The sequence below is a fragment of the Granulicella sp. L60 genome, assembly GCF_009765825.1.
Taxonomy (GTDB): Bacteria; Acidobacteriota; Terriglobia; order Terriglobales; family Acidobacteriaceae; genus Edaphobacter.
In genome coordinates, this window is sequence record NZ_LMUR01000020.1 from 2,994 (window position 1) to 60,664 (window position 57,671).

At 53.9% G+C, this 57,671-nt stretch carries 51 protein-coding genes, 2 tRNA genes and 4 pseudogenes (1 of these 57 only partly in view); 38 read left to right on the forward strand and 19 right to left on the reverse strand.

What is annotated here, in order from left to right; genetic code table 11:
- The 19 genes and pseudogenes from GSQ82_RS18490 to GSQ82_RS25180 form a co-directional block, all read left to right on the forward strand.
- Nucleotides 1-1,240 (forward strand): thioesterase domain-containing protein (locus GSQ82_RS18490; RefSeq protein ID WP_254061766.1); only part of this gene is annotated, 1,240 nt, incomplete at its 5' end.
- A gap of 132 nt (nt 1,241-1,372) precedes the next feature.
- Nucleotides 1,373-2,806, forward strand: coding sequence for an alpha/beta fold hydrolase (locus GSQ82_RS18495; protein WP_158793792.1), 1,434 nt, complete (start codon nt 1,373-1,375; stop codon nt 2,804-2,806).
- 638 nt (nt 2,807-3,444) lie between these two features.
- Nucleotides 3,445-5,997 carry an ABC transporter permease gene (locus GSQ82_RS18500; RefSeq protein WP_254061767.1) on the forward strand — a complete coding sequence of 851 codons (2,553 nt, stop codon included), beginning with the start codon at nt 3,445-3,447 and terminating at the stop codon, nt 5,995-5,997.
- Nucleotides 5,998-6,089: 92 nt separating this feature from the next.
- Nucleotides 6,090-6,863 (forward strand): ABC transporter ATP-binding protein, encoded by a 774-nt coding sequence (locus GSQ82_RS18505; RefSeq protein ID WP_158793794.1) that lies wholly within the window; start codon nt 6,090-6,092, stop codon nt 6,861-6,863.
- The gene (locus GSQ82_RS18510) at nt 6,856-8,688 is read left to right on the forward strand and encodes a hypothetical protein (protein WP_158793795.1); all 1,833 of its coding nucleotides are present in this window, start codon (nt 6,856-6,858) and stop codon (nt 8,686-8,688) included. The genes GSQ82_RS18505 and GSQ82_RS18510 overlap by 8 nt, the downstream gene beginning before the upstream one ends.
- A 168-nt stretch (nt 8,689-8,856) precedes the next feature.
- On the forward strand, nt 8,857-10,149 hold the full coding sequence (locus GSQ82_RS18515) for a PLP-dependent aminotransferase family protein (RefSeq protein ID WP_158793796.1): 1,293 nt from the start codon (nt 8,857-8,859) through the stop codon (nt 10,147-10,149).
- On the forward strand, nt 10,146-10,457 hold the full coding sequence (locus GSQ82_RS18520) for a hypothetical protein (RefSeq protein WP_158793797.1): 312 nt from the start codon (nt 10,146-10,148) through the stop codon (nt 10,455-10,457). Before GSQ82_RS18515 ends, GSQ82_RS18520 begins: the two co-directional genes overlap by 4 nt.
- A 609-nt stretch (nt 10,458-11,066) precedes the next feature.
- Entirely contained in the window at nt 11,067-12,182 is a 1,116-nt protein-coding gene (gene dpgA, locus GSQ82_RS18525; RefSeq protein ID WP_158794207.1) for a 3,5-dihydroxyphenylacetyl-CoA synthase DpgA, read from the forward strand.
- A gap of 30 nt (nt 12,183-12,212) precedes the next feature.
- Complete coding sequence (gene dpgB / locus GSQ82_RS18530; RefSeq protein WP_158793798.1) at nt 12,213-12,971, forward strand: enoyl-CoA-hydratase DpgB; 759 nt, start codon at nt 12,213-12,215, stop codon at nt 12,969-12,971.
- Between the two features lie 128 nt (nt 12,972-13,099).
- Nucleotides 13,100-14,338, forward strand: a complete 1,239-nt coding sequence (gene dpgC, locus GSQ82_RS18535; protein WP_371417248.1) for a (3,5-dihydroxyphenyl)acetyl-CoA 1,2-dioxygenase DpgC — start codon at nt 13,100-13,102, stop codon at nt 14,336-14,338.
- 176 nt (nt 14,339-14,514) lie between these two features.
- Nucleotides 14,515-15,321: an enoyl-CoA-hydratase DpgD gene (gene dpgD, locus GSQ82_RS18540; RefSeq protein ID WP_158793799.1), complete on the forward strand. Its 807-nt coding sequence runs from the start codon at nt 14,515-14,517 to the stop codon at nt 15,319-15,321.
- A 30-nt stretch (nt 15,322-15,351) separates the two neighbouring features.
- A pseudogene (locus tag GSQ82_RS18545) lies at nt 15,352-15,528 on the forward strand (transposase); the annotation flags it as partial.
- A gap of 473 nt (nt 15,529-16,001) precedes the next feature.
- Complete coding sequence (locus GSQ82_RS18550) at nt 16,002-16,376, forward strand: hypothetical protein (protein ID WP_158793800.1); 375 nt, start codon at nt 16,002-16,004, stop codon at nt 16,374-16,376.
- A gap of 10 nt (nt 16,377-16,386) precedes the next feature.
- A complete protein-coding gene (locus GSQ82_RS18555; protein WP_158793801.1) occupies nt 16,387-17,016 on the forward strand; it encodes an RES family NAD+ phosphorylase in 630 nt (209 codons plus the stop codon).
- 73 nt (nt 17,017-17,089) lie between these two features.
- Complete coding sequence (locus tag GSQ82_RS18560) at nt 17,090-18,235, forward strand: hypothetical protein (protein ID WP_158793802.1); 1,146 nt, start codon at nt 17,090-17,092, stop codon at nt 18,233-18,235.
- Nucleotides 18,236-18,433: 198 nt separating this feature from the next.
- Nucleotides 18,434-19,393, forward strand: coding sequence for a hypothetical protein (locus GSQ82_RS18565; RefSeq protein WP_158793803.1), 960 nt, complete (start codon nt 18,434-18,436; stop codon nt 19,391-19,393).
- A gap of 286 nt (nt 19,394-19,679) precedes the next feature.
- The gene (locus GSQ82_RS18570; RefSeq protein WP_158793804.1) at nt 19,680-20,498 is read left to right on the forward strand and encodes a hypothetical protein; all 819 of its coding nucleotides are present in this window, start codon (nt 19,680-19,682) and stop codon (nt 20,496-20,498) included.
- 122 nt (nt 20,499-20,620) lie between these two features.
- The gene (locus GSQ82_RS18575) at nt 20,621-21,547 is read left to right on the forward strand and encodes a hypothetical protein (protein ID WP_158793805.1); all 927 of its coding nucleotides are present in this window, start codon (nt 20,621-20,623) and stop codon (nt 21,545-21,547) included.
- A gap of 495 nt (nt 21,548-22,042) precedes the next feature.
- Entirely contained in the window at nt 22,043-22,453 is a 411-nt protein-coding gene (locus tag GSQ82_RS25180) for a hypothetical protein (protein ID WP_254061769.1), read from the forward strand.
- Nucleotides 22,454-22,484: 31 nt separating this feature from the next.
- Here the strand turns inward: GSQ82_RS25180 and GSQ82_RS18585 are convergent, their stop codons facing one another.
- Genes GSQ82_RS18585 through GSQ82_RS25810 form a run of 4 tightly spaced genes read right to left on the reverse strand, consistent with a single transcriptional unit; the run spans nt 22,485 to nt 27,117 of the window.
- Entirely contained in the window at nt 22,485-24,821 is a 2,337-nt protein-coding gene (locus GSQ82_RS18585) for a ThiF family adenylyltransferase (protein ID WP_158793806.1), read from the reverse strand.
- Nucleotides 24,822-24,862: 41 nt separating this feature from the next.
- Nucleotides 24,863-26,035 (reverse strand): hypothetical protein, encoded by a 1,173-nt coding sequence (locus tag GSQ82_RS18590; RefSeq protein ID WP_158793807.1) that lies wholly within the window; start codon nt 26,033-26,035, stop codon nt 24,863-24,865.
- A gap of 55 nt (nt 26,036-26,090) precedes the next feature.
- Complete coding sequence (locus GSQ82_RS18595; RefSeq protein WP_216847147.1) at nt 26,091-26,828, reverse strand: ImmA/IrrE family metallo-endopeptidase; 738 nt, start codon at nt 26,826-26,828, stop codon at nt 26,091-26,093.
- A complete protein-coding gene (locus GSQ82_RS25810; RefSeq protein WP_158793808.1) occupies nt 26,767-27,117 on the reverse strand; it encodes a helix-turn-helix transcriptional regulator in 351 nt (116 codons plus the stop codon). The genes GSQ82_RS18595 and GSQ82_RS25810 overlap by 62 nt, the downstream gene beginning before the upstream one ends.
- Before the next feature lie 96 nt (nt 27,118-27,213).
- On the opposite strand from GSQ82_RS25810, the gene GSQ82_RS18605 reads away from it, so the two are divergent.
- Genes GSQ82_RS18605 through GSQ82_RS18615 form a run of 3 tightly spaced genes read left to right on the forward strand, consistent with a single transcriptional unit; the run spans nt 27,214 to nt 29,339 of the window.
- Nucleotides 27,214-28,479 carry a patatin-like phospholipase family protein gene (locus GSQ82_RS18605; protein WP_158793809.1) on the forward strand — a complete coding sequence of 422 codons (1,266 nt, stop codon included), beginning with the start codon at nt 27,214-27,216 and terminating at the stop codon, nt 28,477-28,479.
- Between the two features lie 31 nt (nt 28,480-28,510).
- The gene (locus GSQ82_RS18610; protein ID WP_158793810.1) at nt 28,511-28,945 is read left to right on the forward strand and encodes a hypothetical protein; all 435 of its coding nucleotides are present in this window, start codon (nt 28,511-28,513) and stop codon (nt 28,943-28,945) included.
- Complete coding sequence (locus tag GSQ82_RS18615) at nt 28,935-29,339, forward strand: hypothetical protein (RefSeq protein WP_158793811.1); 405 nt, start codon at nt 28,935-28,937, stop codon at nt 29,337-29,339. The genes GSQ82_RS18610 and GSQ82_RS18615 overlap by 11 nt, the downstream gene beginning before the upstream one ends.
- Before the next feature lie 234 nt (nt 29,340-29,573).
- Here GSQ82_RS18615 and GSQ82_RS18620 read toward each other — a convergent pair whose 3' ends face one another.
- Genes GSQ82_RS18620 through GSQ82_RS18630 form a run of 3 tightly spaced genes read right to left on the reverse strand, consistent with a single transcriptional unit; the run spans nt 29,574 to nt 32,186 of the window.
- The gene (locus GSQ82_RS18620; RefSeq protein WP_158793812.1) at nt 29,574-31,211 is read right to left on the reverse strand and encodes a DUF2326 domain-containing protein; all 1,638 of its coding nucleotides are present in this window, start codon (nt 31,209-31,211) and stop codon (nt 29,574-29,576) included.
- On the reverse strand, nt 31,201-31,425 hold the full coding sequence (locus GSQ82_RS18625; protein WP_158793813.1) for an ABC-three component system middle component 7: 225 nt from the start codon (nt 31,423-31,425) through the stop codon (nt 31,201-31,203). The genes GSQ82_RS18620 and GSQ82_RS18625 overlap by 11 nt, the downstream gene beginning before the upstream one ends.
- On the reverse strand, nt 31,422-32,186 hold the full coding sequence (locus tag GSQ82_RS18630) for an ABC-three component system protein (protein WP_158793814.1): 765 nt from the start codon (nt 32,184-32,186) through the stop codon (nt 31,422-31,424). The genes GSQ82_RS18625 and GSQ82_RS18630 overlap by 4 nt, the downstream gene beginning before the upstream one ends.
- Before the next feature lie 190 nt (nt 32,187-32,376).
- On the opposite strand from GSQ82_RS18630, the pseudogene GSQ82_RS18635 reads away from it, so the two are divergent.
- Nucleotides 32,377-33,171 (forward strand): annotated as a pseudogene (locus GSQ82_RS18635) (IS3 family transposase); the annotation flags it as partial.
- Nucleotides 33,172-33,439: 268 nt separating this feature from the next.
- Here the strand turns inward: GSQ82_RS18635 and GSQ82_RS18640 are convergent.
- Nucleotides 33,440-35,209: a hypothetical protein gene (locus GSQ82_RS18640; RefSeq protein ID WP_158793815.1), complete on the reverse strand. Its 1,770-nt coding sequence runs from the start codon at nt 35,207-35,209 to the stop codon at nt 33,440-33,442.
- A 584-nt stretch (nt 35,210-35,793) separates the two neighbouring features.
- Here GSQ82_RS18640 and GSQ82_RS18645 point away from each other — a divergent pair.
- From GSQ82_RS18645 to GSQ82_RS18705, 13 genes and pseudogenes are all read left to right on the forward strand, one after another.
- Entirely contained in the window at nt 35,794-36,051 is a 258-nt protein-coding gene (locus tag GSQ82_RS18645) for a transposase (RefSeq protein ID WP_158793816.1), read from the forward strand.
- Nucleotides 35,994-36,170: pseudogene (locus GSQ82_RS25815) on the forward strand (transposase); the annotation flags it as partial. The gene GSQ82_RS18645 and the pseudogene GSQ82_RS25815, both read left to right, overlap by 58 nt.
- 146 nt (nt 36,171-36,316) lie before the next feature.
- Nucleotides 36,317-37,072, forward strand: a complete 756-nt coding sequence (locus GSQ82_RS18655; protein ID WP_254061770.1) for a transposase — start codon at nt 36,317-36,319, stop codon at nt 37,070-37,072.
- A 493-nt stretch (nt 37,073-37,565) separates the two neighbouring features.
- Nucleotides 37,566-37,703, forward strand: coding sequence for a hypothetical protein (locus tag GSQ82_RS18660; protein ID WP_158793819.1), 138 nt, complete (start codon nt 37,566-37,568; stop codon nt 37,701-37,703).
- Between the two features lie 12 nt (nt 37,704-37,715).
- Nucleotides 37,716-38,842, forward strand: a protein-coding gene (locus GSQ82_RS18665; protein WP_158793820.1) for an IS3 family transposase whose coding sequence is annotated in 2 segments (ribosomal slippage) — nt 37,716-37,983 and nt 37,983-38,842 — 1,128 coding nt in all. Because the reading frame shifts where the segments join, the coding sequence is not laid out codon by codon here.
- 1,155 nt (nt 38,843-39,997) lie between these two features.
- Nucleotides 39,998-40,810 (forward strand): bifunctional DNA primase/polymerase, encoded by an 813-nt coding sequence (locus tag GSQ82_RS18670; protein ID WP_158793821.1) that lies wholly within the window; start codon nt 39,998-40,000, stop codon nt 40,808-40,810.
- A 202-nt stretch (nt 40,811-41,012) separates the two neighbouring features.
- A complete protein-coding gene (locus GSQ82_RS18675; protein ID WP_158793822.1) occupies nt 41,013-41,237 on the forward strand; it encodes a hypothetical protein in 225 nt (74 codons plus the stop codon).
- A gap of 398 nt (nt 41,238-41,635) precedes the next feature.
- Complete coding sequence (locus tag GSQ82_RS18680) at nt 41,636-41,833, forward strand: helix-turn-helix domain-containing protein (RefSeq protein WP_158793823.1); 198 nt, start codon at nt 41,636-41,638, stop codon at nt 41,831-41,833.
- Between the two features lie 231 nt (nt 41,834-42,064).
- On the forward strand, nt 42,065-43,015 hold the full coding sequence (locus GSQ82_RS18685) for a hypothetical protein (RefSeq protein WP_158793824.1): 951 nt from the start codon (nt 42,065-42,067) through the stop codon (nt 43,013-43,015).
- Nucleotides 43,016-43,382: 367 nt separating this feature from the next.
- On the forward strand, nt 43,383-44,690 hold the full coding sequence (locus tag GSQ82_RS18690) for a site-specific integrase (protein ID WP_158793825.1): 1,308 nt from the start codon (nt 43,383-43,385) through the stop codon (nt 44,688-44,690).
- Between the two features lie 113 nt (nt 44,691-44,803).
- Nucleotides 44,804-45,403 (forward strand): hypothetical protein, encoded by a 600-nt coding sequence (locus GSQ82_RS18695; protein ID WP_158793826.1) that lies wholly within the window; start codon nt 44,804-44,806, stop codon nt 45,401-45,403.
- A 103-nt stretch (nt 45,404-45,506) separates the two neighbouring features.
- Nucleotides 45,507-45,641, forward strand: a pseudogene (locus GSQ82_RS25820) (helix-turn-helix domain-containing protein); the annotation flags it as partial.
- 28 nt (nt 45,642-45,669) lie between these two features.
- Nucleotides 45,670-46,761, forward strand: coding sequence for a site-specific integrase (locus tag GSQ82_RS18705; RefSeq protein WP_254061771.1), 1,092 nt, complete (start codon nt 45,670-45,672; stop codon nt 46,759-46,761).
- A gap of 392 nt (nt 46,762-47,153) precedes the next feature.
- Here the strand turns inward: GSQ82_RS18705 and GSQ82_RS18710 are convergent, their stop codons facing one another.
- The 4 genes from GSQ82_RS18710 to GSQ82_RS18725 all read right to left on the reverse strand — a co-directional run bounded on the left by GSQ82_RS18710 (nt 47,154) and on the right by GSQ82_RS18725 (nt 49,738).
- On the reverse strand, nt 47,154-47,501 hold the full coding sequence (locus tag GSQ82_RS18710; protein WP_158793829.1) for a hypothetical protein: 348 nt from the start codon (nt 47,499-47,501) through the stop codon (nt 47,154-47,156).
- 409 nt (nt 47,502-47,910) lie between these two features.
- The gene (locus tag GSQ82_RS18715) at nt 47,911-48,273 is read right to left on the reverse strand and encodes a hypothetical protein (protein WP_254061772.1); all 363 of its coding nucleotides are present in this window, start codon (nt 48,271-48,273) and stop codon (nt 47,911-47,913) included.
- A gap of 228 nt (nt 48,274-48,501) precedes the next feature.
- A complete protein-coding gene (locus tag GSQ82_RS18720) occupies nt 48,502-49,428 on the reverse strand; it encodes a bacteriophage abortive infection AbiH family protein (protein ID WP_158793830.1) in 927 nt (308 codons plus the stop codon).
- A 7-nt stretch (nt 49,429-49,435) separates the two neighbouring features.
- Nucleotides 49,436-49,738, reverse strand: a complete 303-nt coding sequence (locus tag GSQ82_RS18725) for a hypothetical protein (RefSeq protein WP_158793831.1) — start codon at nt 49,736-49,738, stop codon at nt 49,436-49,438.
- A 159-nt stretch (nt 49,739-49,897) separates the two neighbouring features.
- Between GSQ82_RS18725 and GSQ82_RS18730 the strand changes: the two genes are divergently transcribed.
- Complete coding sequence (locus tag GSQ82_RS18730) at nt 49,898-50,698, forward strand: HugZ family protein (RefSeq protein ID WP_158793832.1); 801 nt, start codon at nt 49,898-49,900, stop codon at nt 50,696-50,698.
- A gap of 869 nt (nt 50,699-51,567) precedes the next feature.
- Here GSQ82_RS18730 and GSQ82_RS18735 read toward each other — a convergent pair.
- Nucleotides 51,568-51,642 (reverse strand) — tRNA-Cys (locus GSQ82_RS18735).
- 66 nt (nt 51,643-51,708) lie between these two features.
- Nucleotides 51,709-51,783, reverse strand: a tRNA-Gly gene (locus GSQ82_RS18740).
- 190 nt (nt 51,784-51,973) lie between these two features.
- On the opposite strand from GSQ82_RS18740, the gene GSQ82_RS18745 reads away from it, so the two are divergent.
- Nucleotides 51,974-53,386 carry an ATP-binding protein gene (locus GSQ82_RS18745; protein ID WP_254061773.1) on the forward strand — a complete coding sequence of 471 codons (1,413 nt, stop codon included), beginning with the start codon at nt 51,974-51,976 and terminating at the stop codon, nt 53,384-53,386.
- Here the strand turns inward: GSQ82_RS18745 and GSQ82_RS18750 are convergent.
- The 5 genes in view from GSQ82_RS18750 to GSQ82_RS18770 are tightly spaced (at most 51 nt apart) and all read right to left on the reverse strand, a layout consistent with a single transcriptional unit that may run on beyond the window.
- Complete coding sequence (locus tag GSQ82_RS18750) at nt 53,361-55,334, reverse strand: hypothetical protein (RefSeq protein ID WP_158793834.1); 1,974 nt, start codon at nt 55,332-55,334, stop codon at nt 53,361-53,363. The two genes, GSQ82_RS18745 and GSQ82_RS18750, sit on opposite strands and share 26 nt — an antisense overlap.
- A gap of 27 nt (nt 55,335-55,361) precedes the next feature.
- On the reverse strand, nt 55,362-55,640 hold the full coding sequence (locus GSQ82_RS18755; protein WP_158793835.1) for a helix-turn-helix domain-containing protein: 279 nt from the start codon (nt 55,638-55,640) through the stop codon (nt 55,362-55,364).
- A gap of 51 nt (nt 55,641-55,691) precedes the next feature.
- A complete protein-coding gene (locus GSQ82_RS18760) occupies nt 55,692-56,228 on the reverse strand; it encodes a CvpA family protein (protein ID WP_158793836.1) in 537 nt (178 codons plus the stop codon).
- Between the two features lie 5 nt (nt 56,229-56,233).
- Complete coding sequence (locus GSQ82_RS18765) at nt 56,234-57,148, reverse strand: phosphoribosylaminoimidazolesuccinocarboxamide synthase (RefSeq protein ID WP_158793837.1); 915 nt, start codon at nt 57,146-57,148, stop codon at nt 56,234-56,236.
- Nucleotides 57,149-57,189: 41 nt separating this feature from the next.
- Nucleotides 57,190-57,671: the 3' portion of a hypothetical protein gene (locus GSQ82_RS18770; RefSeq protein ID WP_158793838.1), read on the reverse strand. The gene runs 151 nt beyond the window's last position; 482 of the gene's 633 nt are visible here — the last part of the coding sequence; the start codon falls outside the window, past its right edge — the gene reads right to left on this strand; its stop codon occupies nt 57,190-57,192.

Here is a 57,671-nt window from a genome sequence, read left to right on the forward strand (position 1 = left end):
GAGCTTGGCAGATGGGATCGGCGCCGAACAGTTGCGTCTGCATCTCTTTTCTTCCCTTCCTGAGCACATGGTGCCCGCGGCGTACGTGCGGCTGGAGTCGTTTCCGCTGACACTCAGCGGGAAGCTGGACCGGCGGGCGCTCCCTGCGCCGGAACAGGATGCCTATGCCACGCGCGGCTACGAGCCGCCGCGGGGGGAGATCGAAGAGAAGCTGGCGGCGGTGTGGGCCGAGGTATTGAAGCTGGACAGGGTGGGCCGGCACGATAACTTTTTCGAACTGGGAGGCCATTCATTGCTGGCGACGCAACTAATAAATAAGATTCAAACGACATTCAAAGTAGAACTTTCGCTCCGCACATTGCTTGAGACTGCCACAGTGGCTAGACTTGCCGAGCAAATCGACAACTCAATAGGCGTAAGACAAATCGAGGTTTTATTGCCGATCAGGACGAAAGGCACTTTGAAACCTATATTTTTCGTGCATCCAGGAGGCGGACTCAGTCAATGTTACATAGGATTTCTGAAACATCTCGACAGAGAACGCCCAATTTACGGCTTACAGTCACGCAACTTCACAGCCTCATCGTTGTCTGTTCAAACGATAGAGGAGATGGCTGTTGATTATTATGATGAAATCCGCAAGGTTCAACCGACTGGGCCCTATCATTTGGCAGGCTGGTCAATTGGGGGGCAGATTGCTTTTGCTATTGCCAACGTAATTCAGCGCCTCGGCGATGACGTGGCACTCCTTTCGGTTTTTGATTCCATTCCATTTCCTTCACGCGAAGCTGAAAATACCGATCCTTACGCATCCCAGACTTTGCTGGACTTTGCATATGACTTTTTTGGCCAAGACCTAAGAAGTCAATGTCCAACCCTTCAGGCTCTTTGTGACCGACTGCGTCAAGACAATCGATTGCCACACTCTATCAACGAAAACCATTTTCCAGTACTGCTCCAGAACATAAGAGATGCCTCAACTCAAGGACAAACGTTTGTGCCGATGAAATATCCCGGGGACCTTTTGATCTTCATTGCGACGGAAAAAAAAGAGATCGACGTCTCATATTTTTTAAAGGAATGGCAACCTTATGTTGGTGGAGCGATTCGTTATCATCTCATTGCGTGCAGCCATGGTGAGATGATGAATCCGATACCGCTAGCTGAGATCGCAAGTCTTCTGGAAATCGAATTAAAGAACCTTCGAGCTGAATGCGGGGAGTATGACCCAGTACCCTAAGACTCTATCAGCGAGAAGTTGGGAGATTTTCTTCGGTCGTGGGGAGCAAAGTAAAGCACGGCTTTGATAACAACTGGGGGATATGTAAATTTTTTCTGGACGGAAGAACATCCGTTTAAGATTTGGACGTCAATGGAATCGATCTTTTTTACCCACGATGATGACTTTGTTAGGCAATTCAGCCAAGGCCTTGAAGGCGACATCTCTATATGTCCCGTGGCTACGGACGGGGCTGGCCGAGCTGGAGTCCGCACTGTCGAAGGAAGGGCGCGGCGCGTGGTTGACGCCATTCGTAAAATACAACCTACCGGCCCATACTGCGTTGCAGGTCTTGGGGCAAATGGTGTAATCGCTTTTGAAGTCGCTACCCAATTGCTCGGACACGATCAACAGATTGCTTTTTTGGGGTTAATTGACTCGGTTTACGATCCTAAGACGCTTCGGGAGGTGAGGGAACACAGTCGATCAACCGGCGATACCAACAACGAATCACTCGAGCAAGCGGTCGCGTCCTATGATGCTGAGTATATCCCGTCTAGCGCCCATATCTTTGCGAGTGACGGGCATTGCAGCACCGATGAATGCTTAGGTTGGAGCTCGATATTGCCTAGGGACCAGATACTTGTCAGTTCGGTTCCAGCATTTTCTTCCGAATGCAAAGACTCTTCAATGAAGGTATTGTGCCGTCTGTTTTCTCAAGTAGTGTGTCATGCAATTCAGCGTTCGCAGAATAGTGCCGAGAGAGAGTATTCGACACTCAAACCCCTGCAAATTGGAATGGATCATTCGATTCCATTGATCTGCATTCCAGGAGCTGGAGCCAGTGTCACGAGTTTTATTGAACTAACGATGTGCTTTGCACAAGCTGCATCGGTCTACGGACTCGATCCTCGAGGAATTGACGGGGAGTTGGTGCCGCATGCATCGGTTCAGGCAGCGGCTGCCTGCTATACCACATCTATTATTAGAAACCTCGGAAGAACCCCACTGAGATTAATTGGGCATTCCTTTGGAGGTTGGGTCTCATTCGAGATGGCTCAGAGACTTGAGAGCTATGGGCGTGAGATTGCTTCGTTGACCATCCTAGACAGTAGCTCTCCCGACGACTGTTCACTTCGCGAGTACTTTACCGCCGATGTGATAATGGAGTGCGTGGAAGCATTCGAACTTCTCCTGGACCGAAAATTAGGGGTGAAACGTAGTGTGCTTGACGGATTGACTGCGGAGGAACAGCGGGAGCTCCTTCACCAGTGCTTAGTGAACCAGAGGCTTTTTCCACGCCGTTCCACTGCTAGTGATTTACGAGGTTCAATAAGAGTGCTAGGTACTGCTCTTCGCAGCTCATATCAGCCGACCAAATCATATGAAGGACCGGTGAATCTTATTCTCGTAGATAATCCAAAATTAAGTGGTCACCTAAACGGAAGTGAACACCAGAAACTTGTTGAGCGATGGAGACGCTGGGCACCAAACCTCAAATACTTTCATGCTCCAGGCAATCACATGAGTGTTCTGAAGCCTCCTCACGTTGAGGCGCTCGCCAGAATTCTCGCAAGAGGGGAGTAAAGTGCGCGCCGGTCCGTCGTGCGAATGGCCTCAATTTCCGTCACCGGTCTTTTGTGTCTGTTGATTGTTTCCGCTGCATGGGCGTTTTGGGTACCGATCTTGGCTTGCTTGACAACGGCCCATGAACTTTCCTTGAAGTCGACAGGTGAGCGCATCATTCTATTGTCGACTATCGAGGTAAGATGCCTTCATCCACCGAGCTTCTATAAGGCACACTGGATCTCCTCATGCTTGAGAAGCTGACTGCGGGGCTAATGCATGGATGGGGATTGCCCACCGAATACAGCACGTGTTAAAGGATGTGTTGCAGATCGGAATAGGGATCTCTGTATCTGGCCCTGCACCGACTCGAATACAAAGGATGAATCAGGCCCGATTGGGCAATTCGGAGAACAATTGACAGGCAAAGTTTATTCCCTGAGTCGCGCAGTGCCAAAGCAACTTGAGACGGAACTGGAAGATTGGGATCGACTTTCAGTGGCTATTGCGCTGGGAGTTCCGGCGGACTCCCGAGTCACCGTCATGATCTGCGAATGGATGAGCCGGTTGCGATTCCTTCTACGTCGGATTTGCTCGCACCCAGGAGCAGGAGTAAGCTGGACCAGCAGTTTCAATTTCATCTTGAGCAGGCAGTGCCAGTGAAGAGTGGCGGTGGCATGTCCCCAGAGGAAGCAAGACGGCAGTCCCTCAACGAATGCGGCGGCGTTGAACAGACGCGCGAACGCGGCCGCGAGCAGGAACCCGGCTGGTGGACGGGCACATTGCCTCAGGACATGCGCTACGCACTGCGCGGTTTCTGGCGCAACCCCGCATTCGCCATCCCCGTCATCATCACGTTGGCGCTTGGCATTGGCGCCACGACAGCGGTCTTCAGCGTAGTTGACCGCATCCTTTTCCGAGAACTTCCCTATGCGCACGCCGAACACATTGTCTCGGTTGGTCTGGTGCAATCGCTGGGACAGGAAGAATTCATGTCGGGTGGATTTTACTTCGACTGGTTCGACAATCAGCGGCCCTTTGAAGCCATCTCCTCTCTGGGAGACATGCTTCATGCCTGCGATCTGGTTGAAGACAATCCACAGCAGCTCAATTGCATTCCGGCACAGGCCGGATTCCTGCCCTTGCTGGGAATTTCGCCCGTGATAGGACGCAATTTCTCGCCGGACGAGGACCGTCCCAACGGACCGAGGGTGGCGCTTATCTCCTACGGAGTATGGCTGGACCATTACAACCACGATCCCCATATTCTGAATCGACTGATCAATCTCGACGGCAAGCCGACTCGCATAATTGGGGTACTGCCCAAAGGCTTTGAGCTGCCCACGGTCGAGACTCCCGACGTGCTGCTGCCGATGAAGCTGGACCGTGCGGACCAAAACAATGTCAATGGCGGCTTTGGCCAACCCATGCGGACCTTTGCACGGCTCAAGTCCGGGGTGAGTATCCCGCAGGCAAAGGCCGAGATGGAGCCGCTCTTTCTGCACACTCTTCAAACATTTGTTCCGCCTCCGCTTCGTACCGGTATTCACTTGAGCATTCGTTCGCTGCGCGACCGCGAAACGCAGGGCGTGCAACTAGCAGCGTGGGTTCTGTTGTGCGCGGTCCTGGCGGTGCTCCTGATTACCTGCGCCAATGTGGCCGGCTTGATGATGGCGCGCAGCACGGCTCGGGAACGCGAGAAGGCGATCCGGTCGGCTCTGGGAGCGAGCAGGGGGCAGCTCATCCGTCAGTCGCTAACGGAAGCGCTTCTGCTGTCTCTTGCGGGTGCGGCGGCAGGGTTGGCGTTGGCCGAAGGGCTGCTGCGGGGCTTCATTGCGATTGCTCCTGCGAGTATTCCGTTCCTTGGCAAAGCGAGCCTTGACCTTCGTGTCGCGCTGTTCACTGTCGCGATTTCCCTTCTTTGCGGAGCATTCTTCGGCGTCGCGCCCGCTCTCGAAAGACCCCGATCCATTGCACTGGAGGCGCGCGCCGGCAACTTCGGTAGGCACGCCATTCTGCGGCGCGGCCTTGTAGCCGGGCAGATTGCTTGCAGCATGATTCTTCTCTCGGGGGCAGGGCTGCTGGTGCGCAGCTTTCAAAACATCGAGGAACAGAATCTCGGGCTCCGAACAAAGGGAGTGGTGACGGCTCAAATCGCTCTCCCGCAGTTCCGCTATAACACGGGACAGGAGCAGATGGATTTCTATCTTCGGGCAGAAGCCGCTCTTCGCCGCATGCCTGGCATCCGCGCCGTCACAATTACCGATTCCGTGCCTCCCGGAGGTTGGCAGAGCGGCTTTCGTTTGTCTGATTTGGCGACCGAAGATAACCCTCATCCAACTCCTGGAGAGGGTGGAACTGTAGTGAGCCGATCGGTTACGCCGGACTATTTTCGGGCGCTCGACATTCCCGTCGTTCGAGGCCGCGGGTTCTCCGAAGAGGATCGCACTTCCACGCAGTCTCTCGTGATCCTCAGCCGATTGATGGCAACCCGGCTTTTCCCTGGCCGCGATCCTGTCGGAAAATCGGTTCGAATGATAGCGATAGACCCAATTAATGGCCCTCGCTTCACGGTGGTTGGCGTAGTAGATGATGTTAAGAATAGTGGACTCACCGAACAGAACAAACCGGAAATCTATCTTCTGCGTCGTAATGTCGCGGACGATTGGAGCGGGCGCGCGCCAATAATAGTGATCGATTCCGTTCTACCGGCGGACACTGTGATGCCATGGGTGCGGTCGCAAATGGCTTCCCTGGACCCCACAGTGCCAGTCGAGATCAAAACACTCAATTGGACCATCAGCAGCCTAGCAAGCCGCCCCCGCTTCGAGACCGCGTTGCTCGGCTTCTTCGCCTTCATCGGCCTAGTCATCGCCGTCGTCGGGCTCTATGGCGTCATTGCCTTCCTTGCCACACAGCGCACAAAGGAGATCGGCATCCGCATGGCGCTTGGAGCCAGTCGTCTCGATATTCTACGTCTGATCCTGCGCGAAGGTGTCCTCCTTGTCGCATTGGGTGGCGCGGTGGGGCTTGTTGCCGCCTTCGCCCTCTCGCGTCTGCTCAAGAGCCTTCTCTACGGCGTCAGCCCGCACGATCCCCTCAGCTTCGTCACCGTCACGTTCCTGCTAGCGTTGGTGGCTCTCGCTGCGACGTTGATTCCCGCGCGCACTGCAATGAAGGTTGAACCAGTGAAGGCACTGCGATATGAATAGTTAGTTGCGCCGTGCCGATCTGGCACCCGGCTACCATCAACGAAACTAACCCGTTTACACAACGTGTAAACGACCCATTGGAGGCTGGTATCGTGCTCGAGCTACAGAGCCTTTTCAAGACCTATCGCGGCATTCCCGCCATCCAGGATGTGAGCTTCAAGGTCGCGCCCGGCGAGATCGTGGGCTTTCTTGGTCCCAACGGCGCGGGCAAGTCGACCACTGTCAAAATCATCACCGGTTTTCTCAGACCTAATGACGGCAGAGTGCTCTTTGAAGGCCAAGATGTCCGAAAGAATATGGTTACATTCCGCAGCACTCTCGGATATGTCCCAGAAGAGGCCTTTCTATACAGCTACATGTCGGGCCTGGAATACCTGCAGCTAGTTGGCAGACTCCGCGGTCTCAGCGAGGCGCTCATTGAAGCCAAGTCGACACAGCTACTAAGACTTCTAAATCTGGAGTCCTGGCAATTCTCGCCGGTCTCTTCCTACTCGAAAGGAATGCGACAGCGTGTGCTGATTGCCGCCGCCTTGCTGCACGATCCGAAATTGCTCATTTTCGACGAACCACTCTCGGGACTCGATGTCGTATCTGCGCGGCTGTTCAAGGATCTCCTGGAGCTATTAGCGGCGGAAGGGAAGGCTATTCTCTACATCTCACATGTGATGGAGATTGTGGAGCAGGTATGTAACCGCGTCGTTGTAATCGTAAAAGGCAGGATCGTCGCCGACGCTCGGCCAGACGATCTTGCAGGTTTGATGAGGCTTCCCAATCTGGAAAAGGTCTTCGCGCAACTGGTCGAGCAACAGGATACGAGGACCGTTGCGCAGCAGATCGTAGAGGTGATGCGGATCAACCATGCGTGAGTCCTTTCAGCGCTTCTTTATGATGTCGGAGCCGGAAGTGCTTACCCTGGAGGCTCAGGCGGAGCGTGGCCCAGAACAAGAGCCCGAGCGAAGCCAGTTCTCGCATCTGGTTCGCCACTTTTTGGCGCGGTTCTTTAATCACGAAACGGCATCTCCCGAGGGCGACGCTAAAACACGGATGGTTCTGATAGCAGTTGCAACCGGGCTCCCAGGGTTCGTCGTGGCGCTGTATCTATGGCCTGTCTATCATCCCTTCATCGATTCTCTCCAGGAACATGGCCCCATATTAGGACCACCGTATTGGTTGCGGGTGAATCACCATTTCTTCTTTGTGGTCTATTCATTTGTGGCGATGGGGATCGTCACAGTGTTTGAGTGGGACATGTTCTTCCCAGATTTATTGGATCTCTACGTATTGACGACATTGCCTATCCCGGCTCGTAGGCTCTTCCTCGCGAGAATTGCGGCCATTGCCATTCTCATGGCTGGCTTCCTTTTTGATGCCAATGTTTTCGCACCGCTGGTTCTTCCCGCGGCCATTGATCCGCCCAACCTGTTACGCTTTCTAGCTGGTCATCTTCTGGCCGTGGCAGGCAGCGGGTTGTTCGCAGCGGTCCTTCTTCTGGCTCTGCAGGGCATGCTTCTTTCCGTCCTCGGCGAACGGGTATTCCGTAAGTTTTCTCTTGTCCTGCAGGGTCTCTCGATAACCGCCCTGTTGATGCTCCTACTCCTGTTCCCAGTTATATCCGGAACGGTTCCAGTGCTGCTTCAGTCAGGAAGCGCCTTCGCTCGATTCTTTCCCCCATTCTGGTTCTTGGGCGTCTACCAGCGCCTCATGGAGGGACCCTCCGCATTGCCTATCTACACGCAGCTGGCGCAGACAGGATGCCTCGCTCTGCTTGTGGTTACCGGACTGGCCGCGCTCGCCTATCCGATTGCCTACCTGCGCAGAGTACGCCAACTGGTCATCGGGCCTGGCACGCACTCCGCGCCAAGCTGGGTTGCTCGACCACTGCAGGCGCTGATCAATGCCATTCTGGTCCGGCGTACGGTTCGTCGGGCAGTTTTTCACTTCATTAGCGAAACCCTGATGCGCGTCCAGCGCTATCGTATCTATCTTGTTCTCTACGGAGGGGTCGGCCTTTCGGTCGTTATCGCCGCCATTTTTCGTCTTGCGGTTGTACATGGGCAGATTCGGGCGGAAGTCTCATCTGACGGCATTCGCGCTGCGGTCGGGATTGTAGCTTTCTGGACGATTGCTGGACTGCGGATGGCGTTTGTCTCTCCCGGCAATCGGCAGGGAAGTTGGGTGTTTCACAGCGTCCACGGTAGGCCGGCACCGTTTCAGACAGCGATAGATCAGCTGCTGGCCGCAAAAACCTGGGCATTTCTTTGGGGGCTCATCATTAGCTTGGGAAGCTACATGGCACTTCGCGTGATTGCTCCTCCAGAACTTTGCACCGTACGAGCAACGGCAAGCCAGTTGCTCGTCACTGCCGGGATGTCCGTATTGCTAACCGATATCTTCTTTTTGAACGTAAAGTTCGTGGCGTTCACCGGTGAGCGGACAAGGGAACAACCCAACTTCGCCTTCACAATTATCAAGTACATCGCATTCGTTCCTGCGGTGGCGTGGCTCACGCTGATCTCTGAACCTTGGATTGAGACCAAGACGGAACACTTCATTGTTGCTGCAATCGCGATCGCCACAGCGCATCTCGTACTTCGCCGCCAACATCGTGCCATCATCCGAGAACACTGCAATATGCCCGGCCTCGAAGACGATGAAGAGGAGTTTCCAATGAAACTCGGGCTCCGAAATTGAAATGATTCATTGATGAAACGGCGGCCAATGATCCAAAGCCATATCAACTCATTTGGACCTTGAAGCTTCGCGCACGACCGCAGGATCGTTGCACCAATTCGTACCGCTTGCGTCTGTAGATGCTGGTCGCCAGCATCGTAACTGGAAACGGCTTTTGGGGAAATACACATGGGCACTCGACATCAGATATCGCTGAAGGTTTGTTTTTCGGATCCACTTTTAGACGGGATGAATATTCTCAATGAAGTGGTGCTTGATTTCCCTGAAGCGATCTCGTTTGCTCCAGGGCGCCCAATGGAGCGGTTCTTCGACCTCGACAGAAGCCTGGAGGGTCTCGGTGCATTTGTAGCAAAGGAATCAATGCAAAATGGCAAGACAGAAGATCATGTAAAAAGGGTGCTTGGCCAGTACGGAAGGACCAATGGTTTTATCGCCAAGCAAATATCGGAACTACTTAGGCAGGACGAAGATATCAGCGCTCCCCATGAGTCGATAGTCATTACGGTTGGCGCGCAAGAAGCAATGGCCATTTTGATGCTGGGCCTATTTGAACCCGGCAAAGATATACTTCTCACGAGCAATCCTACCTACATTGGCATTACTGGACTCGCTCGAATCCTCGGGATCAAAGTTGTAGGTGTAACATCCGATGAATCTGGTATTGTCCCACTGAGCCTCGTGGAAGCCATTCAAGTTGCCTCCGAGGCTGGAAGGGTCAGGGCATTATATGATATTCCTGATTTCAACAATCCTTTAGGCTCCTATCTTCCCTTAGAGCGTCGCAAAGAGATATTAGAGATTTGTAAACGAAACGAAGTCTTTCTAATTGAAGACAATCCTTACGGAATGTTTCTGTATGAAGGGAAAAAGCTACCGACTCTGAAATCTTTGGATAGCCATGGCACCGTAATTTATATCGGGAGCTTCTCCAAGACAATATTTCCCAGCCTCAGGGTAGGTTTTCTAGTCGCGGATCAGATTGTCTCTAATGAAAATCATTTTCTGGCGCAGGAACTATCGAAGATCAAGAGTCTCCTCACCGTCAATACCTCCGGACTTTCCCAGGCAATCGTAGCCGGAATTTTAATCGAAGAGCGAGGCTCGTTGAAATCATTGATCCAACCTCAGTTGGAGCAACTTCGCAGGAACAGAGATGCGCTTCTTTCGAGTCTTTCAATTGCATTCGAGGACTTGGTTCCGACGGTCTCATGGAACCGTCCTGTAGGAGGTTTTTTCCTTACACTTACAATCCCGTTTACTTTTGGGATCGAAGAGATGTATTTCGTTGCTAAGAAGTATGGAGTTATAGCGTGCCCAATGAGCCTTTTCACTATTGGTAGTGGCTGCGAGACTCAGATTCGTCTTGCTTTCAGTTATCTCGATCCTTCACAGATTGAAAATGGTGTGCGCGCTCTGGCTTCTTACGTTCGTGACCGATTGCCGATAATTGCTCGGAGATGAAACGTAAGCCCCTGCAGGGTAATGAGTTCTTTGCGATAGCGATTATGAGACAGCACTTTCGTTCTCTTATTTGGCAAGTGCCTTTGTTCCTTAAATCGGATCTATGGAGGGTCGAAGCACATTTTTCTGAAAGGGAATTGATGTGCATTCCGTTCGGCCTGGAGTTGAAGGGAAGCCTGAACCCGCAGGCGCTGGACCGACTCGTGGCGCGGCTCGAGGTGCTGCGCACCTGCTTCGTGCTGGCGTGCTGGTGGACGGGGAGCCTGTGCAGCAGATCGGGCCCGCCGGGCAGAGCCATTTTGAACTGATCGAATCAACGTACTTAAGCCGAGCAGAGAATCCTTATGCAGAAATGTCTCGTTCGCGAGGATTGATGAACGCGCGGGCAGAGCCGGACACGCTAGTCGGCCCACTCGAACCTTCTCTATGTCTCTGCGTACTCCATCCCGACCTTATGCGGGACGGCTGGCCCTTATACTCGGGATGATTCACGACGAAGTCGGCTTGAAAATAAACTAAGATAAAGGCAAACAACACAGCTGTGGAAACGCTGGGCTCCTAACATGGTCACAGTTCAAAGTTTTGGGAACCTTAAAGCGCCTCACGTCAAGTTGATCGCTCACGTGCTTCGCAATGAGCGGAAAAGAGATACGAATATTAGAAGTTCGCAACACGTCGAAAATAGAGATTGTGTTTTTTAACGAGGCGGACGCAACTTTATGTTACGCTTGAGCGACTCGAAAGCGAATGTCTCCCTGTTTACGAAGAAATTGTTGGCTATAGAACGGGATCCATCCTCGCGACTCTGAGGTTTAGAGCTAATGAGTTGTATCCGAAGTCGCATAGAGCACGGCGTCTCAGGTTGAAACTACTGATAGAGTTGCATGAACCGTTCGAACACGACCTACCTAGAGACCATGGACACATCTTTAGACTCACTTTGCGTCCCGGACGAATGTCAGAATCAGGCACCATTATTTAATTCACGTCCCATCATCTGTGGCATCGGAACGGCAACCTCACCGTTTTCTTATTCACAAGGCGAGTTGCTGGAATTTTTTAGGGTAAAGGATCGACGAGTTCGTTCACTTTTCCTTAATAGTGCCATCGAACGTCGTTACCTTACGCTTCCCCCCGTTGATGGCGACGGGTGTCCACTCCTTGAAACCCAAGGAGAACTGCTAAACAAACATCGCAACTGCTCTCTTGAGCTAGGAGCGCGCGCAATTCGCACATGTCTTGAAAACGCAAGAGTGTCGGTTGCAGACATATCTTATCTATGCTGTACAACCACGACCGGGTTTCTGACCCCAGGATTGACAGCGTTTTTTTGTAGGGACCTCAAACTTCGGGAGGATTGTGTCAGGCTGGATGTTGTAGGTATGGGCTGCAATGCCGGGTTAAACGCACTCAGTGCAACCGCGGCGTGGGCGCATGCCAATCCAGGAAAGCTAGCGGTCATGCTTTGTGTTGAAACCTGTTCCGCTGCCTACGTGTTCGATGGCACCATGAGGACAGCAGTGGTCAACAGCTTGTTTGGTGACGGAGCTGCAGCCGTGGCAGTGACTACAAAACGCGAAATGGGATCGACTGGTCCGGAAATTCAAAAATTTAGTAGTCTAATTATTACTGAGGCAATTGAAGCAATGCGCTTCGATTGGGACGATTCACATGGAAAGTTTAGCTTTTTTTTGGATCCCGACATTCCTTATGTGATCGGCGCCAACGTCGAGAAAACGATAACTACGTTGTTACGTGGCACGGGCATTCGCCAATCCGAGATCGCACATTGGGTTGTTCATTCAGGCGGGAAGAAAGTGATAGACGCCCTTAGGGTCAATTTGGGACTATCTGCTTATGACCTTCGTCATACTACCGGAGTTCTTAGAGATTATGGCAACCTGTCTAGTGGATCATTTCTTTTTTCATATCAGCGTTTGATTGACGAAGATAAAGTGACAAGCGGCGACTACGGAATCATGATATCGATGGGGCCCGGCTCTACGATCGAGTCTGCGTTGATAAAGTGGTAAACACCGCCAAACGAATAAGAAGGATTGATTATGCTCCCAACCTTCCTTGACGATGAAGACGGCACTATTGTTAAGGTTCAGATTCATGGGTACACGCAAATATCCACTGAGTTGATCAGTCAAATCACCGACACTCTTGATCGAGCAGAGGATGTCGGATCGACTAGAATCATCGTTGTTCAGGTTACTGGAGCGGCGGAGTCATCCTCTATTGATGATTGGCCCGGCCAAATTAGTACTGGCTTGGTCAACAAATGGGAACGTCTGTTACGCCGAGCTGAGCGCGCTTCTCCTATTCTGATTGTAGTCGCACAACAGGTCTGTTCTCCGCTGGCACTGGAATTGCTCCTCGTTGCTGATTGTCGCCTTTGCACAGACGACTTCGTCGTAGAAAAGAAGTTTTCTAATGGAAGTATCTGGCCGAGCATGGCTACATACCGGCTTTCGCGTCAGATTGGAGAAACTCGCGCTCGAAAGCTTCTCATGGACGAATCGAACATCGGTGCTTTCAAAGCCCAGGAGATGGATCTTATCGACAAGGTTTTCGAGGCATCGACAGATATGTCAGCGCATTTGGCACATTTTCTAGAGCGAGCCCCCTTGAATGACTTTGCGGTACGCCGAAGACTGATGCAAGACAGTCTATCGACCACCTACGAAGAGGCTCTAGGCGCACACTTGGCAGCATGCGACCGTGCGCTTCGACGAGCCCAGACTAAAAACAATGTATCGAATGATACTCAAAATGCGCCGCAGACGGCCCATATAGAACCACCGCCCGGCTTCTGAGAATTTTTGCCCGGAGTATCCCATTGCCTTTATCTTCTTTTGAGACAGAGTTGGACGTTTGGGCTCAGTCGAGTCCTCTTCTCCGAGGTTCCGTCGAAGTAGACCGACAATCACTTGCTCGCTTCATGATGGGCGGAGATTCGTTGCTTGGACTTCTGCCACCAAAACCGGGTCGTTCCAACGAACAGTCGACCTGCGCCGCGAGAATTCATTCGTTCTGCCGATTGGTGAGACGTGAATTCATGGAACTTCATACAGACTGGCTCTACAGGCAAATTACTAATGAGCTCACAACCTTCAAAAGCTTGCATGAAGTTGCCTTCAAGGCCGCCGAACTGTGTCCCGGTCTAGTTCCGACACAACAGCAGTTAAACTTGGAGCGCACTCGAACCCAGGCCAACAAAGAAGGCTATGAGATCGATCAGGGTCTTTTGTTCCATTATCTATTGCGGTCGCCGGAGGTCGGAAATCATCTTGTCGAATCTGCTCTGCGCCCGACGCCACGAGCTCAAGAATTGATTGCTCAATTTATTCGCGATGGCTACTTCGATCTTGGAACGGTCCTTCTTGAGAGGAAAGGATATGCCGCACATCTTACGATCAACAACCCTCACTGTCTCAATGCAGAAGACGATCGCCTAGTCGATGATATGGAGACTGCTGTGGATCTAGCGCTAATGGATCATGACGTCCGCGTTGCCGTCTTGCGCGGAGGCGTTATGACTCATCCACGATATGCGGGTCAAAGAATCTTCAGTGCAGGAATCAATTTAAAGGCTCTCAACGCCGGGCAGATATCATTCGTGGACTTCTTATTACGTCGTGAACTGGGGTTAATCAATAAGATTTTTCGTGGGTTACTGGCCGAGGGCGACGAAGATCTTCTAACTCATTGCAAATCTTCGAGAATTGTCGGAAAGCCCTGGCTGGCGGCCGTGGACGGGTTCGCTATCGGGGGCGGCGCTCAGTTATTGCTAGTTTTCGACCGTGTCATTGCAACCACGAATAGCTATTTTAGTCTCCCTGCCGCTCAGGAGGGAATAATTCCGGGTTTCGCAAACCTTAGACTCCACAGGGTGGTCGGAAGCCGAAAGGCCCGACAGATGGTTCTGTTCGGTAGTAAAGTGTCGGCGTGTGATCCGGACGCAAAATTGTTGGTCGACGACGTAGTCGAGCCGTCACTCATGGACGAAACGATCGATCAAAGAGTAAAGCAGCTTGGCAGCCCAGCGGTCTTCGCGAATCGATATATGTTGAATCTGGCCGAAGAATCACCGGAAGCTTTCCTGAGATATGCCTCTGAATTTTCGCTCATGCAGGCTGAGCGTCTTTATAGTCCAGATGTATTAGAAAAAGTTTGGAGCTGAGACTTACGTGGAAAAGAGTATGTCCAGCCGCCATCGTGAACCGAAGGATATTGATGAACGCGGTAGAACGCCTCGCCGCAATCGTGAATCAAGTGTGTCGGCAATCGACTCCACTCCCTGATATTGTTTAATCAAGTTTTATACACACTAAATGTAATCTACGCGACAAATTCGATATGATACCCGACTCACAAATACGAGTGAGATATGAAAAGCTTCGTCATGTGGCTTACGTTACCTTAAATCGCCCTCATGTCTTGAATGCGATGGATTCAAGAATGCACGAGGAATTGAAAGAAATATGGGACGATTTTGAACGAGATGAAGATCTATGGGTAGCGGTTTTAACCGGTGCCGGGGAACGTGCGTTTTCGGTAGGGCAGGATCTCAAGGAACTCGTTGAGCGCACCCAGGGGGGAGCGGAGCCCACCACCTTCGGGAGTCGCGGCGGATCAGGGTGGCCGAGACTAACGGAACGATATAGCCTCAGCAAGCCAATCGTTGCGAAGGTAAATGGGTATGCTTTTGGAGGAGGTTTCGAACTAGCGCTCGCTTGCGATATCATCATAGCAACTGAACAAGCCTCTTTCGCTCTTCCAGAAGCCAAGCTTGGCTTAATTCCTGGTGCCGGTGGCGTATTCCGACTCACTCGGCAGATTCCTTTTAAGATTGCGATGGGACATTTACTGACTGGACGCAGAATTAGTGCGCACCGCGCATATGAACTTGGATTGATCAATGAAGTTGTACCTTCTGCAGATCTCGAGGTCTGCGTTGCCAGGTGGGTCGAGGACATAGTTCGATGCTCTCCGCTCTCTGTGAGAGCGCTGAAGCAGGTAGCTCTAGAGTCTGCGCACCTGTCGATAGAGGAAGCTTTCAAAACACACTATGACGTCGAGGATACTCGTCGCAGAGGCGAAGACTGTATTGAAGGTCCGTTGGCTTTTGTGCAGAAGCGTCTCCCAAAATGGAAAGCACGATAGAGCTGGGCCGCTAAATTAAGCGGTCCACGCGTAATTGGAGTGGATGATTGGGCATGGAAGAAGGGCCACCGATACGGGACGATTCTGTGCGATCTGGAAGCAGGTAGCGTAGTGGACTTGCTTCCAGACCGCGAAGTCGGAACACTGGCAACATGGCATCCGGGAACGGAGATCGTCGGCCGGGACCGGGCCAGCGCCTATGCCAAAACGCCATGAAGAGCGCACAGTCCAGCGATGGATACGAGCAGGCGCGTTCCTAAGCGTGCCGGAGCTTGAGACCAGTTGGCGTCAGTCGAGCGAATGGATCAGCGACGTCATCTCATGATCTGCAATTTCTTCTTGTGTCAGCTCTTGCTCCGCCAAGTATGGATAATCAGTAATGGGAGGTCGCATTGTGTGGAGTTTGTACTTTCTGAAACCTCCGTTTCAGGTAATTCGTTGTTTCCCTGCTCTTTGGTTATGAGTGAGAGTCTAAACGTAGTTTCAACGAGTTACAAGGTCCGATCGGGAGCCTTATGTAGCTGTAAGTTATTGAAAGTAGGATGAGGGATTTTTTACGTCGGGTTCAAACCGGGTTGAAAACCCAACAACCCTTTGTTTCCAACCCGGCGAGAACCACTTAGACGATACCTTGACGCTACCTAAACAGGACTTTATACTGCATGTAGAGGTGACCTAAAATGTTGTCAACCCCTACGTTCGTGAGTGCCGATCCCGCCCTCTTCAATCCACAGACAGGACGACTTGATGCCTCCCGTATCGCGAGTGAAATTCAACTGCCCGTCTCAACGATTGCTGAGGCCATCGGCAAGAAAGCCCCGAGCGTTCGCAAACATCCCGATGCAAGCAGCCTCCAGCCGGAGCTGCGCCGCGTTTACCGGATCTGGGTGGCAATCGTGGAACTTTATGCCGGGAATAAGAAAAGCGCACGCATCTTTCTGAGCGCCCCCAATCGGCATCTTGAAAACCAAGCTCCTGTCGAATTCATCGAGAATGGCAACCTCAAACCCCTCGAAGCACTCGTCGAAGCTATGACCACAAGGCAGCCAGCCTAGCGAGAGCAGATTGCATTCTTCTGACCGACTCCTCCGCGCTTTAGAGAACGCCCCGGTTCAGCCGTTTTCGGGATTCGTCTATCGGATCATCGCAGAGCGGCACCGGGACTCTCCGCTGTCTGCGATTGGCTCCGTCCGGTCTGGCGGTCGCTACAACGCTCCCAACTCCTTCCCGGTACTCTACTGCGCAGATAGCCAGATGACCGCCTTGCTGGAGGTCGAAGCCCTCTTCACCACTGCGGACGGGCAGTTGAAAGGCGCTCCGCGAGACCCCGATCTCGTTCTCTCTCTTCGGTGTGAACTCGCTCGCGTGCTAGACCTGACAGACGAGAGCTTCTTAAGAGAGCTAGGCACGACTAGCGACGAACTTGTCAATCTCACACCGTCGCGTTTCATTCTGAATGCGCGTGGTGAGGAGACTCCGACGCAAACCCTCGGATCGGCCTGTTCCTTTTGCGGGAGTATTTCCGCAGTGAAGGTTCCCAGCGCCGCCAATAACGACGGCTATTGCCTCAACATCCTTCCAGACTCTTTGCTGGTTGGCGAGCATGTGACAATCTTGGACGATAGCGACCGGATCAAAGCCAAGATAGACGGTGTGATTCCGGTTCCAGGCAAGTTTGGTGGCCTCACAGTTTGACTCTTTCCCAAACGCACCGATCACCCCTACTTGAAAGGTTTATGTGGCCGGCGAACGAGAGCAACGAGAAGCATTGGACGAGCTGCAACGTCAATTTCGCGCGCGGGTCGAAGCGCTCGACTTGGACTCCCCCGGATACGTCCAAGCGTTCCAGCAGATGTCGGACGATTGGCGGACGATCAGCGAGAAGATCGCTGCAGCCTACCCCCTTGACGTGCCGAACGCCGAGTGCCACCACGCGATGCTGAAAGGCATCGCCTTCGAAAATCAAGCGTGGAAGCCATCATCATCTGGCGGCTTTCCCACAAAGGGAGACCGTGTTGATTTCTTCCGTTTTGGGTCGGAAGCAGCGTCGCTTTGGACCCAGCAGGACGACGACTATACCGTGCTTCTGGTCGAAGTAGATCGCACGAACGTCCCCTCAAATCTCTGGCGAACGCTTGGCAGCAGCATATCCGTTTCCATCGGGCTGTCGTCCATGCAGGAGGACTCCCAAGAGATCAACTATGCGTGGATATACCGGTTTGATCAGAACACCCCGGTCACAGAGCAGGCACGGTTGGACGGGGACGATCCGCTGATTCTGACGAATCGGCTGATCTTCAGGCTCGAACGCTGGTTTGAACAAGCACGCATCCTTGAGCTGCTGCTGCGGGATGAGAAGTTTTTCGTAGCTGCCCAGCAACTTTGCGACTCCTTCCGAAGCCACTGGTTCTGCCTTGAATGCGCCTTGCAGCCCGCGACTTACCGCAGACACGAACACGCGGAGCCTGATGCCTGGAGCATGGTTTCCCAGATTCCGAGGATGGAGAATGCCATCGTGCAGGCGACCCGCGCGGTTGAGGGATTGATCGGCAAACCGGGACAAAACCAAACCCGAACACGGGATCGCTGGCAGCGGGAGATCCCGCTGGCACCGGACGACATCTTCGAACTCGCCGGGAAAAGTTACTTCGATTTCTACTACGACCTGTTTCAGGTACGAAACGACTCCGCCCACGGCTTCGGAGCCTTTTCCGCGAGACTGACGCGCCTCGACGCCGTAGCTGCCCAGACGTTCGCGCACGCTGTCGTGAAGTCACGGTTTGATCGCGATGTCTGCACAAACGAAGAAGCGCAACGCCGCCTCTCCTTCAATGCGGCCCTCATGACCAACATCAGGGACAGCGATTATGAAGGAATGAGCACACCACTCACCGCGCGTAGAGAGCGCGACTAACACTCAGCGTCCCATACTGCCCATCGCGCTTGTTCGGCCGGACGCACCTGAGCGTTGACAGCGGGTAGACGGCCCTGACCAGTTATAACGACGAGATCCAGGGCGATCACGGACAAAACAGTTTTGGTGAGGATGTCGATTTTCATACTGCGAGTATACTTTCGCCTTACCACCTAATCCTGAAATCAGGGAGAGCAAATGTCCACAATTCCGAGCATTACGGGCACTGACCTGAGCATCGCTTCTCTAACCGACCTAAACGCCTATGCGTTGGGCTTCTGCGTCACTTCAGGAGGCGGCTTTGCCGGCACAAGCCCTTGTGCCTATACGGTCTCGAATGGAGGTATCACCGGATTCGATGCGACTAGATGGCTTGATTCCGCTTCTGGTCCCTCAGCGTCTACGCCTCAAATCGCATACATGCCAGTCGGAGGCGGAAAGGTTGGAAGGCTTTTTTCGGCGTGGGCTGAGGGAACAGATCTATGGATCGCGGAACTCCAACTTGCAAAAGATGCTACGTCTGGCAATATCTCAATCACAGGGGTCGTTGGTAATAATCGGAAGTCACTCGTTGGGATCACCGTCGCCTCCTCTCCGGCGATAGCTGTGGTGGGTCACTACGTGGTTGCTGCTTATCAACTCACCAACGATCATCTTGATATGGCTGTGAGCAATGATCTCGTCAGCAGTCCCACCGAGTTTACGTTTACTCCGGTTGGCGGCATCATCGGTACGACTGGCGCTCCAGAAATGGCCAGCGCTCCTCCTGCCTTGGCGGCGAACGGAGGCGCACTCTACATGGCTTGGAAGGGCTTTGACAGTGCGGCCGATAAGGCCATCAATGACATAAGTGTTGGTCAATACACATTGGGTTCGAGCACTCCCGTTTACAAAACCTCCATGGCTGGGCTGTCAGCTACTGGCCCCGCAATTACCTATGCATCAGGAGAACCGTATCTAGCCTATTGCCAAGCCGGTGACCAACATTTATGCACTTGGCCCGCGTCAGATTGGAACAAAGTCAGTTCGACTTATCTTGCTGATACAACTGCGAACCCGCCGAGTGTGTGCGGGTCAATTGATGGAACACAACTTGTCTTGGCATGGCGAGGTCAGGATACTCAGCAAACTGCTAATGTTTCCTTCGAACACTTGTGATCGCCGATTGTGAGCGCATGTACTTGAAGAAGACGCCAAGGCCGAAGCGCTGGAATACTTGATCTGAGACAATTTGCTTTATGCACAACGGCGTTGACTGGAAAGCCGCTCCCAAGACCGCACAATGGTGGGCCGTTGACGGTAATGGGAAGGCCCGTTGGTTCAAGTCCCCGAACGTCGCTCCTTTCACGGATTTTTGGTATACGGATAGCGAGCCTGCGCCCACCTTTGGATACGAGGGAGACTGGCGCGAGAGCTTGACCCGGAAACCGTAGAGAAAGCACCCATGGCCATCGACAATCCTTTTGACGCAGTAGAGAAGCAATACCCGGACGGCTCGGACGTACCCTTTGCGGAACTGACCCTTGGATCGGCTACCGTTGCTTTGGGATTTCCTGTCACGAGTCCGCTTGCCATCCTGTTTGGGTTTCTCGACAGCTTCAACACCTCAGCACGTCTGGATCGCGGGATGGCGTTTATTCGGGTGCTGACTGATCATTTCAAAGGTCTGGAATCTTCGATAAAGAACATGCAGACCGACGTGAAGGAGGTGCAGGCTGCCCTTCGGGTGGCCCTCCACAACGATCTCGATGAAATGAATGACAAAAAGCGAGATCGTTACATTACAGTTGCCACATCTGCCGTGTCGCTACAAACCAAGGTGACTGACTTGGTTAGCTTCATTCGCGACGTTGAGCAACTCGGGGAACGCGACATCATTGGTCTCAAGGTTCTAAACCGGGTCATGAACAAATCCGACGACTGGCCCATCGCGCCCACCAACGTCGCTACAACTCAGAAGCCGAAACTGCACCCGAACACTTTCATCCAGCGTGCCCAGGAATTCTCCGTTCAGATGGCAATCGCCTTGACGAACACACATAACCTGACGCCCAACGACCAGTTCAGTCGCGAGGAAGGCCTTCAAATTTGCTTGCGTCTTCAGGGGTTCGGATTGGCCCAAGAGATAGCCACAAGCCCGCGAGAGGTGCCGATCTCAAACTACGCCGCACGCCTCACAAGCCGGGGCCTGATGCTGCTCAAGTTGCTTGGCGAAGACGTGCCGAACTGGGATAGGTATTTCGGCCCCAACGGACCTCTTTAGAGGCCCGATGGCACGCCTCGGTTTGCTCCGTAAGTGTAACAACGATGATAATTGCATCGATCATGTTTTCTCTGAACCGCACTTGTTGGGATAAAGCTAATTGCCACGGAGAGTGAGACGGCATGGGCGACGACAGCAACTCGTTAGAACCCGGCGACGAAAAAGCATTGGCGCCACATGCTGCTGCCACCGTAACGCCCACCGGCGATGCCGCAGAAACGCCTGAAACAAAAACCATAAGAATTGCTGGCTTGACTCTTAAGATGCCGAGCGGCTCTGTGATTTTGAGGAGAGTCGTTTGGAGCGTAATCGTAGCCGCGTCTGGCGCTCTAGGAACTGCCCTCTTTTCCATAGTCTGGCAACATTTCGTTCCTCAGACAATCGACTACGAAGTCGATGTGCGACAGGATGCGCAGACAGGAACACCAATGCAGGATGTTGATGTGGATCTTGGGATTAACGGTGCCCCTTTGCAGAAGACAAACTACTTCGGGAAAGCAGTTTTTAGCAATCTTGGGTCTCATTTCAGCCACAAACACGGTCCCATCAAGCTCCATAAGGAGGGCTTCAAAAGCCTGACTCCAATCGACTCATCGCTGGAGAACAACACAAGCCCGGTAGTTGTGGTGATGGTGGCCGACGCGACGCCTTCTCCTACTGTCAAGCCGCTCAATAAAACAAGCGCGCCCGAATCGCCCAAAGACCTCAACGCTATCCCACCGTCGTCATCCCCCCAGACTCTAGTGAAAACATATTCCTCTGGACCTCAAATAAGTGGGGTTGGAGCTGACAACAGCCCTTGGTATACCCTCTGTTCCGATCCTGTTGCCTCATACCACGTCGTTGATAGCAACTTAGTCTTAACTGGCGATCGAGTCTGCAACCAGTGGTCCGAGTGCATGAAGGATGCGGAAAAGTCGTCGTCTACTGTATCTTGCTGGAAATTCCGGATGCAAGGACATAGTGAAGCGCTACGACTTTTCGGGCCTTCAGGGTCTGCACAGGCTTACAGTACGGGAGTGCTGACTGTCACCTTGGTCAAGGATTGAACAACTTTCCTCAAGGGAATAAATATGCCAGCAGAAAACCTTAGCTCCTTCGGTTTACTACTGGCTAATCAACAACTCTGAAGGCGCACATGAGCATTCAAATACACTCCTACGGCAAATCAAAACTGCACATCATCATTGACGCAGAGCCAGCTAATCCCATCAGCCGAATAATTGAGTGCGCCTTAGCTGGAACATTCGTGGGCGGTGTGCTGGTAGTCCTAATCGCGTTCCTTCATCACTGATCGAGCAGGGGGAGGGGATGCGGATTTCCTCCTTTTGTGCTGAATTCAGCCAAGGCCACGCCGACGCGTTTCAGGAATCCGGGTGTAGCTAGGAGACGGGTTGCTGCCGTAGCCGCCCCGAGAGTTGCTTCCCAGCAGACGCTTATTCTCTGGATGAATAAGCGACCCTCTGGCATTTATTGGACTCCTTGAACTAATTGATTCTACGTTGCCCATATCGCAACCGAATCCACGGTTGATTGAGGTGCCAATGCAGATCAAAGTCAGGCTCGATTCCCAGCCCATCCAGAGGTGGGCAAGACTCTTCTCAAAACAGACGCTACTCCGTGCCGCGCGCGTGATGGGGCCGACTCTGGTCGCCCTCACATTCGCCGGCGTTGCTCATGCCCAAGGAACGATGGATTTCTCTGGGGCACAAACCTTGATGGGCACCTTCAACGGGCGCTTCGCTTATGTGTCGGTCTCGCGCGCATCGCAAGACGCCCAAATATTTACGAATAGTCAAGCCAATCTGGCTGAAGCTATCAGTCGGGATGTGTCGAAAACTTCTGCTCTGGATATGACGCGCGGTGCTAACCCAACGGCATCAGCGACAGCTGTGCAAATTTCACAGACCCAGCATCGCGGATCCTCTGGCCTTGGGCTAGCTATCGAAAGGTAGGCCACCGTGGAAGGACAATCCATTTACCATTTCATCGCTTTTTGAATACCCCTCGCAAAAAGCGAATCGCGACTCCCCCAACGTCGGCTCTCTCGGATCTCGGGCCATCAGTCAAGTCGGATGGAGGAAACGTGACAACGCAGGTTCGCCTGAACACCCTCTGAAGTAGCTCTGACTGCGAGAACGCATAAGTAGCAAGCGCTAGCTTTTCGAAGGGCGTGCCAATGATAATCATGAGCGAATGAGCAAGCAACCCTCCAGTTTCGCTTGCTAGTGCAGCCATCGCACGAACATCCGTAGAACTTGGTACGGGAAGTGATTCGGGATGTGTATGCCACATGCCTATATACCGTATAGAACCCAGCGATGAGCCACTCCGTTTCTCGTGGAGTTCACGAGTCCCTTTCACTCCGCACACAAACTCGGTAGAGGTGAGAATGCTGTCAGTCGGCGGCCCACTGAATTCATCAACCCACATGATTCCCAACGACTCGTCTCGCTCTCCTAATAGGATGCCCCCGGTTTCGACATGTTCTCCGAACCTCGAAGAACTGCGATCAATATGCTTCTCCATCTCTGACCACGCCATTCGTCCTATGCGTATCTCGAAGCCGCTAGCGGGATCATCGCTCCGTAATCTACCTTCGATATGGAGCCGTACTTCAGCAAGTGCTTTAACGTCAACTTCCGATGGATAGTAAAAGCGCGCTTCTGCCTCGGACGGATGGATCGCCCCGAGTATTTCTGGGACGGCGTTCAGCATAAGATGCGAGAGCGATGCGACATCTGAGTAGGACCCGACGAATGTTGGTTCAGAACATCCAGGTTCCGGTTGAAATGGACGTGGAGGTGTTTGTGGGAAAAAATCTTCTAAGAATGTTCGTCCTTGCTGGTGATTGAGAAGGCCGAGCTTAGCTGATCGGCTTGCATCGAATGGTCCACCTGAATGTCCGGCGCCGGTGACCAACAACATTGCTCTACGGGCGCGTGGCCCAAGAACCATCGATGCAATTGGCACACGTTGGAAATTCTTCTTCCGCGCAAATTCGAGCTTTGCTAAAACGGCCCGAGAAGCGGTGGCATCGAAAACAATGTCTGCGCCGTCGCTCCAGTCCTCTCGATCAAGGACTGCTCGTCTCACATCCACTACATTCGCCTCGATCACTAGGTCTGGACGAATCCTCTGTAATCTTTCCTTGAGCGCATTGACCTTGTAAAGTCCGACATCAAGATCGTCGTAAGGCTGACGGATCAGCACGCCAGGCTTGACGCTTGCATTGTCATAGATCAGTAGACGAGCTACACCGGCCCTTACGACACTCTCTGCAATCTGCGCACCAATTGCGCCACATCCCCAGACTGCCACGGTCTTGCCATGGAACCAGCTTGCGACCGTGTCTTTGTCCCGACGAACAATGATTTCTGGCCGATCTTCAAGGAGTGGGCACCAGTGGATTGATCGCTGCTCAAGAACCTTAAAGTAAGCTTCCTCGTAATCTGAACGAAGACTGCGTAGTTCTTCCGAATCGCTAGTCTTGGGCATCGCGAGACGTAGAGCGTTGGCTGTCTCGGCGTCGATCCACCATGAGGTTAGGTGCTGTTTGGGTTCTTCTGCACCTCGGACGCCGCGCATTGGAGCACCGATGATAAGAAAGAGCGGCATGTCTTTTTCGCATTGAATCAGCGCGCAACGCAAAAGAAGGATGAGCATATTTCGGCTCACTCCTCGCTTCTGAAGTTCACCAATCAATTCTCCGATCTTCGAAGGAAATTGGTGACTCAACGGTTTATTCAAGAGGACTGCCGCAGCAGCTGGTTCCTCGGGCCAATCTTCGTCTAAAATGCTTTTCCAGCCTGTTAGATCAACGCGGCGCTTTGATACGTTCTCAATCGAGGCAAACCCGAACCAGATTTCGCCCATGGTGAGAGGCGCGTTTGCCTTCGGGATTATGGTGGGGAGATCGTTCCTCTTCGACGCTGGAGTTGTCGGCGGATGCATCGGCACGCCTATGGGATCGAGTTGAGCAGCAGCCGCACTCCTTAGGAAAAGATCGACCCTCTCCATGAAACCAAATATCCCGTCTGACGGATTCCATTCCGTTTCCGGGGCTTGGTATAGGCAAAGATAGTATCCCCAGTAGACATGGGGGTAACCGAGAAAACGGCTGTGCGAGACCAACAGCCGCGGCGCCTCGAAGGGGAAGTCGCGCCCCACCAATACGTGAAATCGTTCGCGGGGTCGCAGCGGCATCCCGTCCGGAACAGACGGGATGCCGCTGCAATCGATGCTGATCTGGAAAGCGAGGGCACCGTCGTCAGTCTCCTCGAATTCCAACAACTCGAGAGGAGTCCCTGCAGTTGCAGCCATCGCCCGTACTTGATCCAGTGCCGTTCTTGGACCAGCTTCCATTACTTTTCACCGAATCCGACTCGTGAGGAAGGAGGAGCCGATGAACCTCGGGCTGTTGAAGCGGCAGCGGCAAGAGTCGCTACTGTCTTCTGCTGTGTCTCTTTGGTCGGCTTGAGATAGACGAAACCATTCCTTGTCGCCTCGAAGACGATCGGGTGGGGCTGCTCAGAGTTCGGATGCTCCTGAGTGCACAAGAAATCAGTGGGGACAATCTCCTGATAACGGGCCTTCGCTTTAGCATGGGGTGGGTTATCACCCGACTGATTCGAACCCGGAATCGGCTCACTGCTTGCGACGATATATCCAGGATTCTGCGCAGCGCCCTCGATGAGGTCCAGCACGTCCTGTTTCAGGCTTTCGCTTTCCTGACCGGCATCCCTCCAATACATGACCGACTTCGAGCAATGATGCGGCGAAAGAAAGATATTCCACTTGACGTCCTCATCGTCGCTCAACTCGAAGATTCGCTTCACGGTCGGATAGCAGTGGTCCCCAAGGAACATCAAATATGAACAGGCTCCTTCAACGTCCAAACGAACCTGCATAGCAATCGAGCAGTCGTTCCGTTCTTCTTCGGACGAGTCCTTGAACGGCCCATGGAGGAAGACTCGACACCGATCACTCAGATCGACGCCGTCGAACTCAACAACTTCATGGCCTGGTATCGAGAAACAGCCTCTGGGGAACTCTCTGTACTCTTCCTCTTTCAACAAATCGTCGTATCCGATGATCCGGACCTTATCGCCGCTGGCCACGTCGCCTTTTGCTTGAATTGTTTTCTGGACCCGCCGGACAGCTTCCTTACGAAACGCGAGAGCATCGGGGCAAAGGTCTTTCTTGTATTCGCGGAAGATTCGTGGGCTGAACCAGAGTTCGCCAATTTCCACCTCCTTGAGCAGCTTCTCGAAGCCAAGGCAGTGGTCCTTATCCGGATGGGTGAGAACGAAAACCGAAAGATAGGGCCGCTTTCCGCGTTTCGGCAGGTGCTGCACGAGCCGGTCGACGATAGGGGTATGCGGATCTCCGTCTTCCTCAGACATAGCCAAGTGGTGAACATCAATTTGCATGACCATGTCGTCCGACATACAAACTGTAGTGCTGTCGCCGGTTCCAACCGGCCACTGTACGTATCCCTGAATTGGTAGTGCAAAATCCTTATCACTGTGTGCCATAAGCACCTCCGCAACCACTGTAAGCTGACATTGGCTTACAGTGCAAGAGGACTTTCTATAGGGTCGGTTCGCCTTCAGTCGGAAACATATCGCCCAGGCGGATTCTGGCGACAATGGGGTTTACGTCAAAAGTTCCTGAAATCTCAACCTCGGCGCTGCGTCGCATCGCATTCGGTAAACACGGCAGCCTCAGGAGTCCACGGTTCTCTAGGAACTGCTGTGCAGCCATAACAACGAGGTCTCGCGGCAAAAGCAAGGCCCCGATGGCTGCATTTGCTTGGTACTCCCACCATTTCCCGTCATACGACGGCGAGGGCTCATCCCGGCAGAGAATCTTCGGAACATTAGCCTGATCATCAGTATCGAAAAGTATCCCCGACTGATGCGATTCGGCAAAAAAATGTGCGTGAAACAGGCAATGGCCTGCTTCGTGAGCCAGCGTGGTGCTAATTCGCCGTTGAGCCACGGTTGAGTCCGTATCCGCCAGACCACGGTCAACGACCATGCCAGTAGGACCACTCGGTCCAAATGCCGTGTAGCCCAGCACACCAGCCGGCAATTCATCGTACTCGGGAGTCAATCCAAACTTCTTTTCAATGAAACGTTCGATGCGAACGGCGGATGGATTGTCAGGATAGAGGCCAACTGAGCGCAGTGCTTCTTCGCACAATCGCTCGATGCGAGGGATAGGCAAAAACAGTCGTCCCGCGAAAGGCCCCTTAGCCCCCGATTTAGCTCTCATTTTTTTTGTGTTTTGGATGCGCCTGTACCCAAGCCAACAGGTCTTGAGCATCAACCTTTCTCTCGACAAGCGTTCGAAATGCGAGTCCGAATGTGGGGTCTTTCTCGCTCATTCGCTTTAGACCGTCTACTGGAGTACGAGTATCCAATCGTCGCAATGTCGTAAGCTCGCTATCCAAGACTTCGGCGATCTTCTCAAACATGTCGTCGGAGGGAAACCGTCTCCCAAGTTCAAGGTCGGATGCGAACGCAGCGGAGACGCCAAGACGCCTTGCAAACTCTCGCAGGGAAATGTCTTTCTCATCTCGGGTTCGGCGAATAAATGTTCCAAGCGATTCCATTCTCTATAACCTTATAGACTTGGCAGTACGGCCGTAAAGTACCTAGATCGTTGCCTTGTTGATCGAGTCGGCATGGCTCTCTAAAGTGGTTGACTGATGAAACCTCGTATCGCACTTGCGCTTTCAGGCGGCGGCTTCCGCGCATCCGTATTTCATTTAGGACTGATGCGCCGCCTCGCAGAGCTTGGCTGGCTGAAAGACGTAGACGTTATCTCTACCGTCTCCGGTGGCAGCATTATTGGCGCCTTTGCTGTCCAACGCTGGACCTCGTTCCTGCAATCCGGGGGGGATGCGGAATCTTTCGAGACGACAATTTTGAGGCCATTCATCGAGAGGATTCAGGGGCATAATTTTCTAATCGAATGGCTGCTCACAAGCTGGCAATGGCCCTATCAAAAGCTGACATCCAAACTGTTCACACGTACCCAGGCAGCGGCGGATCTCTTTGACAAATTGTTTTTCGAAGGGCAGACATGCGATTGCCTACCGACCCGTCCCGTTCTCATCATGAACGCGACTAACCTCCAATCGATGCGCGCTTGGAGGTTTACCGGAGCTGGCATGGGAGATTCACGCGTTGGACACGCTAAATGGAACTCCAATTCATTGCCACTCAGCGCATGTGTGGGAGCTAGTGCCGCGTTCCCTCCGGTTTTTCCGCCAGTCCGGATCAGGAGAGCTGATTTCAGCTTCGCGCCACCTATATACGGCGAGGTTCCTCTTCCTGATTTTCCTCTCATCCCGCTCGCTGACGGAGGTGTTTATGATAATTCTGGGCTGGAGGTGCTGACCAAAGCTGTGAAGATTCCCGGCTATGACGAATTGATCGAGCCCGCAGAACTTCTAATTGTGAGCGATGGCGGTGCGCCAGCTAACTACGATTTTGACGCGTCGGGACTTCCAGCCTTGTCCGACGCAGCTCTCCTGTACAGAGTTGATGCCATCGCCCGTCAGCAGGTTAGCGCCTTGCGAACACGATCGCTGATGACAGAATTCAATGGGGGTTCCAAGCGTGGAATTCTGACTGGGCTAGGCAGCTCAGTTGGGAATATGCCCGCTGATCTCTTCGCGAAGTATTGTGACCTAATCCCCGAGGGCTGCCGGATACCCAACGAAATTCTCGTTCCTCTTCGGAGGATTCGAACCAGCCTCGACCGATTCAATGAAATCGAGGTTGAGGCCCTCATGTATCACGCCTACTCTCTCACAGATGCATTCGCTTGGTGCTACCGCGACTGCTTTCCGCCGCAGTACAAACTGGCATCCTTCCCAGGAAGATGGCAGATTGATTTCGACCAGGACAAGATAGCTCTTTGGAAAATGGCAATAGAGACCGGCGGCAATGCCTTCCGATTGCGCTGAATAATACCTCTGCGAGGAGATGTTCCTGACCATGGTAAAGATCTATACCGACACCAACGTGCTTCACTACTTTGGCGAAGCGTTTCGCACACGAGCTGTACCGCCAGAGATAGCGATCGAACTTTTGTTGGCTCCAATCGCTCTGCTGGAGCTTCTATCTCAGTTAGGAACCCGGGATGCTGAAAGCGCCTTCGCCGCTGTGCACGCGTTGCCGCGAGTTCACAATCCGCAACGCTGCGGTGTTCTTCCGTGGTCGGATGATTTCTTTCGGATGTGTCTCTTCAAGCTGCCACCAGAAAAAGATGTGATGATTCAATCGCTTAACAACGCCATCGTTCGCGTGCTTAATGCAACGAGCGCGGGCGAGCTAAAATCCGATGGGGATCGGATGCGAGCCATGATGGACGCAGGAAAGCAGCAAGCCCTGGCGGATTTCACAGCCTTGCGGGACAAGTATGCGGGGTGAAGGTAGACTGGACCCTGTTCAAGACAAGACAATTTTTGCGCAGTCGATTGCACGCAAGGCTGGCATCGCGCCAGAATCCGTTGATGTTGACACGACGGTGTCAAACCTAGCTGCTCATTATGCGTTCGAGCAACAAAGGATTGCTAATGCGGCTACGAATCCCGAATACAACTTGGTGAAGCGAATCAACGACGCCTACGATTCTGAACTTCTTGTCTATCTGGCTGATCCTTCTCTTCATCTGCTGACCTGTGACACAGGTTTCAACAGAGGCAAGGAAGCGATCCAAGGTGGAAGAATACACATCGCTAAGCCAGAAGAACTTCGGACGCCGGAAGGCGCGCTAAAGGTGCTCATGTCAATCACCGGTGCTTCTGCTTCCGCAGCTTCTTGAAGAAGAAGGATTCTATTTGTGTAGTCCCTGCAACTCACTACTTGGGCGAATCCTCATCCGTCGCCACGTACCAAGGCACTTTCTTTGATTGGAAGAGACCTGGATAACGAGTGGTGAGGAAGGCCAGCATCCACTAGTAGCGTGCTCCCGCAGCTGCGATCAAAAGGTGCTGGCGGAGGATTTGGCATGAAGAACGGATTGCTTCTAGGCGCTGGTTCTCGTATGCCTAACGCCTCAGGACGGAACGGCTGACCGTTCTTCTGTTCTGGCTCTCCAGTCCTTGATATAGAGAAGGTTCCTGGTATCCAGTTCAAGCACCTGATGTTGTTTGAGGAGCGCGACCGTCTCCGATCCGTACTTTTCGATTTCATCCAGTGCCACGAACGACTGTTTCTCTGTCTCAAGGTAAACCGGAAGAAGCCGTGACACTGAGTCGTTTTCGATGTTCTTAAAGATCACCGTGTCGTGGATAAGGATCGGGAGACGCGTGAGCAAGAAGATTGTGAGATCAAACAGTACAAGACCCGTGTAAGCGACCCCCGTGCCGGTGTCTTCGTCGACTTCAAACCGGTAGCCGCGCTCTCGGAGCTCGAGGAAGGGGCTCTTTCGCTCTGTTCCGAACCGCTCGGTCATGATTCGCCGCATCCCGTCGTTGATCGTCTTTTCAAGCACGATCAATATCGTCTCCTTCTCCTTCTGCAACTGTTCCTTCAGTCGTTTCACATCTGCTCGGAGCGCCACCTCATGCTCATAGCGCCCGTTTTCGTCTCGCGCGCCTTTAATCTTGGTCGCGACCTCAGCAACCCTGTCCACGAGAGCGGTCGGGGCTTCCACGGTGTTCAAGCTGCGTCCCATACGCTCGTCAAGGGATGCAAGCTCTTCATCGATCGCAGCCAGCTCCTCTTCAAGCTGGCTCTGTGAAGCGGCTAGCTCCGAGCGAAGAAGCCTGGCAACGCCGCTATGGAAGTCGCCCACCCTCGCCAAACGTTCCTGATCGATCGCTGGAAAGAACCGGACGAGCTCCTGAAAGCTCTCGCTCCGCACCACGCGATTCCCTCGCAGGTTGCTTTGCACACGCTGTAGGCGACTCGCCAAGGACAGCCGAAGGGCGAGCAATCGATCCTTTTCGGCTTTCAGTTCGAGCAGCTCCCGGTTGACTACTTCGGAGACATTGGCGGTGTACCGCGCCAAGTTCACGCGAATGTCCGAGAGTTCACTTTCCAAGGTCGCGATGCTCTTTTGGTTCTCGTCGTATCCCCTTTTTTGGATGATTGGGATGACCTTCTGGCTCTTGGCCGATCCCCAAGCCTTGAGCTCTTTCTCCGTGCCATTTAACTTCAGATCAATGTCGCGCAGGTCCGCGTATAGGTCAAAGGTCTTGATCAGAATTTCGACACATTCTTCGCCGCTCTTGCTCGGGACGATGTGAAGGGGTTTCGACGGATCGAGATTTTCCTTACCCCAGATCCGCGAATAGAGTCCTACCAAGCCTCGAAAACTGAGGTCGGGGAGTTCGACTTCATAAGCCAGACGCAGAAATGCTGTGTAGTTCTCTAAAGACATCGGCGCCCCGAGCTCGAAATCAGAACCGCACCGATAGACCACATCCGGTTGACTCGTCTCGCGGCAGAATCGGTGCAGCTCGTCTCCGAACTGAAACGTGAACCGATAGTCGTGATGCCCCAGTTCCTTCACCACGTCGCTGTTATGGTCCAGCAAATCGCTGCCACCGAAAACGAAATCGATCACCATCAACATGGTGGACTTCCCGATGGAGTTGGTCGCGTTCGCATCGCCCAGGATCACATTCAGACCCGGGTGGAACGGCACCGCACCCGTACGGAACTTCGCAGAATGAATCTCAATCAGCATAGGTCACCATTCCGGTCGGCAGATCGATATCGATTCGGCCAAGGACGTAGAGTACATCGAGCGTCAGAAGAAACTGGTCGATACTCTCGAACTCCTTCGCGACCGTCTTGTATAGACCGACGAGACTCACTTGCACGCCCTTCGCTCCCAAAATTGCGGGTGTCTTTCCAAGCGCAGACTCGGGCAACGTAATGACTTTGTTTGGTGTGATCAATCCAACACCTCGCAGTCTTGGACGAAGAAGGCCGCAATGACTTCGGGAGCCTCGATCATCTCGGACCGAGTCACACTACGGAACCACGCCACTACGTTTTGGTAAATCTCCTGCTTCGGCAGGCCAAGGTCTTTCTGCTTGAGGTAGAACGTCCTCACTTGCGAGAAAATCAGTTGCGACTTGTTCGGCATCTCCCGTTCCAACTCGCGGAACTGCCGTTGAACAAAGGGATAGTAGTCGCTGACATTCCGCTTGATCTTGCGAATGATGAGTTCGGACACCGCCATCTTGCATTTTTCATCCACGCTGATGGGATCAAAGTTGAGAGTGACGCCCTCTACATCTGTGAAGGTAGCGCTCCCGAGAGCCGAGACGATATGCGTGATTGCATCCTCGATGGGATATTCACGCATCAAGGCGCGTTGTCGCGCTCGCTCGATCAAGGTCCGTTTGAGAAGAAATAGCTCCTCGTACTCCTCACGGGTCCGAGGTTTGTCGAATCGTGTATGGCACCCAGTACAGAGGGGAATAATGTTGTCAGGATCGTTCCGGTCGCTGCTCAATAGGGGAACGTCTTCAAGTTCTGTCGACTCGGCCGGTGTCGGGTTCAACGGAAAGATGTGCGCGAGCTCGTAGAAACGAAATATCCTCGCCTTCTTCTTGCTGAATAGTCCCACGCCACAAAGCGGGCAACAGCCCTCGACCTGTGTATTGAGGGCGATCTCCTCTGCCTGCGTGTACGAACGTCGTTCAAGCGCCACGAGATAGCCTTGGGTCGAATCTAAGATAGACGAATGGCAGAAATGATAGCAGCCAGGCCTAGCCCTGGGTATTGTGAGGTTGGGTTACCCCTTCACAGTTCCTACGCGCGGATGCTCTACGGTCAAGTGGGTTCTGAGATGGACCCGTATCATTGATCTATGTCCAATCCGACGTTCGATTTCATTCAGTGGACGTTACGGGTATCGTCGGATCACGGCGCTGCTGCAGCGTGCGGGCTGGAAGGTAGGCAAGGATAGAGTCGAACGCATCTGGCGTCGTGAAGGGCTGAAGGTACCGAAGAAGCAGAAGCCAAGAGGACGGTTGTGGCTCAACGATGGATCGTGTGTGCGGCTCAGGCCGACACATGCGGGCCATGTGTGGAGCTACGACTTCGTGAGCGCGCGAACCCATGACGGCCGTAGTGTGCGCCTCCTCAACCTGATCGACGAGTCCACGCGCGAGTGCCTGCTGATCCGTGCGGAACGGCGCTGGTCGAGTGCCAAAGTGATCGGAGCGCTGGCTGACGTCATGGTGTGGAAGGGAGTGCCAGAGCATCTTCGATCAGACAACGGGCCCGAGTTCGTGGCCAAGGACCTGCGCAAATGGCTCGCCAATACCGGCGCAAAGACTCTGTACATCGAACCCGGATCTCCGTGGGAGAACGGCTACTGCGAAAGCTTCAACTCCAAACTCAGAGATGAGTTCCTCAACGGCGAACTCTTCTACTCGATCAAAGAGCTGCGTGTGCTGGCCGAGCGCTGGCGCGTCCACTACAACACCGTCAGACCACACTCCTCGCTGGGATACAGACCACCAGCACCAGAGACATGGCTGGACTTCGACCACTCGGCAGCAAGGGGAGCCAGTCGCTTCGCTCCCGGCTCCCCTTGCTGCCATACCCTGCATCGATCTGAACTCAGAAATCAATGCGCTACACTAACTCTTCACTGGTACAAAACATCGGGCAATCCAGAGTTGCGCTAACCTTTGACACTTGGACAGCTCCTCTTAGGTCAAATTGGATTTCCCGGGGTGGTGGAAAGCGTACATCAGTAGGGCGTGCCGTGCAAGCCAAACTTGCACAATCAGATTGTGCAGGTATAAGAGGGCCGGAACTTTGCGACAATCGGCGCGGATATGATCCGCGCCCATCTGATTATTTAGAGCCGATCTGCAGCTGATTCCGAGTCGCCAAACGCACCGGCTCAAAAGCCTAAAGTCCGAATCCACAGCAGCGAAATTCATTTAGGAACTACGGAGTAGTCGGCAGAAGTACGCCGGGGATAACGTTCTGCACAATGGCTTGCGCGTATTCCAGTCCCCCCTTAGAGAGTTCGAGAATCGCCTTGGCCTTTGTCAAGTCATTTCGCAATCGGTCGAGTTCGGTGTTTAGCTCGGCCTCAAGCGATTCGATGCTCGTAATGCTTTTCTGGGCGATCTGTAGCTCTTTCTGAGTTTGATCAGCCTGCCTTTGGACCTCGGCCACCTGATTGCTCAGATTGGTCATAGAATTGACCAGCGCGACAAATGTTGGATTGGGCTGGAATTTACCCGGCATAAATACCCCTGGTGGAGGCATCAGGGGTATACATTTTCCAAACACCCGTTTGCACGGTATTTCAAAGTGTCCAAGGAGTTGAATCTTATCCAGTTTCTTTGCGACCATTTCGGCTTTTTGCGCGCCCAAGCTCGTTAGTTTCTGCTGCAAGCCAATGATCTGCCCCTGAAAATCGACGACATTCTTATTTAGACCGATGCTTAGATCTTTCGCCTTCGTCAAAGCGGTCGCCTGGAGATCAAGTAGCTCCTGTTGCGCAGCGATAGCCTCATTGGTCGAGTCAACCGCGGCTTCTGCGGCGGTAAGGGTCGTAGTGAACGGCGCCAGGAAATTCGTCGGAGAAAAGTCGTTGTCTGCAATGCAGGTCGCACCGGCTACGTCCAGCCCACAATTCATGCTGAATAGCCCTTCCAAGGGGCCAAGCAGGTCCGCCGCCGCGCCATCACTGTCGACCATGATGGCCGAGGGGTTTCGGGCTCCCTCGAAATCGTCAATATATTCGCTCAGGGGATTCCCGCTAGCGCCCGCGGCGAGATAGTCGCTCATCGTCTGCTTGATGCCTCCTGGATATCGCTGATGCAGCAGCTTCCACCATTGGCTCACTGCCGCGTCCGCCACGGCAGAGTGATATCCGGACATCTCGTACGTGAGAACCATCAACCAGCTTTGAAGCCAAGGGTCCTGACTAGTGCCCTTGAGGTTTTCTTCTCCGCTGTAGACCAAGGCGGCGCTCCAGATTGCAAATTCACTTTGAGTAGGGCGGTCGCCAGCCGCTAGCTTCCAATGGACGATGATCGCGGGAAACTTACCCATCCACGTCCCCAAAGTAAATGTGCCAGGATTCACATTATTGTAGTTATAGGGCACGATCTGGCCGGGTTTGACCCCTCTACGGAGCAGTGCCAACCAACCTTTCCCCACGGAAACCGGGTTCAGCCCGAGCACCATCGAGCCGGATGCTTGATCACCGCCATTCCCGTAGTTCAGGATGTTGCGTGCAACGTCATGAAATCCACAAACGCCGGCCAGCGCCCCAAGGCCGATGTAATCATCAGGAGCTTCTGTGTCGTTGGTATCAATTGGGGAACGGCGGAATAGTCCCGGTTTCACCTGGTCGCCCTGAACCCCGGCAGCAATTCGAGCTCTGTCGTAGCTCACATTTTGCAATCGCATCATCACACAAGCTTCGGCAGTGTAAAGCAACCCGTTGTTCGTGGAAGGATCACGAGATTTCTTATCCACGGGAACGCTGTGGATGATGCCGTAACGATCCGTGTACGGTGCCCAAACTGCTGACGTAAAGCTTTGCGCCGAAACAGGCGATGCTGTGAGCAATACACTCGCGTTTAATATCAACCCGAAGAATCCTATAGACGACAGGCGGACACTCTTGACTATCAAAGGAAATGCTCTCTCAGCAGAAAAACGAAGGGCACAATTGAGTGCAGGCGTTGAAAGATTCATTGATCAGTCTCCTAGAGAAGGTTCGCAGGTCAGAGATTGGATCTTCGAAACGCTGTATTAAGTTGTTGGTAATTGCAACTGCGATTCTATGCCGAATAGGATCGAGCGATTTGTCATTGGCGGGAATATTAGTCAGTAAGCGCCAAATCGCCAAGTCACTCATGGAGCCGCGACTCGGCAAGCGGAAATCGGCTTCTGCCAAGGAAGTCCTCTGGCTGAGATCAGCAGCTCGTGTGCTTTCACGATCTCGCTGCGCACCTCTGAAAAGAGAAATATCCCCTGTGGACACCCCTAAAGAGAAAAGAAAAGCCTAGATAAACGAGAGAGAATCTCTGCGGGGAGGTCCGCCCTCCCCGCAACGCCTGTACGCTGTTCAAGACTTCCCGCAAGCGGGCGAGTCTCACGTAGCTGGCCGTCAAGAGTGCCTCCGCAACGCAGTGACTCGATCACCATTTGGGGACTTGCGCCTTGACGGCTGAGCAGTGATGCAAACGTCCAGTGGGGAGTAGCACCACCGCAGCAAGGGTGAGTGCCGGTACAGGCGTGACGAGGGCATCGCAAACACTTCAACACAGGAGGAATCATTGGAATACTTCGTCGGGATCGACTGGGGAACACAGACTCACCGGATCGCCGTGCTGGATAGAAATGGGCGAGTGGTCGAGCAGTTCAACGCAGAACACAGCGGTGAAGGCCTCGTGGTCCTGGTCAACAAACTTAAACAACGAACCGCGTGTGATCCCGCTTTGGTCGGGATCGGCATTGAGGTCGCCTGGGCGCTCTCGTGGAAACTCTCGTCGAAGGTGGCTTTGCCGTCTTCTCGATCAATCCCAAGCAAGTAGATCGTTTCCGTGACCGTTTCACCGTTGCTGGAGCGAAGGACGACGCGCGGGACGCTCTGGTGCTGGCCAGCTCTCTGCTCACAGACAGGCACAGTTACAGGCGAGTAGAGATCGACTCTCCCGATCTGCTTCGGTTGCGCGAGCTTTCCCGCTTTCAGGACGAGCTGAAATCGAGCTTAGGCGCGGCACGAACCGCTTGTGGCAGCAGCTACATCGATACTACCCTCAGATGCTCTCGATCAGTCCTGCTGCGGATGACCGGCTTATGTGGGATCTGCTGGAAGCAGCACCGATGCCGGCTGTGGGCGCAAAGATCAGTTCCCTTCGTGTTCAGCGCATTCTCAAGGCGAACCGCATCCGGAAGCTTACAGCAGACGAGGTGCTCAAGGCATTGAAAACCACGCCGCTAGCCTTGGCTCCAGGTGCAGCCGAATCAGCCTGTGAGCATGTTCTACTCTTGCTTCCTCACGTCAAGCTGTTAGAGGAACAGTTGCGTGAGGTAGGCAATCGTATTAAGAAGCTGCTAGTTGCTATGACTGAGGCGAATGTTGAAACGGACATTCCTCCGTGTGACGCCAGCCTGATCCTGGCAATTCCAGGAGTCGGTCCAGCCGTCGTCGCAACGCTTCTGACTGAAGCCTCCAGACCGATTCGTGAACGGGACTACGAGGCTTTGCGCTGTTATGCTGGCACGGCTCCGGTGACCAAGCAGAGCGGCAAGAGAAAGACCGTCGGCATGCGTCAGGCATGCAGTCCCCGCGTACGCAACGCGGTTTTTCATTGGGCGACGAGTAGCCTTTGCTGTGACAGCAGGAGCCGAAAGCAGTACGACGCATTGCGGGCAGCAGGCCATCTTCACGCACGAGCACTGCGCGGTTTGGCCGACAGACTGCTCGGCGTCCTGATCGCTTTACTAAAAACGCAAAAAACCTTTGATCGGGCAAGACGAGCCGGCAACTTGGCTAAGAACTCTCTGATCATCGCTATAGCTGAGGGCTGCCTATCGGCAATTTCTCAATGAGGCCGGAAGCACACTTCTGGTGGAAAGCGCGTCTTCGAGACTAACCGCTGCGCCTCGTACTTGCTGATGATCCGCAGAGCTCCGCTTTTCATTAGGGATTGTGGACTACGCCATCTAGTTCAATCTTCGAGCACCAGAAACAGAAGCGGACGTCTCTCCCCGGTGCTAGCTGGCTCGTGTCTAGACGCCGCCAGTAGTGGATACCAACACGGCATAGCAATCCGGCTACTGCACTAGATTCGTGCTCTCTGTTCGGCCAAAGCCGGGCCAGCGAAGCTATGAGCGAAGCGTCGGGGCTGCGTTCCAAGTTCATCCGTGCTCCTGGCTTTTCGGCATGAGGATGGCTATGAACGTAGACACCAGCTTGTGGACTTTTGTTCCCCAGTGAACCCCCATATGTACTACGGAATCGGCTAATGAGATGGTCGGCCGCTTGCTTTTCATTCCCAGCAGGTGATCGCTGGGAGCAAGCTGTGACAGGAGGATCATCGCTATGCAGATACATTCGATTGGCATCGACCTGGGCAAGACGACGTTTCACCTTGTGGCGTTGGGTGCTTCGGGCAAGGTGCTGGTGAATGGAGTGCCCGGCTCTTTTTGTACCAGTTGGGAAGCGATAAAACTGGAATAAGAGGAGCGATGTATGACGCGAGGCAAGAAGCATACAGCGGAGCAGATCGTGAACCTGCTGCGGCAGGTTGAGGTCGGAGTAGCGAACGGCAAGACGTTGCCGCAGGCGTGCAAGGAAGCCGAGATCGTAGAGCAGACGTACTACCGTTGGCGTAAGGAGTACGGTGGATTGAAGGTGGACCAGGCACGGCAGCTGAAAGAGCTTGAGCAGGAGGACGCGAAGCTGAAGCGGTTGGTCTCCGAGTTGAGTTTGGAGAAGCTGGTGTTGAAGGACATCGCCTCGGGAAACTTCTAAGCCCTGAACGACGGCGCTGTGCGGTGATCCATGCGCGTGATGCGCATGGCATGAGCGAGCGACTGGCGTGCCGTGTGGTGAAGCAGCCACGCGGCACCCAGCGCTACCGACCGACACAGCGGGAAGACGAAGACACGCTTACTCAGGCCATCGTCACGTTGGCCAGTCAGTATGGCCGCTATGGATACCGCCGGATCACGGCGTTGCTCAAGCGGACAGGCTGGCAGGTTGGCAAGGACCGGGTAGAGCGGATCTGGCGTCGTGAGGGGCTGAAAGTTCCACAGAGACAGAAGCCAAGAGGGCGGTTGTGGCTCAACGACGGGTCGTGCGTGCGGCTGCGCCCCGCGCACGGCAACCATGTCTGGAGCTATGACTTCGTGAGCGCTAAGACGCATGACGGGAGGACGGTGCGGATGTTGAACCTGATCGATGAGCACACCAGGGAGAGTCTGCTCGTGCGTCCCGAACGGCGATGGAGCAGCGCCAAAGTGATCGAGGCGCTGGCCGATGTGATGGTGATGAAGGGCGTTCCAGAACATATCCGTTCCGACAATGGCCCTGAGTTCGTCGCCAAAGACCTTCGCAAATGGCTGGCGGATACAGGTGCAAAGACGCTCTATATCGAACCCGGAAGTCCCTGGGAGAACGGTTACTGCGAGAGCTTCAACTCGAAGCTCAGAGATGAGTTCCTGAATGGAGAAATCTTCTACTCGCTGAAGGAGGTGCAGGTTCTGGCCGAACGCTGGCGGGTTCACTACAACACGATCAGGCCGCACTCGTCGCTGGGTTATCGCTCACCGGCCCCAGACATGGAAGTGCTCGGTAGTGAAAGAGAACAATTTTAGAAAGGAGACCGTTGTGGAGGAATTGACCGCTTGGCAGCGATGGCGAATGTGCGATCGCAAGAAACCATACTCCAGCCGTAGTAAGGCAAACAAAGCCGCGCGCAAGCGCGGTATGTACATCTACGAATGTCCTATTTGTTTCGCTTTTCACATCACTAAGACGCTAAGAGCAGAGTCTAAGCGACCTGCGACCAACCATCCAGAAGACTGAAAGTCTGAGGCCCAGATCGTCGGGGATGCACCACGCTGGTTCTGTATCGCCAATTCAATTCTTGAGTTCGTATAATGCATCACCGTTATTTCTCCGCAGAAGGAGCTTGATACTCGCTTCGATACAAGCGTGGCCTCGCGTTCGGAGGGATGCTCTTGCCAGTTTTGGAGTAAGCGTCGCAGACGCCGGTCTGCTTCACTAGCTTCTGGCTCGTTCCTCCACTCTAAAAAGTGTTGCAATTCGTGAGACAGAAATAGCCCAACAAGAATTCGAATGATGCACTAGCGAACAGGCTTGCAAATCGCATGCTGTGATTCTGCCTCGATGTGCGGAGTCTATATGTTGCGCGGTGGCTTGTAACTAGTGATACTCGGGTGATCATTCTCATCCTCGCTCCTGCTCATCTTCTTCCTCCCTCAAATCCGAGATCATATTTGCGTATGTGCGGATTTAGAGGAGCACGTCATGCAGCAGAGATCCTTGCTGTGCCGATACTGTCCTCTAAATTTACTTTACACAATCAGAACCAACCCACGGAAGGAGATAGTATCCCGCCCCCGAAGCAAAATCCGGACGACGCGGCTGGCTCTCTATCTCGACTCGACCTAACAAGCGCCGAATGTATCCGGTAAATAGCTATGGCGAATATGTCGTCAGTGCCGACCAAGACTATACGGCTGGAACCCGCAGTTCAAAACGCAGGGAGAAGGCAGGCCGATGGCCACTGGAGACGCCGGCGTGTCCTCGGTGCAAGGGTCAGGGGATATGACATTCCCAAACGGCCTTGGTCTTCGCAGGAAATGGCCGAAGCGGTACGTCTCTTTCTCCGAGATCCCCTGATGGTTACATCCCGCTGCCCGGTTCAACCAGGCTTCCCGCACCTGGGGCATAGGAAAACACCGAAGAACTCAACCTAAATATCAATCGCTTTGATAAGGAGCCCTATGAACTCTGATCTATCGCTGGCTGCTCAGCGCGGGTGGAAGATATTTCCACTCGTGCATAGCAGCCACTTTGCGGTGTCGCAGCCACTCCTGCACGACGCCACCTCCAACGAGACGCAAATCGAACATTGGGAGAACATATATCCCGAGTGCAACTGGGCGGTGGCGACCGGAGAGGAGTCGGGAGTATTCGTCATCAAGTTCTCTCTCGATGACGGTTTAGCAACTGTGCGGGAGTTTGGCGAACGTGATCCTGATATCTCGCGCACGTTGCAGGTACGCCGCCCAAATGAGCTTCTCGCATTTCTGGAATGGCCAGCGGCCAGATCCTCGATACTTACCTGCGGCATGACGGCGCCTGGCGCTCGCCTTCTGGGAGAAAAGAGCTATGCCCCCATTCCCGGTCCAGGTATGCAGATCCATCTTCACTGTGAGTACGTGGACAGGGAAGCCCCCGTACTCGCTGCGTCCGAGTGGCTGGTGGAACGCATTCACCAGGGCGGCCACAGGTACGGAGGGGTCCAACTCCTTGCGTTTAACCCACTGCCGAATGTTGCCCACTGTGTACTGCTCCGCTTTGAGCGGAAAGGCAACCGTTGGTTTTGTGATTTTTACGAGCCATCTGGAGTTGTGAGGATCTGTGAAACACTCATCTACCGTTCCAGCGAGACGGTAGTTTCGCTAGCTACGCGCGGCGGAGCAATCATAAATTACGAAAACCGCGTCCGTCTCTACCGAGAAATGAAAATCGGTAACGGCAGCGTCCTGCTGAATCTCACCTCCGAACAGTACAACAAGCTGATCGCCGCGTAGGGATAGCCCCGCTCGTAACTTCTCAAATTTTTCTCCGCCAAACTCGCGAGCGAATGCGGAAGCCCTGGACGGGGGCCTCCTGGATTTGCGCGCCCAAGCGTCAAACAGCCGATCAAAAATCGCCGGCTTTGGCGGCATCATGCAATGCGCCTGTGTGCTTGACGCAGCACAACACAGGCGCAACCTAACGAAGGAGTCATCAATGCAAGACAACGTAGTGTGGACCTCTACCCTGGACGGTAAGTACGAGGTGACCGTGACACGTACCGACGATTATCATGGAGAACTCACCATCTCAGAAGGCAATCAGGTTCTCCATCGTGAATCCGTCGGGCTATCGTACGGCGCCATCTTCGGACCGGACGTAGCGGATGTGGCTGATTGGCAGCGGACCGCGGCCGAGTTCGTGGACGGACAGAAGTCTTAGCCCAATCTGCAGACTCATAAATCGGCAGTGTGTAGGCTTTACAACATCACCCTGATAGTGAAGGATTCCAGTGGCCGTGCTCAATGGCCTGGGGATCCTTCACTTTCACATGCACCACCGACAAAGTGCCTTAAAGTGAGCCACTGAGCGATGGCTGGCAGGTTTGTCCGACGACATTAGACCAATTTTGAAAGAGCGGAAACATGAGATGGAATGCAACTAGTGAATCCATTGCTGACCTTTATCTGTAGCCTGTCCCTCCTCTCGCGAGCTGCGCCGTGGGCATTTATTGGCTAGACGAGGTGGATAGCACTAAACAAAGAGAACAAGCAATGACACTACTGAAGTTCCCGAAGGGAATAGTGCCAGAAAATAACAAAACGCGTTGAAAGGAATCCATGAGTCTTATTGAACAACTCAAATCGATGAATCGCGCTCTGACAGTGAAAGAGCTTGCAAATCTGCTTCATCTCGGCAAGACGGCTATATATGATATGGTCCGTCGTGGAGCGATCCCGTCTCTGCGCTTCGGCTACACGGTGCGCTTCGACCCTCACGAAATCGCAGACTGGCTTGAGCATCGATATATCAAATAACGAGCTGTTATGTTGAGGCAGAAAGCGTCACATAAAAATAATTGTCCCGCACGGCATCGTCAGCGACCGACAATTGGGAACATCGTAGCTGAAAAAATACTATCCTTCTTTCTCCGAAAGCCAATGGCTCAGAGTTAGTTAGACTTTTCACTCCTGGGGTGCGCTGACATTCGTAGTTCTCCCCCAATTTCTCTCGACATTGCTTGACGTTGCAGTCTAGCCGGAGATACCATGATGAAGATGGTCAGCCTACCAAACCCGCCGAAGAAATCGGCCACTCAGAAGTGGGGCGTAATGTCTTCGTATCTGATTGAAATTGAAGATAGTTTACGGGATTCCTCAGCCTCATCAATGACTGTTTGGATTCGCAGCTTTGCCAGACAGACAGGCATGCAGCCATCTACTCTCTGGCGCCTTCTGACGGCGGGGAAGTATTACCGTGAGCTGCGGCAGGAGTTCGAACAGGTTGGCGTGTTGCTACCGGACCTGGGAGATCCAGCCATAGCGGCTTCACCGGAATCTCTGGAGATCCTGAACAAACTTGCCCGTGTTCTGCCGCCTGACCTCAAGCAGATTCAACGTGGCACGCTCGAAGGGAAGATCTCCCGTAGGGAACTGCGCGATCTTTGGATTACATACCGGCCGGTCCTCGAAGGAAAGAACGCTCGAGGCTGGCCCGCACAGAAGCCACGGTTCAACTCCCACAATCCAGATATGCAACTGGCGCATAAGAAAGCTCAGGCGCTGAACGCGATCCGGGAAGGCGGCCCTTTCTGGTTGGGATACTCCGAAAGCTACATCTATAAGGTTTTTCCCGTCGACGAAGTTAGGGAATTTGAGCATCTGTTTAACAGTTCAGAGAATCCGAAACCGGACGCGATTGTGCTCCATTCCGCAAGCGTGGAAGCTCGTCTGGAGGTCTGCTCTTTGATCGTTGCTAACGATTTGGGAACTCTTGCGATTTCTCGGGAAGTGCCCCAATTGGACGGGGTGTGGGTAGTCATCACCGCAGAACAGAGAAAGTCAGGTCTTTCGGAACCGTACCTCGATTGCGGATTTCTTCTCTTAGAAAACGGTTCGGTAAGTAGGTTGCGCAGCCCTACACGGTCGCGTTTCAATGATTTTGCGAGAGAGGAGGACGTCTACAAGACGCTGTTGAAGATCGCCCTTCGCCCGGACTAGTTTGTTCAGTATTTTTGCCGTCTAGCTGGTACTACCTATGAGATGAGACTTGAGGAGAAATGCGCATGACTTGTTGGTATGGTACGAGCCCAAAAATCGTTGTCATGCACTTAGGGTGTTGTCATGGTAATTCGCCTCACCGGGCGGAAAGCACGAGCAATCCGGGTCTCTGTGTTCGCAGCGAATATTCACCTAACATGCTGATAATCAGCAGCTTGCAGCATAAGAGACGCAGAATCAAGCACTTCACTGCGCAGTTGGTACATGGAAAACCTATATCGCCAATCGAATATTAACTCTTTTGTTTTCAATACGCGAGGCATAGTTGTCTTGCTGTTGTCATGTCATTCAGCAACCTGGAGCCTCAATGAAGATCGAGCATAAACAAATGGCTGTCGCCCTCCTCGTGAGGGTAAAAATCGAGAAGTGGAGGCGCATTCCGGTCATTTACGGGCGGACGGGCCGGGTCATTCCCGGCCGTGTGATCTGGCTCGGAAAAGAGCTGAATTTTGAGAATGTATCTTACGAGATCCGCTATTACAAGAACGGGCGGGCTTGCTATGTCCCCGCCGGTAAGAGTGCCTCGGACGCGGAAGAAAAGCGGCGAACGCTGCAAGCCCAGCTAAGTGCCAAGGCGATTGCGGCAGCAGCCGGAGTCGCCGTCACAGAAATGGCCGGCCGGAAAACTTTAAAGACATGGGCTGCAGAATATGACGACAAAAAGTCCGTTCTCATCGGCGATGCACAAATCCGAAAAGAACGGTACGCTAGAGCCCGTTTCTTTGATGTCGTCGGGAAGACGTACATCGATGAGCTTACTGAAATTGATACTCTTGCCTTTCTTCGCCACCTTTACAGCTATCCCGTCTACTGGATCGCTCGGAAGTTCCCGAGTAAACGCGTCCAAGCCGGTCAGAATCGTCGTCGGCTACCTACGCAGCACAGATGCCTTTCCAAACGAACAGTCTTCCAATATTTCATGATTGTTCGAGCGTGGCTTCTCGAAGGGGGCGCTGATCGGAAGATTTTTCCGCCGCCACCGAAGTTTGAAGAAAAGGAAGTGACAATCTACACCCCGGAAGAGATCGAGACTTTCTTCTCCTTGGCAACCGGAAATCTACGAATGGCGGTAAGTCTGATGTTGAAGTGCGGCATGCGCCGGCAAGAGGCTGCTCATGCCTGTTTTAAGGACATCGACTACGTTCAGAAAACGATCCTTATTCGTGAAAAACCTGAATATGGCTTCCAAACAAAAACCCGCAAACAAAGGCGTGTTCCAGTTCCAGACGACCTAATAGCGGATTTACGCCATTGGGAAAAGAATCATCCTGGACAGATGCTAATCATCCAAACACCGAAAGGTAAACCTGACCGGCGCATGATTCGGGAGTTGAAGCGGTTTGTGTATCTGCATGGCCTTCGGTGCGGACTTTGCGGCCATTGCCAATTAGGGAATCCCAATTGTGAAGAGTGGGAATTTCACAAATATCGCAGAACATATATTACCGCAATCTGCCGTCACGTTGATCTTCGAACTGCTCAAGAGTATGCAGGGCACGCGCGAATCACCTCAACAGAACGGTACCTGAAAGCCGCGAGTGCGATTGAGGGGCAGAAGCGAGTGTCGGCGATCGATTGGGCCAAGTCGTTTTACGAGCCGCCTGCGACCAAGTGAGATGCCTGGGTGTTTGACCGCGTCCAGAGAAGTGTATCTATCTCTTCTCCGGGGCGGTCGACAACACCATACAAGAACAGACCAACGAGGTCATAGCCAACGAGGAGGAGAGCTTGACGGTCCGACAAAACACAAAGATGCGTAAGCAAATCGGACGTATGCAGCCTGCTGCAACGGACGATATTCGCGAGATCATCTCGCGTTGCGAAAATAACCCGGAGTTGCAGGTGCTCGGGAATATGGTTCGCACTATCGCAAACACAGGTTTGCGTAACAAAGAATTCGAGTCGCTCAAGAAATCAGACATTGATCCCACTGGTATCTGGTTGCACGTTGGCCGCCAGCGTACGGTTGCAAGTCCCGAACGGTTGCTACCGATTCGTCCTCGGACGTATGACGCTCTCGTATCACTCCACCATTTAAACCCTGAGTCGGAATTCGTATTGGGAGATAGTCCGCGGACTCGGTTCGATTACATGATTCGCAAGCTGAAGATTGTAGCCCCGCAGTTGGCACGTACAAGACTATGGTCCTACTCGATACGCCTCAATTTCGAGTGCCGGCTTGTCTTGGCGGGAATTCCGATGGGCACTGTGAAGTATGTCCTTGGCCGCGAATCTCTTCGTTCCTCGCTCATCGATCTGGCTCTGACACATGAGCAAAAAATGCAGGTCGTCCGGCGGTCGCTGGAACGCTTCCTGGCGGAGCTGTAGGCAGACCCGTTCCTGTCTATCCCTCTTGGATACAAATCAAAGCAATTCTTCGAACATGGACTAACCGTTCAGGTCAGCAATGAAGTATGCGCGCCAAAACTTGATGTCGCCGGAGGAACTCGCAAATGAGTATGGCATCAGCGCGCAACGACTAGCAGATCTGCGATCCCAAGGTAAGGGTCCTCCGTATTTCAAATTCGGCGGAGTTTGGTACCCCAAGGTCGGATTCGACCGTTGGGCTGAAGAAAATATGAAGGGAAGTGAAAATGGCGCTCAGGAAGAGAAACGGCTATTGGCATTACCGGTTCAAGTACAAGCGGCAAGAATACACCAGCAACACCGATTTGGCCGCCACATCACAAAACAAGAAAGACGCGCAAGTAATCGAAGCAGCAGCTTTGCAGGCGCTGAAGTCGGGAAAGACTCCAGCATCTCAGATGGAGACGATTACCTTCCGTGATGCAGTGGCAAGGTTCTTGCCATCGGCAGAAGTGCGCTACCGCTCGAAGCCCAATTCGTATAAGAGGATCAAAACGAGCCTTTCCAGCGCACTAATGTTCTTTGACAAATTGCCAGTGAATGCGATCGATGCAGCAAGAGTTGATGAGTACAAGACGTGGCGAGCAACAGAGCATGAAGTAAAGGACGTTACCATCCGTCACGATCTTCACGCATTGAGCAAGTTTTTCCAACATGCAATCCGCCATCGCTGGGCATCGATCAATCTGACTCGTGAGGTTGAAATTCCTTCCGATGCGGATGCGCAGCGCATGTATGTTCTCTCGATTGAGGAGGAAGAGGAGTATTTCCGTCGCGCGAAGCGTCTTCCCGACTTGCATGATGTCGCGTTACTGATTGTCAACCAAGGGCTTCGCCCCGAAGAGGCCATTTCTCTTAGGAAGGAGGATATTGATCTCGACAAAGGCACCATATTTGTTAGCAATGGGAAAACGAAAGCTGCAAGGCGGCACTTGGACATGACGACGGAATCGCTCGAAATTCTGAAGGTACGTATGTCTCGCGCGGCGCCTTGGATTTTTCCATCTAGCCGCAACGCCGGGTCGCATATTGGGCGAGTAAATTCCGCCCACGACCGCATTGTCGCTCACGCGGCGAACGAAGGAGTGGAGATCTGCTTCGTACCATATGATCTCCGTCATACCTTTGCAACGCGTGTGGCCCAGGCCGGAATTGATATAGCCACCTTGGCCGCTCTCCTCGGGCACGGCTCGCTGCGCTGTGTTCACAAATATGTGCATCCGACTGCTGACCACAAGAAAAGTGCAATGCAGATTTTCGAGCGCAAGGTTAAGGAAGCTAGACGCAATGCCAAGCTGAAGTCCATGCGGGCTGCCTAGCATAGAGTCACTTTCACTTATCCCTGCCTACTGCTCTGTTCTCTCATTCCACAAAAAAGTTAGTCGCATTGCGTGAGGGATCATATGGATCCGTTTGTGGTGTCGTCTGCCTGAACTATTTTCAAGAAAGGACTATGAAAAGAAGTAATGAATCGTCTGGAACACTACCCTAGGTGATCGTTACGATGTTGTCGTTATGCGCACGGCGCTGTATCAAGGCAAGATAAGATCCTTCACCGCCAATTTGTGGGGTTGATGTATGGCGCGGTATTGGGCTCTGATCTCGCCGATATTGCCGCCTGGATGCAGATTGCAATCAAATCTGTTGACTACGAGAAGGGTTTGGTCGACGTACTCAGATTCCCCGCGCATCAAAAGTCGGTGTGCGGGGATCAGCCAAATCGTAATGTAATGTTTTGCAGGCGCTCTATAATTAGCGGTACTCTTTCAACAGCGAGAACAAAGCCCGGGAGCACATCGAGGAAGCGCGGTCCGGCAAGTAGCTGCTTTGCAGTTTCGGCCAAGTACTTCTGAAGCGCGATGGGAGAGTCTGCAATTTCTTTCAGCAGAGAGTCGCGGCCTTCGATGATCGCGACGAAGTCTTCTAGATCATGGCTGGCGGCAAAGTCCATTTTTCCTCGATCGCGAAAATCCTCCATCTTCGTTCCGAGAAAGTAGGGGGCCGTTATTACCCGGATTGATGCCCTTGAAGGCGTAGCATATGCGCGTGCATGTTTCATAGCGCCTTCATACCAGGCGTTAGTGAAACCCAGAGCCTCTCCTCGCCCGTCTCCTGCCCGGGAAGTAGCCCTTAGGTAGGAAGTCATTCAGCGCTCGAGAGTGACGCTCAACCCTTGCAGATTTGATACCTGTCCGGAGTTAGCCAATGAAACTTCACAGACCCTACGCCCTTCACGTTGTAATACTCTTTTGCTTCATCTGCATGCTTCACGAGCAGGATGCCGTGTCGCACACCGTGCAGGATACATCACCGCATGCGAGGCGAATGATTAATGTTGAAAACGACGTCGCGCTGGAGGTTCTTGACTGGGGAGGGACCGGCCGGCCGCTCGTTCTGTTAGCGGGGAATGGTTTCACGGCTCACGTGTTCGACCAGTTTGCGCCTACGCTAATTGCGAAGTATCACGTTTATGCAATTACTCGCCGCAGATAAATCAGGCGGGTCCGCTCACCAGGACGATGCTCCTCCAGAATCCCGGACGCGATAACGAAAACCCCAGAGGACGCGCCGTGGTCGTGAAAGCCGGTGGATTGCCCCGGCAGACAACTGATCACCCATATGTCATGATCCGGGCCGTGATACAGCCGCTCATACCAGCGCTGTTCGGGACGCAGCCGTACTTTGTCCATCCATCCCTCGGACGACGCGAAGCGCGAGACGATGTTGGCGAGCTCTTCAGGTGTATTCAAGCCCACTTCGGTCAGGCCGTCCGCTGTTATCCGCGTGCCGGCGGCCTCGTGCGCAAGCGCTTCATATGTTGCGAGTTGCATTCGATCTCCATAGCTGTATTGTCGCTAACCAACTCGGCACGGATGCCGAGTTGCCGACGGACATTGCGGCAAACGATAGAGCAATTGGATGAGCTTTGGAGAAGGCGTTTCAGGAATGCCTGAGCGTGTCGCGGCTCACCCAAGGAAGGGCTGGTCGCAGCGATAACAGAGATGCAGGGAAAACGTCATATTTTGACGCTAACATGGCCTGAAGAATCGGGTCAATGATCAAGGTTTGATCTGATGGACCGTCAAGACCTCAGACCAGGAACAAAGGCTTATGTTATCGGCCTTTACTCCAAGCTCCTGAAGTCGCGCCCTCTTATAGCGTCCATCGTTTTCGGAGCGACAAGCCGCTTGCCATCGGGCTGAAGCGATCCCTGGTATCGCGAGTAAGGCGCGGAAGTAGGCTTCATCCACCTCGGCAAGGGAGTGTCCAAGGATGCATATTTCTTCGACGCCCACAAGCCGTTCCCAAAATGGACGATGCTCTTCAATCAAGCGAGCGGAAGGCTTGAAGGTTTTCGAGAAATATCCATCTAGGATGCTATTCGCTTCCATCAGCCGCGTGTCGATCTCAGCGATGTCATGACGATCATTCAGCGATCGTCTCTCTTGCGGATTCCATGCGTGTCCCAAAACAAGATCGGTGCCTGGAAGGCCGGCTCTGCCATGAATGTGGAGGATATTCCGTTCCGGAACGTCGTACGGCTTCTGTAGCATCGTGGTGTAGTTGAAGGTCAAGAAAATAGCACTTGGATCGATCGTTCGCAGGCGCTTGCGCGCCGTCGTGGGCGTCGGAATCCGCAGCCTACGTATCCACGACTCAAATTGCGACTTGAGTTCCGTCGATAAGGATTCAACAAGGCGCTGAACCTCATACTGGAAATCATGATGGCCTGAATCGCTCCAATCTTCGGCTCCATACGATGGCATGAAATGTTCGAGATCGGTAACGATGTTGTCTACAACGATCTTTGCCAACGCGAGTTCTAAATCTGCCCAGTCATCTCTCGCCGGCAGATAGTTCTCTATGGCTCTAAATAACACTAGGTCATGTCGCTGCACAAATTTTCTGAAGTGCTCGTAGCCAGAGGGTATCCCGTGATGGCGATCAAACCCATTGCCAATGATGTAGAGCTTGCGATTTCCCATAGAGGCACTAAGCATTTGAGTGCGGGGTTGCCGCGCTTCGGCGCATCCATAAGAGCAGTCCAAGGTTTATCGCAGCAAATGCCAAAGGCCCGTAGGCGCGGCCGGGATCATTGAGGCGAAACCCAATGATGACGTCGAACAACTGCACCAGGGTCATCGCTACAGCAAGCGTCGCCACACCGGGGCGTGAGCGCAGGACCATCGCGTAGATCACAGCCAGCGGAAGAGCGATGCTACGCGAAGCCGCATAAAGTGCAAATTCATGGCCTCCGACCATGCGGAGCGACACCAGCGAGAAACTCGCACTCACGATCGCGCTGAAAAGTGTGAATCCGGCACATGTCCAATATGTTCGCCCGAGAACTTCGCCTGGTTTCATAAACCGATTCTAACTTCAGGGTTCGACGAAGCTGACTGAAACCCTGATGCTACATGATCGACGTAACATAGACATGGGAGTCAAGCACTGATGTCTACAGTAGAATCCGCAACGCCCCGCAGACACGCATACACCGATCCGAGCGCACCTCAACTTCCAGAGCCCAGCTATGCCGAGCGAGTGCGCACCCTGACTTCCCTTGGCACTCTGGCGACGCTATCGACAGTATCCAGAAAACAACCGGGATATCCATTCGGGTCTTTGATGACTTATGCCATCGACGAGAGAGGTCGGCCAATCTTTCTGACAAGTAACATGGCGATGCACACTCAAAACCTTCAGGTAGATCCGCGCGCGAGTCTGTTTGTTGGTCAATCGGGAGACGGCGATCCTCTCGGTACTGCAAGAGCAACCTTGGTTGGCGATGTCCTGCCCATACCTGAGGAAGACAACACAGAAGCTCGCGAGCTCTATCTTGCGAGACATGAGAACAGCCGCTCTTGGGTCGGCTTCAAAGACTTCGGCTTCTATCGCCTGGAACCTCTCGACATCTACTACGTTGGAGGCTTCGGCGTCATGGGGTGGGTGAGCGCAGACGACTATCGGACCGCGAAGGTCGATCCTTTGGCGGAGGCTGCACCAAGGATTCTGGGCCACATGAACGCGGACCACGTTCCCGCGATGATTCTGCTGGCCAGGGTGCATTCCAACCTCGAAGCGAGCGAAGCTGCGATGACATCGGTCGATCGTCTAGGGTTTCATCTGCGACTGAAGACGGCGGAGGGAATGAAAGGAACACGCATCAACTTCCTCCGTGAAGTGCAAAGCGCCGACGAGACTCGCAAGGTACTGGTGGAGATGGTCCGGGCGGCAGAATCCAAACCGGCGTAGATCAGTCCTACGGGTATTCCGCATTTCCGTCAGCCGTGAGCGAGGATTGAACGGTTGTCATGATCAATGAGCAGACGCTGGCTTTCACCCCTTATGCAAGGAAACGTTATGAAGCCTCGAGGACGGCAGTCAGTGCCACGGCAAGCGAAAGATTGGCGAGCTGAGATCGAACGCAGGATTGTCAAACCTGTCGAAACCGTCGTGCAAAACTTGAACCGACGATACGCTCAGCAGAGTTAGACCTTTAGAATCGGACGATTTTCATCGTTCAGTCCCAAAAACTAACGTCCGAGGCGTGGAAAAAAGTCAATGATGCCGCCAAGAAGCACATCAACTCGATCCTCAATAGTGAATCTGCCGTCAAGGTGAGTATCCGAAAGCCTGCAACAGTTGGATATACCTTTCATAGTCCTGCCGCTGAAGTGTGGCAGCTCCCCAATCCCTTCAAAAACATCGCGGAGTTCACTCTCGATCTATCAGCGATCGAATCTCTTGCTGGCGCGTATAGCTACCCGAGTACAGGAAAGCGGTGATGAAGCGTTTCGATCGCAAGGTGGGGAAGCGAAGCAGCGGACGCGTCGCCTTCCCAGCGGTAACGACCCGGCTCTTTCTTCCTAAACATCTCCTGCGATGGCCTCCCCGTCCAACTGAAAAACGAGCCCTTGGGTGCTCGGGTTCAGCCCCAGCGTACTGGCGTTTTTAGCTGTCTCAAAGGGGGCGGATCTCCGTCCGCTTTTGGTCCGCCCCCCAGCGCGAAAGAAGACGAAAATTGCAGAAAAGGCACGAATATTCGCTAAGAAGGCACACCTGTGAAGGTGTGCCCAAATCAGCCTAATCTGCTGGTTTTATTGACATTATTAGGGAAATTTTGGAGGCGCGGGTCGGGATCGAACCGACGCATAAAGGTTTTGCAGACCTCTCCCTTACCACTTGGGTACCGCGCCCCGGGTCGGCCATAACTTCCGCCCTGCTGGGTTGTAGGAGAAGTGTATCGCAGGCTGGACTTTATTTGGAGCGGGAGACCGGGGTCGAACCGGCGACATCTTCCTTGGCAAGGAAGCACTCTACCACTGAGCTACTCCCGCTCGTACAAGTTCAAGTATAGCGGCCATGTTCCCTGAGGTCAACGCGTTAACCGACGTTGCTGTGGAATGTTGTGACAATCGCTCTGAACGGAAGGCGGAAAACCTGCATCAGAACTGTTGACGGGATCGTAGTTAGAAGGGCTATCGGGGTAGGCGAATGAAAGCAGATCCTTTATCAGAGGAGGGGCAGATGCAACACTGGCAGGCTCTGCTGGACTCCGCAGGCGAGGGAATATGCGGGTTGGACCGGGAGGGAAACTGTACCTTTGCCAATCGTAGTGCAATGGATATGTTTGGTTTCTCCTTCGATGAGTTTGTAGGGGAGAATATGCACGACCTCGTACATCATCATTACTCGGATGGACGGCCGTTTCCCGACTCCGAGTGTCCGATCTATGACGTAGTGAGAAAGAATAAGCCGCTACACCGCACGACGGACACGATGTTTCGGAAAGATGGGCGTCCGTTTATCGCGGAGCTGTCGGCGCATCCCGTAATAGCTGAAGGGCGCGTGGAGGGAGTTGTGATCACCTTTCGCGAACTGCCTGAGCTTGAGGAGGAGCGGGAGGAGATGCGCCGAGCGTATGAGCAGGCCGCGGCAGAGCTGGATGCGGTGATAGAGAGTATGCCGCAGGGCGTTTATGTAGCCGCCGGCGGAGCCGAAGTGCGAACAAATGAAGCAGCGAGGGCGATGAATGGGGATAGGTTTCCGCTGGAGTTGAAGACGCTTGAGCGGGCGTTTGCAGGGGAGTCATCGACTGAGACGGCGCATACGTCTTTTGGATGGGTTCAGAGCACAGGCACGCCGATTGTTCTTAAGGGGCGGGTGGTTGGTGGTGTTGCGGTAAATATGGATGTGACGCAGGCACGGCGGCAGGACGATGCGTTGCGGAAGTCTGAGAAGCTGGCGGCGGTGGGCCAGTTGGCGTCGTCGATTGCGCATGAGATCAACAATCCGCTTGAGTCGATCACAAATCTGCTGTATCTGATTCGTCAGTCTCATGAGATGCAGGATGTGCAACAGTATGCGGCACTGGCGCAGCAGGAGCTTGCGCGGGTGACCGAGATTACGCTGCAGACACTGCGGTTCCATAGGCAGCACAGCAAACCGACGAAGGTGGATCTGGCGGAGTTAGTGCGTACCGTGATGTATCTGTATACGGGGCGGACCATGGTGAGATCCATCGAGATGGACTTGAAGCTGACTGAGACGCCGCTGGTTTTGTGTCTGGAAGGGGAGATTCGCCAGGTGATGAACAATCTGGTGAGGAACGCTTTGGATGCGATGGGTAAAGGGGGGCGCTTGTTGGTGCGGCTGCATCCTGAAGCAGATAGGCGTACAGGCGAGGCGGGTGTGCGCCTGACGGTTGCGGATACTGGCGAGGGGATCCATACGGAGATCGCGGCTCGTCTCTTCGAACCGTTCCAGACGACGAAGGAGCATACGGGGACTGGTCTTGGCCTTTGGGTGAGTAAGGGAATTGTGGAGAAACATGGTGGGCGTATTCAGGTAAGGACGCGCCGGGGAGTCGGGCATGGCACCGTGTTTACGGTGTGGCTACCGGTAGATGGCAGTCCTAACTTGGAGGCTCCGGCAGGTTGATGGCGATACGGGGTCCGGCGGAGAGGTTGGAGCGACGTCGTGTGATGTGCGGGGTGACGAGGAGGATGAGCTCACTCGAATCTACAGTGGCGTCTTTGTCGGCGACAGCGGTTTGAAATCCCGGCAGTTCGCCTAGGCCAGCGAGTCCACCTATGCTGGCGGCTTGTGATTTGCTTACGCTGCTAGCCATCAACGCGGTCTCTCCGTCATCGAGGGTTACATCCGAGGTGAACTGCTGGCTGTTGAGAATAGGGATGCCCGATATGGAGCCGCCGGTCAGGGCTTCGATCTTGAGGTCGATGTGAAGTCTGATGGCGCCTGACTTCTGTACGCTCGGGGTGGCCTTCAATGTCAGGCCGAGATCTTCATACTGGATCTCGGGAATGGTGGCGGCACTGCCGGCGGCGGAGTTCAGCAGACTGGAGGCGCTCACGCCATTGATCGATACCCCGGCGAGAGAGGAGGCGCTGCCGGTCAGGCCACTGGAGTAGGTGGCGGTGGTGATCGGGTATTTGTCGCCGACGCGGAAGGTGGCGGACTGGCGATCGGCTACGCGAAGTTGAATATCGTCGAGCGCGCGGGTCTCGCTGGCGGTGAGCGAGAGATTGAAGGTTGGATTTTGATTGATGGTCACGCCGGTTGTCGTTATGCCGCCTCCAAAGAAGCCAAGAGTACTTGAAAGGAGCGCGCTTTGGACAAGGCCGGAGGCGATGAGGGCAAGGGCGATGGCGAGGCTGCTCGCGTTCGCTGGAATGAGACCTTGCGCGATCGCCTGATTAACGATGCTTTGATTGGCTGTAACAAGATTCTGGGCTGAGGAGGCGACGTTGTAGATTCCAACCTGTGTGGGAACCTGCGCACCGATGTTTCGCTCGTTGCTTTTATCGATGGAGTACAGCTTCAACTCGATCATCACCTCGCTGCCTCCGTCGATCAGGTCGGCGAGGGTGAGGTTGATGTAGGTGAGGGTCTCCTGGGGGGCGCGAAGGACCAGATTGCCGGAGATTTTGTCCACGGTGATCTGTTTGACGTCGAAGACATTGCGCACCACATTCCCGAGCTCGTCCATCTGCTCGTTGGTCATGCCGGGGATGTAGATGGTTTCCTGCAACATGCGCTCGAACCGTTCGCGGTTCTCCGGCGTGTCCTTAGAGATGATCACACTGGAGGAGTCGAGCGGGACGGCGAAGAGATGCGCCATATTGAGAAGGACGGGTACGGCCTCGGTGTAGGGAGAGTTGTCCAGATCGAAACGAAGACTCTCATGCTCCACGGAGTCGTCAAAGACGGCGCGGACGCCGTAGCCGGAGAGCACCTGGCGGATGACGTCCTGCTCGCTGGCGTGGAGATGGAAGCTTTGAGGGTCGGACTTCGGCAGAAGGGTAATCGGACCGGCAGGGGCTGGGCTGTCGCGAATCCAGGGTTCAATCTCGGGGTGGAATATTGCAGGATGCGTGCCCTGATCCAGATGCTCTGTAACGATATCGTTCTGCGGATCGAGAAGGCTGGCTTCGGCAAGGAGTGTGTTGGCCTTCTCCTTTTGGCCAAGCAGGCGAGCCTTACCGGCCTGTTGCACGAGTGCGGTGATCCGGCGCTCATGGATGACGGCAAGCGCCAGGGCGTAATCGCGGTTGGATGGGTTGAGCTTGATGGCTTTGCTGAATTGGATCTCGGCTGCGGCGAGGTCGTTGCGCCCGACTAGACGCGCTCCATCCAGATAGGCGTCCTCCGCGGCCTGGGCCTGGTGTTTCGAGGGACTGCCGGAGGAGTTGTCCGGGATCTTGTCTGGGGTCTTGTCCTTCGCGGTTGGCGGCGGTGCGATAGCAGTCGTTTGAGGCAGTGGGGGAGTCGGGGACTGCGCCAGCGTGGTGAATGTGAGGCTGCAGATGACGAGCGCAGCAGTGCATCCTGTGATGCTGAATGCACGAGGCTGGAAGACAGATCTCATCGACTGCTAATTAGACGTCGCCAGAGGCTAACGGGCGCTGGCGATGCTTTGAATGTGAGGACGTTCGCTTCTGGGGGGACGACGCATTCCGTTGCGAATCTGCGCGGTGTCCATATCGAGCTCGGCCAGGGTGCGGCTGAGGGTGTTGCGGTGCATGCCAAGTTCTTCGGCGGCTTTACACTGGTTCCCCTTGTGATGTGCGAGGACTTCCAGGATGTAGCGCTTCTTGAATTGGCGAACGGCCTCCGTGTAGGAGACGCCGGCGCTGTGCATCTGCGTAATCAAGCCATCCAATTCGCGCTTCAAAGTTAGTCCTCGCTGGCGGTCACGTTCCGGACCCGCTCTCTCATTGTGCCTCTACCGGAGCGGTTTGATCCAATTGGGCGCGTTGTGCTTGAGGTGTGCGGCGCCGTCCAGAATCTGCTGCTGAAGGTCGTGAGGTACAACGAAGGATACCGCATGAGCCCCCGCAAGGAAATAGGGAGTTAGCTTAGAATTTTTGGTCCAGGCAGAATTCGGCAGAAACGCGGCGAAGGCCATTAGAATGGCGACCCCAAGCAGGCAACCGCGGACAAAGCCGAAGAAGGCGCCCAGGATGCGGTCGAAGAAACCGAGGCCGATGGCGTGAGCGGTTCGGTTGAACAGCCTGCCCAGGATGGCGCTGAGCAGCATGACGGCGACGACGATGATCAGAAAGGCAACGATATCCGCGATCGCCGGCGTGGTGATGAGGCGCTGGAAGAAGACGGCGAGGTGGTTGTAGTTCCAGCTCGCTATCAGAACTCCGGCGATGAGGCCGCCGAGAGAGAAGAGCTCCAGAATGATGCCGCGCATGAAGGCCACTACGATGGAGTAGGCCAGGATGGCGATTAAAAACCAATCGAAGAGGCTCATGCGATTCAGTCGAGGTCGGCGCGGCCGGTGATGAGGCGGAAGGCCTCGAGATACTTTTCACGGGTGCGGGAGACGACCTCGTCCGGGAGCGCGGGTGCGGGTGCCTGCTTGTTCCAGTGAATGGCTTCGAGGTAGTCGCGGACGTATTGTTTGTCGAAAGAGGGTTGCGGGCCGCCGGGGTTGTAGGTGTCCGCGGGCCAGTAACGGGAGGAGTCGGGAGTGAGCACCTCGTCGGCGAGGATGATCTGGCTGTCGCCGTTTTCGTTCTGGATGAGGCCGAACTCGAACTTTGTGTCGGCGAGAATAAGGCCCTTGCTGGCCGCGTGCTTCGTGGCTGCGGTGTAGATGTTGAGCGTGAGGTCGCGGAGCGCGTCGGCGTGGGCTGCGCCTATGGTCTGCTCCACGGTTGCGTAGGAGATGTTTTCGTCGTGGCCGCCGGTGTTGATCTTGGCGGCGGGGGTGAAGATGGGTTCGGGCAGGGGATCCGATTCGCGGAGGCCGGCAGGGAGCTTGATGCCGCAGATGGAGCCGGTCTGCTGGTAGTCCTTCCATCCTGAGCCGGAGAGATAGCCGCGGACGACGCACTCCACGGGAAACATCTGGGCACGTTTCACGAGCATGCTGCGGCCTTCCAGTTGAGCTTGGTACGGCTGCAACTCGGCGGGGAACTCGGCGACCTTAGGGGTGATGAGATGGTTAGGAACGATGGGCCGGAGCAGGTCGAACCAGAAGAGCGAGAGCTGGGTGAGTATCTTTCCCTTGTCGGGAATCCCACTGCCGAGGACGTGGTCGAAGGCGGAGATGCGGTCGCTGGCGACGAAGAGGAGGCGATCGTCGGGGAGCGCATAGATGTCGCGGACCTTGCCGCGGGCGGTGAGGGGAAGGTCGCCAAGTTCGGTTTGAATGAGGGCTGTTTGCATCACGTTGAAGGTACCACCTCTTTGGATGAGATCAATTGGAGTTAGCGAAGCTGCAGGAGTTTGTCTTCTGCGCCGACGGGCTGGGTGGGCCAGTGCGGACAGCGGGCGATGACGGTTCGAGGACGCGGGCCCAGCAGGGCGGAGGCTGCGTATGCGTTGCACTCCTGCGTGTTGAAGGGTTGGCTTTGGACCCTGCGGCTGAGGAAGGGAGCGAAGGGTGGACGGTAGAGGACATCGAGGTCGACGCCTGAGTTGCCTTCGCCGTTGTTACTCCACTGCGCCACCTTGTAGTACAGATTGTTGCCGATGGGGATTGCCGGAATGATGCCTGGCTGAAAGATCATGGTGAGGGGGAGCAGGACGCTGGTTGTAAATAAAGGAGCGAGGAGAACGGCCGCGCTCAACGAGGTGAGCCAGCGGGGCGAGATGCGGGAGAAGAGCATGACCAGAAGCACGTAGCCGGCGATGGCGAACCAGTTGATGATGACGTTCACGTAGGTTAACGAGGTGCCCCATCGCGTGA

Excerpts from the sequence above, each read along its gene's own strand:
- GSQ82_RS18495 (WP_158793792.1), top strand. The coding sequence starts at position 1,373 with ATGGAATCGATCTTTTTTACCCACGATGATGACTTTGTTAGGCAATTC.
- GSQ82_RS18510 (WP_158793795.1), top strand. The coding sequence starts at position 6,856 with ATGCGTGAGTCCTTTCAGCGCTTCTTTATGATGTCGGAGCCGGAAGTG.
- GSQ82_RS18515 (WP_158793796.1), top strand. The coding sequence starts at position 8,857 with ATGGGCACTCGACATCAGATATCGCTGAAGGTTTGTTTTTCGGATCCA.
- GSQ82_RS18520 (WP_158793797.1), top strand. The coding sequence starts at position 10,146 with ATGAAACGTAAGCCCCTGCAGGGTAATGAGTTCTTTGCGATAGCGATT.
- dpgA (WP_158794207.1), top strand. The coding sequence starts at position 11,067 with ATGGACACATCTTTAGACTCACTTTGCGTCCCGGACGAATGTCAGAAT.
- dpgB (WP_158793798.1), top strand. The coding sequence starts at position 12,213 with ATGCTCCCAACCTTCCTTGACGATGAAGACGGCACTATTGTTAAGGTT.
- dpgC (WP_371417248.1), top strand. The coding sequence starts at position 13,100 with ATGGGCGGAGATTCGTTGCTTGGACTTCTGCCACCAAAACCGGGTCGT.
- dpgD (WP_158793799.1), top strand. The coding sequence starts at position 14,515 with ATGATACCCGACTCACAAATACGAGTGAGATATGAAAAGCTTCGTCAT.
- GSQ82_RS18550 (WP_158793800.1), top strand. The coding sequence starts at position 16,002 with ATGTTGTCAACCCCTACGTTCGTGAGTGCCGATCCCGCCCTCTTCAAT.
- GSQ82_RS18565 (WP_158793803.1), top strand. The coding sequence starts at position 18,434 with ATGTCCACAATTCCGAGCATTACGGGCACTGACCTGAGCATCGCTTCT.
- GSQ82_RS18570 (WP_158793804.1), top strand. The coding sequence starts at position 19,680 with ATGGCCATCGACAATCCTTTTGACGCAGTAGAGAAGCAATACCCGGAC.
- GSQ82_RS18575 (WP_158793805.1), top strand. The coding sequence starts at position 20,621 with ATGGGCGACGACAGCAACTCGTTAGAACCCGGCGACGAAAAAGCATTG.
- GSQ82_RS25180 (WP_254061769.1), top strand. The coding sequence starts at position 22,043 with ATGCAGATCAAAGTCAGGCTCGATTCCCAGCCCATCCAGAGGTGGGCA.
- GSQ82_RS18585 (WP_158793806.1), bottom strand. The coding sequence starts at position 24,821 with ATGGCTGCAACTGCAGGGACTCCTCTCGAGTTGTTGGAATTCGAGGAG.
- GSQ82_RS18590 (WP_158793807.1), bottom strand. The coding sequence starts at position 26,035 with ATGGCACACAGTGATAAGGATTTTGCACTACCAATTCAGGGATACGTA.
- GSQ82_RS18595 (WP_216847147.1), bottom strand. The coding sequence starts at position 26,828 with ATGCTCAAGACCTGTTGGCTTGGGTACAGGCGCATCCAAAACACAAAA.
- GSQ82_RS25810 (WP_158793808.1), bottom strand. The coding sequence starts at position 27,117 with ATGGAATCGCTTGGAACATTTATTCGCCGAACCCGAGATGAGAAAGAC.
- GSQ82_RS18605 (WP_158793809.1), top strand. The coding sequence starts at position 27,214 with ATGAAACCTCGTATCGCACTTGCGCTTTCAGGCGGCGGCTTCCGCGCA.
- GSQ82_RS18610 (WP_158793810.1), top strand. The coding sequence starts at position 28,511 with ATGGTAAAGATCTATACCGACACCAACGTGCTTCACTACTTTGGCGAA.
- GSQ82_RS18615 (WP_158793811.1), top strand. The coding sequence starts at position 28,935 with ATGCGGGGTGAAGGTAGACTGGACCCTGTTCAAGACAAGACAATTTTT.
- GSQ82_RS18620 (WP_158793812.1), bottom strand. The coding sequence starts at position 31,211 with ATGCTGATTGAGATTCATTCTGCGAAGTTCCGTACGGGTGCGGTGCCG.
- GSQ82_RS18640 (WP_158793815.1), bottom strand. The coding sequence starts at position 35,209 with ATGAATCTTTCAACGCCTGCACTCAATTGTGCCCTTCGTTTTTCTGCT.
- GSQ82_RS18655 (WP_254061770.1), top strand. The coding sequence starts at position 36,317 with ATGTGGGATCTGCTGGAAGCAGCACCGATGCCGGCTGTGGGCGCAAAG.
- GSQ82_RS18660 (WP_158793819.1), top strand. The coding sequence starts at position 37,566 with ATGCAGATACATTCGATTGGCATCGACCTGGGCAAGACGACGTTTCAC.
- GSQ82_RS18670 (WP_158793821.1), top strand. The coding sequence starts at position 39,998 with ATGAACTCTGATCTATCGCTGGCTGCTCAGCGCGGGTGGAAGATATTT.
- GSQ82_RS18675 (WP_158793822.1), top strand. The coding sequence starts at position 41,013 with ATGCAAGACAACGTAGTGTGGACCTCTACCCTGGACGGTAAGTACGAG.
- GSQ82_RS18680 (WP_158793823.1), top strand. The coding sequence starts at position 41,636 with ATGAGTCTTATTGAACAACTCAAATCGATGAATCGCGCTCTGACAGTG.
- GSQ82_RS18685 (WP_158793824.1), top strand. The coding sequence starts at position 42,065 with ATGATGAAGATGGTCAGCCTACCAAACCCGCCGAAGAAATCGGCCACT.
- GSQ82_RS18690 (WP_158793825.1), top strand. The coding sequence starts at position 43,383 with ATGAAGATCGAGCATAAACAAATGGCTGTCGCCCTCCTCGTGAGGGTA.
- GSQ82_RS18705 (WP_254061771.1), top strand. The coding sequence starts at position 45,670 with ATGGCGCTCAGGAAGAGAAACGGCTATTGGCATTACCGGTTCAAGTAC.
- GSQ82_RS18710 (WP_158793829.1), bottom strand. The coding sequence starts at position 47,501 with ATGAAACATGCACGCGCATATGCTACGCCTTCAAGGGCATCAATCCGG.
- GSQ82_RS18715 (WP_254061772.1), bottom strand. The coding sequence starts at position 48,273 with ATGCAACTCGCAACATATGAAGCGCTTGCGCACGAGGCCGCCGGCACG.
- GSQ82_RS18720 (WP_158793830.1), bottom strand. The coding sequence starts at position 49,428 with ATGGGAAATCGCAAGCTCTACATCATTGGCAATGGGTTTGATCGCCAT.
- GSQ82_RS18730 (WP_158793832.1), top strand. The coding sequence starts at position 49,898 with ATGTCTACAGTAGAATCCGCAACGCCCCGCAGACACGCATACACCGAT.
- GSQ82_RS18745 (WP_254061773.1), top strand. The coding sequence starts at position 51,974 with ATGCAACACTGGCAGGCTCTGCTGGACTCCGCAGGCGAGGGAATATGC.
- GSQ82_RS18750 (WP_158793834.1), bottom strand. The coding sequence starts at position 55,334 with ATGAGATCTGTCTTCCAGCCTCGTGCATTCAGCATCACAGGATGCACT.
- GSQ82_RS18760 (WP_158793836.1), bottom strand. The coding sequence starts at position 56,228 with ATGAGCCTCTTCGATTGGTTTTTAATCGCCATCCTGGCCTACTCCATC.
- GSQ82_RS18765 (WP_158793837.1), bottom strand. The coding sequence starts at position 57,148 with ATGCAAACAGCCCTCATTCAAACCGAACTTGGCGACCTTCCCCTCACC.